Annotated in this window: 59 protein-coding genes (2 of these 59 cut by a window edge); 29 read left to right on the forward strand and 30 right to left on the reverse strand. The window is 41.3% G+C overall.

Annotated features, from left to right (window positions below):
- Both G7092_RS08745 and G7092_RS08750 read left to right on the forward strand, forming a co-directional pair.
- A protein-coding gene (locus G7092_RS08745) for a helix-turn-helix domain-containing protein (RefSeq protein ID WP_166088216.1) crosses the window boundary here: on the forward strand, window positions 1-165 show its 3' portion. Its footprint begins 684 nt before the window's first position; only the last 165 of its 849 coding nucleotides appear in the window; its start codon lies off the left edge, out of view; it ends in the stop codon at window positions 163-165.
- A gap of 60 nt (window positions 166-225) precedes the next feature.
- A complete protein-coding gene (locus G7092_RS08750) occupies window positions 226-900 on the forward strand; it encodes an SGNH/GDSL hydrolase family protein (protein ID WP_166088218.1) in 675 nt (224 codons plus the stop codon).
- A gap of 67 nt (window positions 901-967) precedes the next feature.
- Here the strand turns inward: G7092_RS08750 and G7092_RS08755 are convergent, their stop codons facing one another.
- The 5 genes from G7092_RS08755 to G7092_RS08775 all read right to left on the reverse strand — a co-directional run bounded on the left by G7092_RS08755 (window position 968) and on the right by G7092_RS08775 (window position 7,216).
- Window positions 968-1,570 (reverse strand): GIN domain-containing protein, encoded by a 603-nt coding sequence (locus G7092_RS08755; protein ID WP_166088220.1) that lies wholly within the window; start codon window positions 1,568-1,570, stop codon window positions 968-970.
- A gap of 258 nt (window positions 1,571-1,828) precedes the next feature.
- Window positions 1,829-3,724, reverse strand: a complete 1,896-nt coding sequence (locus tag G7092_RS08760; RefSeq protein WP_166088222.1) for a RecQ family ATP-dependent DNA helicase — start codon at window positions 3,722-3,724, stop codon at window positions 1,829-1,831.
- A gap of 223 nt (window positions 3,725-3,947) precedes the next feature.
- A complete protein-coding gene (locus tag G7092_RS08765) occupies window positions 3,948-5,234 on the reverse strand; it encodes a citrate synthase (RefSeq protein WP_166088225.1) in 1,287 nt (428 codons plus the stop codon).
- 193 nt (window positions 5,235-5,427) lie between these two features.
- The gene (locus G7092_RS08770) at window positions 5,428-5,961 is read right to left on the reverse strand and encodes a DUF3347 domain-containing protein (protein WP_166088227.1); all 534 of its coding nucleotides are present in this window, start codon (window positions 5,959-5,961) and stop codon (window positions 5,428-5,430) included.
- 7 nt (window positions 5,962-5,968) lie between these two features.
- Window positions 5,969-7,216 carry an ABC transporter permease gene (locus G7092_RS08775; protein ID WP_166088229.1) on the reverse strand — a complete coding sequence of 416 codons (1,248 nt, stop codon included), beginning with the start codon at window positions 7,214-7,216 and terminating at the stop codon, window positions 5,969-5,971.
- 248 nt (window positions 7,217-7,464) lie between these two features.
- On the opposite strand from G7092_RS08775, the gene queA reads away from it, so the two are divergent.
- Both queA and G7092_RS08785 read left to right on the forward strand, forming a co-directional pair.
- On the forward strand, window positions 7,465-8,514 hold the full coding sequence (gene queA / locus G7092_RS08780; RefSeq protein ID WP_166088231.1) for a tRNA preQ1(34) S-adenosylmethionine ribosyltransferase-isomerase QueA: 1,050 nt from the start codon (window positions 7,465-7,467) through the stop codon (window positions 8,512-8,514).
- Between the two features lie 80 nt (window positions 8,515-8,594).
- Window positions 8,595-9,323, forward strand: a complete 729-nt coding sequence (locus tag G7092_RS08785; RefSeq protein WP_166088233.1) for a 2-C-methyl-D-erythritol 4-phosphate cytidylyltransferase — start codon at window positions 8,595-8,597, stop codon at window positions 9,321-9,323.
- A 40-nt stretch (window positions 9,324-9,363) separates the two neighbouring features.
- Here the strand turns inward: G7092_RS08785 and G7092_RS08790 are convergent, their stop codons facing one another.
- From G7092_RS08790 to G7092_RS08800, 3 genes are all read right to left on the reverse strand, one after another.
- On the reverse strand, window positions 9,364-9,510 hold the full coding sequence (locus tag G7092_RS08790) for a lmo0937 family membrane protein (RefSeq protein ID WP_143013900.1): 147 nt from the start codon (window positions 9,508-9,510) through the stop codon (window positions 9,364-9,366).
- A gap of 104 nt (window positions 9,511-9,614) precedes the next feature.
- Window positions 9,615-9,836, reverse strand: coding sequence for a DUF2795 domain-containing protein (locus tag G7092_RS08795; protein WP_002996718.1), 222 nt, complete (start codon window positions 9,834-9,836; stop codon window positions 9,615-9,617).
- A 92-nt stretch (window positions 9,837-9,928) separates the two neighbouring features.
- Complete coding sequence (locus tag G7092_RS08800; RefSeq protein WP_166088235.1) at window positions 9,929-10,477, reverse strand: cob(I)yrinic acid a,c-diamide adenosyltransferase; 549 nt, start codon at window positions 10,475-10,477, stop codon at window positions 9,929-9,931.
- A gap of 241 nt (window positions 10,478-10,718) precedes the next feature.
- Here G7092_RS08800 and G7092_RS08805 point away from each other — a divergent pair, with 241 nt between their 5' ends.
- Complete coding sequence (locus tag G7092_RS08805) at window positions 10,719-11,726, forward strand: chitinase (protein ID WP_166088237.1); 1,008 nt, start codon at window positions 10,719-10,721, stop codon at window positions 11,724-11,726.
- A gap of 24 nt (window positions 11,727-11,750) precedes the next feature.
- On the opposite strand, the gene G7092_RS08810 is transcribed toward G7092_RS08805, so the two are convergent.
- Complete coding sequence (locus tag G7092_RS08810; RefSeq protein WP_166088240.1) at window positions 11,751-12,953, reverse strand: sensor histidine kinase; 1,203 nt, start codon at window positions 12,951-12,953, stop codon at window positions 11,751-11,753.
- 156 nt (window positions 12,954-13,109) lie between these two features.
- On the opposite strand from G7092_RS08810, the gene G7092_RS08815 reads away from it, so the two are divergent.
- Window positions 13,110-14,159, forward strand: a complete 1,050-nt coding sequence (locus G7092_RS08815) for a cyanophycinase (RefSeq protein WP_166088242.1) — start codon at window positions 13,110-13,112, stop codon at window positions 14,157-14,159.
- A 279-nt stretch (window positions 14,160-14,438) separates the two neighbouring features.
- Here the strand turns inward: G7092_RS08815 and G7092_RS08820 are convergent, their stop codons facing one another.
- The 5 genes from G7092_RS08820 to G7092_RS08840 form a co-directional block, all read right to left on the reverse strand.
- Window positions 14,439-16,085, reverse strand: a complete 1,647-nt coding sequence (locus tag G7092_RS08820) for a serine hydrolase domain-containing protein (RefSeq protein ID WP_166088244.1) — start codon at window positions 16,083-16,085, stop codon at window positions 14,439-14,441.
- Window positions 16,086-16,140: 55 nt separating this feature from the next.
- Window positions 16,141-16,881, reverse strand: a complete 741-nt coding sequence (locus G7092_RS08825; protein ID WP_166088247.1) for an ABC transporter ATP-binding protein — start codon at window positions 16,879-16,881, stop codon at window positions 16,141-16,143.
- 125 nt (window positions 16,882-17,006) lie between these two features.
- A complete protein-coding gene (gatC, locus tag G7092_RS08830) occupies window positions 17,007-17,297 on the reverse strand; it encodes an Asp-tRNA(Asn)/Glu-tRNA(Gln) amidotransferase subunit GatC (protein WP_166088249.1) in 291 nt (96 codons plus the stop codon).
- Window positions 17,294-18,025 (reverse strand): lysophospholipid acyltransferase family protein, encoded by a 732-nt coding sequence (locus G7092_RS08835; RefSeq protein ID WP_166088251.1) that lies wholly within the window; start codon window positions 18,023-18,025, stop codon window positions 17,294-17,296. The genes gatC and G7092_RS08835 overlap by 4 nt, the downstream gene beginning before the upstream one ends.
- A gap of 38 nt (window positions 18,026-18,063) precedes the next feature.
- On the reverse strand, window positions 18,064-18,813 hold the full coding sequence (locus G7092_RS08840) for a lysophospholipid acyltransferase family protein (protein WP_166088253.1): 750 nt from the start codon (window positions 18,811-18,813) through the stop codon (window positions 18,064-18,066).
- A 39-nt stretch (window positions 18,814-18,852) separates the two neighbouring features.
- Here G7092_RS08840 and trpS point away from each other — a divergent pair, with 39 nt between their 5' ends.
- The 5 genes from trpS to G7092_RS08865 all read left to right on the forward strand — a co-directional run bounded on the left by trpS (window position 18,853) and on the right by G7092_RS08865 (window position 22,811).
- Window positions 18,853-19,848 (forward strand): tryptophan--tRNA ligase, encoded by a 996-nt coding sequence (gene trpS / locus G7092_RS08845; RefSeq protein WP_166088255.1) that lies wholly within the window; start codon window positions 18,853-18,855, stop codon window positions 19,846-19,848.
- Window positions 19,849-19,984: 136 nt separating this feature from the next.
- Complete coding sequence (locus G7092_RS08850) at window positions 19,985-20,599, forward strand: deoxynucleoside kinase (RefSeq protein ID WP_076374290.1); 615 nt, start codon at window positions 19,985-19,987, stop codon at window positions 20,597-20,599.
- 47 nt (window positions 20,600-20,646) lie between these two features.
- Window positions 20,647-21,291, forward strand: a complete 645-nt coding sequence (locus tag G7092_RS08855; RefSeq protein WP_166088258.1) for a hypothetical protein — start codon at window positions 20,647-20,649, stop codon at window positions 21,289-21,291.
- Window positions 21,288-22,016, forward strand: a complete 729-nt coding sequence (gene kdsB, locus G7092_RS08860; RefSeq protein ID WP_166088260.1) for a 3-deoxy-manno-octulosonate cytidylyltransferase — start codon at window positions 21,288-21,290, stop codon at window positions 22,014-22,016. The genes G7092_RS08855 and kdsB overlap by 4 nt, the downstream gene beginning before the upstream one ends.
- Window positions 22,017-22,232: 216 nt before the next feature.
- Window positions 22,233-22,811, forward strand: a complete 579-nt coding sequence (locus G7092_RS08865; RefSeq protein ID WP_166088262.1) for a hypothetical protein — start codon at window positions 22,233-22,235, stop codon at window positions 22,809-22,811.
- A gap of 51 nt (window positions 22,812-22,862) precedes the next feature.
- Here G7092_RS08865 and G7092_RS08870 read toward each other — a convergent pair whose 3' ends face one another.
- Entirely contained in the window at window positions 22,863-24,362 is a 1,500-nt protein-coding gene (locus G7092_RS08870; protein WP_166088264.1) for a TlpA family protein disulfide reductase, read from the reverse strand.
- Between the two features lie 227 nt (window positions 24,363-24,589).
- Window positions 24,590-27,625: a glycosyltransferase family 117 protein gene (locus G7092_RS08875; RefSeq protein ID WP_202985241.1), complete on the reverse strand. Its 3,036-nt coding sequence runs from the start codon at window positions 27,623-27,625 to the stop codon at window positions 24,590-24,592.
- Between the two features lie 631 nt (window positions 27,626-28,256).
- Between G7092_RS08875 and pyrG the strand changes: the two genes are divergently transcribed.
- The 4 genes from pyrG to G7092_RS08895 all read left to right on the forward strand — a co-directional run bounded on the left by pyrG (window position 28,257) and on the right by G7092_RS08895 (window position 33,996).
- On the forward strand, window positions 28,257-29,867 hold the full coding sequence (pyrG, locus tag G7092_RS08880; protein ID WP_166088266.1) for a CTP synthase: 1,611 nt from the start codon (window positions 28,257-28,259) through the stop codon (window positions 29,865-29,867).
- A gap of 29 nt (window positions 29,868-29,896) precedes the next feature.
- Complete coding sequence (locus tag G7092_RS08885) at window positions 29,897-30,391, forward strand: SRPBCC family protein (RefSeq protein WP_166088269.1); 495 nt, start codon at window positions 29,897-29,899, stop codon at window positions 30,389-30,391.
- 30 nt (window positions 30,392-30,421) lie between these two features.
- Window positions 30,422-32,248 (forward strand): membrane protein insertase YidC, encoded by a 1,827-nt coding sequence (gene yidC / locus G7092_RS08890; RefSeq protein WP_166088271.1) that lies wholly within the window; start codon window positions 30,422-30,424, stop codon window positions 32,246-32,248.
- Window positions 32,249-32,631: 383 nt separating this feature from the next.
- Window positions 32,632-33,996 (forward strand): exonuclease domain-containing protein, encoded by a 1,365-nt coding sequence (locus tag G7092_RS08895; RefSeq protein ID WP_166088273.1) that lies wholly within the window; start codon window positions 32,632-32,634, stop codon window positions 33,994-33,996.
- Between the two features lie 59 nt (window positions 33,997-34,055).
- On the opposite strand, the gene mutS is transcribed toward G7092_RS08895, so the two are convergent.
- A complete protein-coding gene (gene mutS, locus G7092_RS08900; RefSeq protein ID WP_166088275.1) occupies window positions 34,056-36,665 on the reverse strand; it encodes a DNA mismatch repair protein MutS in 2,610 nt (869 codons plus the stop codon).
- 175 nt (window positions 36,666-36,840) lie between these two features.
- Entirely contained in the window at window positions 36,841-37,329 is a 489-nt protein-coding gene (locus G7092_RS08905) for a hypothetical protein (RefSeq protein WP_166088277.1), read from the reverse strand.
- Window positions 37,330-37,572: 243 nt separating this feature from the next.
- Here G7092_RS08905 and G7092_RS08910 point away from each other — a divergent pair, with 243 nt between their 5' ends.
- The 5 genes from G7092_RS08910 to G7092_RS08930 all read left to right on the forward strand — a co-directional run bounded on the left by G7092_RS08910 (window position 37,573) and on the right by G7092_RS08930 (window position 40,914).
- Window positions 37,573-38,091 (forward strand): hypothetical protein, encoded by a 519-nt coding sequence (locus G7092_RS08910; protein WP_166088279.1) that lies wholly within the window; start codon window positions 37,573-37,575, stop codon window positions 38,089-38,091.
- 408 nt (window positions 38,092-38,499) lie between these two features.
- Window positions 38,500-38,904, forward strand: coding sequence for a ribosomal maturation YjgA family protein (locus G7092_RS08915; RefSeq protein ID WP_166088281.1), 405 nt, complete (start codon window positions 38,500-38,502; stop codon window positions 38,902-38,904).
- Between the two features lie 3 nt (window positions 38,905-38,907).
- Window positions 38,908-39,678, forward strand: coding sequence for an oxygenase MpaB family protein (locus G7092_RS08920; protein WP_166088283.1), 771 nt, complete (start codon window positions 38,908-38,910; stop codon window positions 39,676-39,678).
- A 5-nt stretch (window positions 39,679-39,683) separates the two neighbouring features.
- On the forward strand, window positions 39,684-40,478 hold the full coding sequence (locus G7092_RS08925; protein ID WP_166088285.1) for a DUF817 domain-containing protein: 795 nt from the start codon (window positions 39,684-39,686) through the stop codon (window positions 40,476-40,478).
- 187 nt (window positions 40,479-40,665) lie between these two features.
- On the forward strand, window positions 40,666-40,914 hold the full coding sequence (locus G7092_RS08930; protein ID WP_166088287.1) for a hypothetical protein: 249 nt from the start codon (window positions 40,666-40,668) through the stop codon (window positions 40,912-40,914).
- Here G7092_RS08930 and G7092_RS08935 read toward each other — a convergent pair.
- The 3 genes from G7092_RS08935 to G7092_RS08945 all read right to left on the reverse strand — a co-directional run bounded on the left by G7092_RS08935 (window position 40,911) and on the right by G7092_RS08945 (window position 44,381).
- Window positions 40,911-42,713, reverse strand: coding sequence for an alpha-L-fucosidase (locus tag G7092_RS08935; RefSeq protein ID WP_166088290.1), 1,803 nt, complete (start codon window positions 42,711-42,713; stop codon window positions 40,911-40,913). The genes G7092_RS08930 and G7092_RS08935 overlap by 4 nt on opposite strands.
- A 172-nt stretch (window positions 42,714-42,885) precedes the next feature.
- A complete protein-coding gene (locus G7092_RS08940) occupies window positions 42,886-43,374 on the reverse strand; it encodes a hypothetical protein (protein WP_166088292.1) in 489 nt (162 codons plus the stop codon).
- A gap of 71 nt (window positions 43,375-43,445) precedes the next feature.
- Window positions 43,446-44,381, reverse strand: a complete 936-nt coding sequence (locus G7092_RS08945; protein ID WP_166088294.1) for a cation diffusion facilitator family transporter — start codon at window positions 44,379-44,381, stop codon at window positions 43,446-43,448.
- A gap of 200 nt (window positions 44,382-44,581) precedes the next feature.
- On the opposite strand from G7092_RS08945, the gene G7092_RS30520 reads away from it, so the two are divergent.
- Window positions 44,582-44,953 carry a hypothetical protein gene (locus tag G7092_RS30520; protein WP_202985242.1) on the forward strand — a complete coding sequence of 124 codons (372 nt, stop codon included), beginning with the start codon at window positions 44,582-44,584 and terminating at the stop codon, window positions 44,951-44,953.
- Between the two features lie 140 nt (window positions 44,954-45,093).
- On the opposite strand, the gene G7092_RS08955 is transcribed toward G7092_RS30520, so the two are convergent.
- On the reverse strand, window positions 45,094-45,651 hold the full coding sequence (locus G7092_RS08955; RefSeq protein ID WP_166088296.1) for a hypothetical protein: 558 nt from the start codon (window positions 45,649-45,651) through the stop codon (window positions 45,094-45,096).
- 166 nt (window positions 45,652-45,817) lie between these two features.
- On the opposite strand from G7092_RS08955, the gene ppnP reads away from it, so the two are divergent.
- Window positions 45,818-46,099, forward strand: coding sequence for a pyrimidine/purine nucleoside phosphorylase (gene ppnP, locus G7092_RS08960; protein ID WP_166088298.1), 282 nt, complete (start codon window positions 45,818-45,820; stop codon window positions 46,097-46,099).
- Between the two features lie 149 nt (window positions 46,100-46,248).
- A complete protein-coding gene (locus G7092_RS08965) occupies window positions 46,249-46,578 on the forward strand; it encodes a YbjQ family protein (protein ID WP_166088300.1) in 330 nt (109 codons plus the stop codon).
- Window positions 46,579-46,716: 138 nt separating this feature from the next.
- Here G7092_RS08965 and G7092_RS08970 read toward each other — a convergent pair whose 3' ends face one another.
- The 3 genes from G7092_RS08970 to G7092_RS08980 form a co-directional block, all read right to left on the reverse strand.
- Window positions 46,717-46,914 carry a hypothetical protein gene (locus G7092_RS08970; protein ID WP_166088302.1) on the reverse strand — a complete coding sequence of 66 codons (198 nt, stop codon included), beginning with the start codon at window positions 46,912-46,914 and terminating at the stop codon, window positions 46,717-46,719.
- A 30-nt stretch (window positions 46,915-46,944) separates the two neighbouring features.
- On the reverse strand, window positions 46,945-47,439 hold the full coding sequence (locus G7092_RS08975) for a hypothetical protein (protein ID WP_166088304.1): 495 nt from the start codon (window positions 47,437-47,439) through the stop codon (window positions 46,945-46,947).
- A 234-nt stretch (window positions 47,440-47,673) separates the two neighbouring features.
- Window positions 47,674-47,862: a hypothetical protein gene (locus G7092_RS08980; protein WP_166088306.1), complete on the reverse strand. Its 189-nt coding sequence runs from the start codon at window positions 47,860-47,862 to the stop codon at window positions 47,674-47,676.
- A 361-nt stretch (window positions 47,863-48,223) separates the two neighbouring features.
- Between G7092_RS08980 and G7092_RS08985 the strand changes: the two genes are divergently transcribed.
- The 5 genes from G7092_RS08985 (at window position 48,224) to G7092_RS09005 (ending at window position 51,931) form a co-directional block, all read left to right on the forward strand.
- On the forward strand, window positions 48,224-49,153 hold the full coding sequence (locus tag G7092_RS08985) for a hydroxypyruvate isomerase family protein (protein ID WP_166088308.1): 930 nt from the start codon (window positions 48,224-48,226) through the stop codon (window positions 49,151-49,153).
- A gap of 19 nt (window positions 49,154-49,172) precedes the next feature.
- Window positions 49,173-50,369: a M28 family metallopeptidase gene (locus G7092_RS08990; RefSeq protein ID WP_166088312.1), complete on the forward strand. Its 1,197-nt coding sequence runs from the start codon at window positions 49,173-49,175 to the stop codon at window positions 50,367-50,369.
- Window positions 50,370-50,466: 97 nt separating this feature from the next.
- Window positions 50,467-51,018 (forward strand): GNAT family N-acetyltransferase, encoded by a 552-nt coding sequence (locus G7092_RS08995; RefSeq protein ID WP_166088314.1) that lies wholly within the window; start codon window positions 50,467-50,469, stop codon window positions 51,016-51,018.
- 144 nt (window positions 51,019-51,162) lie between these two features.
- Window positions 51,163-51,378, forward strand: coding sequence for a hypothetical protein (locus G7092_RS09000; protein WP_166088316.1), 216 nt, complete (start codon window positions 51,163-51,165; stop codon window positions 51,376-51,378).
- Between the two features lie 259 nt (window positions 51,379-51,637).
- Entirely contained in the window at window positions 51,638-51,931 is a 294-nt protein-coding gene (locus tag G7092_RS09005; protein ID WP_166088319.1) for a DUF3892 domain-containing protein, read from the forward strand.
- 7 nt (window positions 51,932-51,938) lie between these two features.
- Here G7092_RS09005 and G7092_RS09010 read toward each other — a convergent pair whose 3' ends face one another.
- The 5 genes from G7092_RS09010 to G7092_RS09030 all read right to left on the reverse strand — a co-directional run bounded on the left by G7092_RS09010 (window position 51,939) and on the right by G7092_RS09030 (window position 56,458).
- The gene (locus tag G7092_RS09010; RefSeq protein WP_166088322.1) at window positions 51,939-52,412 is read right to left on the reverse strand and encodes a CYTH domain-containing protein; all 474 of its coding nucleotides are present in this window, start codon (window positions 52,410-52,412) and stop codon (window positions 51,939-51,941) included.
- A gap of 57 nt (window positions 52,413-52,469) precedes the next feature.
- Complete coding sequence (locus G7092_RS09015) at window positions 52,470-53,054, reverse strand: O-methyltransferase (RefSeq protein ID WP_166088324.1); 585 nt, start codon at window positions 53,052-53,054, stop codon at window positions 52,470-52,472.
- Between the two features lie 128 nt (window positions 53,055-53,182).
- On the reverse strand, window positions 53,183-54,430 hold the full coding sequence (locus G7092_RS09020; RefSeq protein WP_166088326.1) for a PA2928 family protein: 1,248 nt from the start codon (window positions 54,428-54,430) through the stop codon (window positions 53,183-53,185).
- A gap of 143 nt (window positions 54,431-54,573) precedes the next feature.
- Window positions 54,574-55,515, reverse strand: a complete 942-nt coding sequence (locus G7092_RS09025) for a nitrilase family protein (protein ID WP_166088329.1) — start codon at window positions 55,513-55,515, stop codon at window positions 54,574-54,576.
- A 79-nt stretch (window positions 55,516-55,594) separates the two neighbouring features.
- Complete coding sequence (locus tag G7092_RS09030; RefSeq protein WP_166088331.1) at window positions 55,595-56,458, reverse strand: AraC family transcriptional regulator; 864 nt, start codon at window positions 56,456-56,458, stop codon at window positions 55,595-55,597.
- Window positions 56,459-56,700: 242 nt separating this feature from the next.
- Between G7092_RS09030 and G7092_RS09035 the strand changes: the two genes are divergently transcribed.
- A protein-coding gene (locus tag G7092_RS09035) for a carboxypeptidase-like regulatory domain-containing protein (protein WP_166088333.1) crosses the window boundary here: on the forward strand, window positions 56,701-57,671 show its start. It continues 1,750 nt past the right edge of the window; 971 of the gene's 2,721 nt are visible here — the first part of the coding sequence; the start codon lies at window positions 56,701-56,703; the stop codon falls past the right edge of the window.

Genomic DNA, 57,671 nt, shown 5'->3' on the forward strand with positions numbered 1-57,671 from the left:
CAATACCGTATCGAACGTGCCAAAAATCTGTTGATGCAGGATAAAAACATCACCGAAACCTGCTATGCAGTTGGATTTGAAAGCTTGAGTTATTTTAATAAACTGTTTAACAAATTAGTTGGTCAAAATCCGTCAGAGTTTAAAAAAAAGTGGGTGGCCGGCTAAAATCAGTATTGAAGATCTCCAAACAAAGAATTTATATATTTAGCATCATATTACAACACTATGAAAATAAACCTATTAATCATTGCACTCATTTTTCTTTCATCGGCAGCATCAGCGCAAACCCAACTGGTTAAAAACCTACAGGCCGGCAAACCACAGGTCCTGGTTGTTTATGGTACTAGCTTAACCGCGGGCGCTGGCGGGCATGCCTGGGTAGATGCCGTCGCTGCTGATCTGAATGAAAAGTACCACAATAATTTAACCGTGTATAATGCGGCTAAAAGTGCGATGTGGTCAACCTGGGGCGTACAGCATTTGGAAGATAGCGTGATCAGCAAAAAGCCCGATGCCGTTTTAATTGAGTTTAGTATGAATGATGCTTTCCTCAACTATAAAACTAGCAGGGAACTTGCTACACTAAATCTGAACTATATGATCGACCGTATTAAACTGTATAATCCGGATTGTGAAATCATTCTGCAAACCATGGATATAGCACTCGACAAACATGCAGCCGACCGCCCCGAGCTGAACAGCTATTACGATCTATACAGGCAGATAGCTAAAAAACGAAAATTGTTATTGATTGATCATTATCCGCATTGGAAGACAATACTGGATAAGGGGAAAGAAGAATATTTGACTTATGTACCGGATGGCTTGCATCCCGATCCTGAAGGGGCCGTCAAGATCATAGCGCCTTATGTAGTTGAAAAACTGATGGCAGGAAAATAGCTATAAAAAGACAAAGCCACCCGGCTTCAGGTGGCTTTGTTCGGTTATAAGCCTGGTGTGATGGTGATTATAAACCTGCATACTCATCTGCTTTAATTTTTGCACCATTCAATACTTCGGTGGTGTGTTCGGCTATCAGGTTTGATCCGTTTACGGTTGATCCATAGCTGCGGTTTAATCTATATTCATTAACAGAACCACTCAGGTTAGCGCAGGCTTTATCGTTCATGGTAACACGGGCGCTGTAAGCATCCAATTTTAAAGTGGCGGAAGCGTTATTGTACAGCTTTACATCCAGTTCAATGGCTGATAGGTTACCGAATGAGCTGATATTGGCATTATCATAAGCAGTTATTTCGGATAGCTCTTTGGCTGTAACCCAAACAACTAATTTTTCGGCCTTGTTATATGAGGTGATGCGTAATACACCGTTCTTTGATTGTACCAACGCGTTTTCGGCGTAATATCGGTTGTAAACCTTTACTTCGTCGGCTGTGCCGTTTGAAACATATACCTGAACATTACCATAAACTTCGATCTTGTTAATGCGGGTGATGTCGGTTAAAACGATGGCCTTGTTGTTGTTATTATTAACAGTGGCTTGTGCTTGATTTCCTAATCCAAATACCATAGCTGCTACGGTAAACATGGTGATTGCTAAAGTTTTCATAATTTTAATATTTTGATTGTCAGTTGATTAATATTGTTATTTTAAATACACCAATATGACGATCGCACTAAAAAAACGTTACAGCGATATGGCCTGTAATAGTTGTACGTCGGGATTTTGTCGGTAAGGGCGGGAATGTTGTCGGTGAAATTGGGAAGAAAATATGGGTGCAAAGTGCGGGTACGGGAGTTTAGGTGGAATGATTAGGGCAATAGGCGAATAAACATGGCTCAGACAACACGATCCACGAACCTCTAATCAGGCCAGGTAATACTTCTCGCCGTCTGTTTTTATTTTACCGGCATCCAGCAACAGGCGGATAGTTTCCATCTTTTCCTTTTCGGTGCCTACATTAATGGTATTAACCAGCATACCTATATCAGGGGTAGCTATACCTAAAAACTGTACAATTTCATGGGTAATATTATCAAATATTTCGTCGGCGTTTTTCTGGCGTTTCTCCTCCAGGCAAATGTCGCACACGCCACATTTACGGGCATTAGTTTCATCAAAATAGGCCAGCAGCATTTGACTGCGGCATTTTTTGGCAGTAGCATAGGCAAAAACCGCTTCCATTTTCTGGCGATAGATTTCCTTGCGTTCCTCAATATATTTTTTGTTGATGAAGAGACGATCGGCCTGCTGGCGTGGCTTTAGATAAGTAACCTGCGGCTGATCGGTCTGCTGTAAATAACTGATGAGCCCAAACTCCTGTAGTTGCATCAATCCATCAATCACTTGCTGAACGTTCAGATTAGTACGTCGTGACAGGTCGTATTCTTTCAAGCGCACATAATTTTCAAACGAACCACCGTAGGAACGCAGCAGGGTTTTAATAAATGGATCCCAGCCGGCGTTCTGTATCTGGAAGTTATATAATACCTCATTCACCACCTCAAACCGAAAACGCGATGGCAGAAACACGCTTTCGTTGAACGACAGGTATTCGTCCTTTTCCAGAAATTTGAGTGCGTTGAGCGTTTTAACGGCATCCAATTTAAATCGACTGCAAAAATCGCCCAGATCAAGACCAAAGCTCAAACCCTCACCTGCTCCATAAGCCAGCTGGTAATAATTGGCCAGGCAATGGTACACATGCTTAATTTCCTCTACCGAGGGAAAATTCAACAGGAACATTTTTTCCTGCCTTAGCCTATCGGAATTGGTGTATAGTAAAATAGCGTAAGCTTTTTGTTCGTCACGCCCGGCACGCCCGCCTTCCTGATAATAAGCTTCCAGGCTTTCGGGCATATCTTTATGAATCACAAAGCGCACATCTGGTTTATCAATGCCCATACCAAAAGCATTAGTGGCCACAATAATGCGGGTACGATTATTTTTCCAGCTCTCCTGTTTTTCCGCCCGCTGATCCATAGATAAGCCGGCGTGATAATAATCGGCTTTAATACCACTCTCGTTATAAAATTTGGCAATATCAGCAGCATCCCGGCGGCTACGCACATAAACAATACCGCTGCCTTTTACACCACGGGCAATATCCAGCATCTTTTGCAGCTTGTTTTCGGCATTTTGCACCACATAGCTAATATTACGGCGCTCAAAGCTTTGCTGGTAAACAACCGCGTCTTTAAATAATAATTTCTGCTGGATATCATCCTTCACTTCAGCCGTAGCGGTGGCTGTGAGGGCTAATACAGGAACTGAGGGGTGTAATTCCCGAAGATCGGCAATATGCAGGTATGGTGGCCGGAAATCATAGCCCCACTGCGATATACAATGTGCTTCATCAATGGCTATGAGGTTTACTTTCATATACTTGATCCGCTCGCGCACCAGTTCAGATAGCAAGCGCTCGGGCGACAGGTACAGGAATTTAACCGAACCGTAAATACAGTTATCCAGCGCCAAGTCTATCTCCCGCAAACCCATACCCGATACAATGGCTACGGCATTGATACCTTTGGCTTTCAGGTTTTCTACCTGATCTTTCATGAGGGCTATCAGCGGCGATACTACGATACATACCCCCTCTTTAGCTAACGCGGGTACCTGGAAACAAACGGATTTACCACCACCGGTAGGCAACAGAGCCAGGGTATCACGTCCTAATAAAACAGACTTGATGATCTCCGCCTGCATCGGCCGGAAACTATCGTGGTTCCAGTACTGTTTTAATATTTCCTCTATGGTCATTATTAGTTCATGGTAGATAGTTCATGGATCATAGTTGATGGTACATAGATAACCGTCTGAAAGCAGCCAGAAACAAATTTGCCATCCTCACTTGCAAACTACAAACATATTCATTCAAAGTCAGAGACTTCGAATGACCTTTAATAAAAATAGCGGTGACAAAATCACCGCTATTTTTTTATTTCTGACCATGAACCATCAACTATGATCCATGAACCAAATATTATCTTTTTTTCGCGTCAACATACTCTCTTTCGGTGTCGCCGGTATAGATCTGGCGCGGGCGGCCGATAGGTTCTTTGTTTTCTTTCATTTCTTTCCACTGTGCTATCCATCCCGGTAAACGGCCCAGTGCAAATAGTACGGTGAACATTTCTGTTGGGAAACCTAATGCACGGTAAATAATACCTGAGTAAAAATCAACGTTTGGGTATAATTTACGCTCCACAAAGTATGGATCTTTCAAGGCTACTTCTTCCAATTTTTTAGCTATTTCCAGTACCTCGTCATTGATACCCAGTTTTTCTAATATATCATCACAGGCTTTTTTAATGATCTTGGCGCGTGGGTCGAAATTCTTGTACACACGGTGACCAAATCCCATTAAACGGAACGGATCATTTTTATCTTTTGCTTTTGCTATCCATTTGTCGGTATCGCCACCATCATTCTTGATCTTCTCCAGCATTTCGATAACCGCCTGGTTAGCACCACCATGCAGGGGGCCCCACAGTGCAGATATACCTGCTGAAATTGAGGCGTACAGGTTAGCATCAGACGAACCAACTATACGCACAGTTGATGTTGAGCAGTTTTGCTCATGATCGGCATGCAGGATCAGTAACTTGTTCATTACATCAACCACTACCCTATCTACCTTATAATCTTCTGTACGCTCGGCAAAGGTCATGTACAGGAAGTTGGTTACATAATCAAATTTATTTTGAGGATATACAACCGGGTGACCCAATGATTTTTTGTAGATCCAGGAAACTACCGTGCTCATTTTAGCCAGTAGTTTTATGATTTCCAGGTTAACCTCTTCGGTAGTAAGACCTTGTTTTAATGATTCCGGATTAAACGCAGCCAGCGCACCTATCAGCGATGATAACTGGCCCATTGGATGTGATTTTGACGGAAAACCATCAAAAAACTTCTTCATATCCTCATGAACCAAAGTATGGCGACTTATCTGGTATTGAAAATCGGTAAGCTGTTGCTCAGTTGGTAATTCGCCGTAAATAAGCAAATATGCCACTTCGATGAAACTAGCATTCTCTGCCAACTGCTCGATTGGGTAACCGCGATATTTTAATATGCCTTTTTCACCATCTAAAAAAGTGATGGCACTTTTGGTAGCACCTGTATTTTTATAGCCGATATCCAGCGTTACATAACCGCTCAAGTCCCGGAGTTTTGAAATATCAATAGCTTTTTCACCTTCTGTACCCTCAATCACCGGGAGGTCAAATGTATTATCACCAATTTTTAGTTGTGCTGTATCCGACATAGAAAATAATTGTTGTAACAAATGTAATTAAATCTGTGTATTATAACCCTCCAGATCATTTACTGTTTGTAAATTTTATGTGCAAATCTATTAATTAAACCCAGTTTTGCTAATTACAAAGCATCAATTATTCATTAAAAAAACATTAATTACAAAGCGGGGACAAAATAAATAGACAAAAAAACCGATCGGTTTAATTGATCTGTTCTTTAACCTGTCCACAGGTTTTCATATGCTCGGGGAAGTATGGATTTTCGATGGCTTTGTTTACAGACAGCCAATAGCCGCCCTTGCCACTATCAGCCATAGGGCAAAAGTCAACATATATAGGAATCGATTTGAATTTTGAACCTTTTATCAGGGCGATGACATCTTTACTCAATATCAAAAACGCATCACGCTGCGCCTTGATATCATCGCCTGTGGCTATTTGATGAGCCAGTGTAGCGGTTTCGGTGCAGCCTTTAATGCCAGCCAGCTTATTCTCCAGCATGGCGGCGGTACTTTTAATACCTTTCCTATTCGATTTCAGAAACTGATTTTTAAGGCCGATGTAATTATTAAATACATCAGCGGTGTTCGATGTATCGGCTACTTTAGCTACAATAGTTTTAGCGCTATCTGGTTTGGAAGTTGTTTCCTGTGCTGGTTTGGCAGTTTGATTACATGCGGCTGCGGCTATAACGAAGCCTGCTAATAAAGTACTGTTAAAAACATTGATTTTCATATCGGTATTAATTTGTGCGTATAGCCTCAACAGGGTCAAGCCTTGAAGCTGAATATGCTGGAATAATACCCGAAATTACACCTATTCCTAATGAAAAACCTAAGCCTTTTAAAATATTATTGATATCCAGCACTACCTGTACATCAAACAGAGCTTTGGCCCCAAAGGTCGAAAAATACACCAGTAAAAGCCCTACTAAACCTCCTAATAAGCAAAGTACAATGGATTCGATCAAAAATTGAAGCAGTATGAAGTAGTTTTTAGCACCCAGTGATTTCTGAATACCTATAATATTGGTACGTTCTTTTACCGATACAAACATAATGTTGGCAATGCCAAAACCGCCTACCAGCATCGAGAATAAACCAATAATAAATCCTCCTTTATTAACGATACTGAAAAGATCGTCCAAAGCATTAGTCAACATGGTGGTGCGGTTCAGTGAAAAATTATCTTCTTGTCCTGGCCTCAAACTCATGATCGAGCGCATCAATCCACGTAGTTCACTTTCCACATCATCAACCGGGATACCTTTTTTGCCTCTTACAATAATTTGCGGCTGATATTTTTCGGCTTGTATATCAATCAGATTATGTGCAAAATTAAGCGGTAGCAAAACTTCTTTATCTGTAGATATACCCAGCATGTCTTTCCCTTGTTTAGAGAATACACCTACAACCGTAACATAACGATTCATTACTTTGATTTGCTTACCTACAGCATCACCTGCCGGGAACAGGTTTTCGGCTATATCAAACCCTATATTAACCACAGGCGCACCTGTTTTTGATTCCATTTCGGTAAAGTACCTTCCACTGGCAAAATCAAAATTCCAGGTTTTATCATGGTCTTTCGAGGCAGCATCTATCTGTGCACCTTCAACCGTATTACTCTTATATTTAATAGTACGGTTATCTATAGATATTTCATATGATAATGCTTCGGCGGTTTGGCTCCGGCGCTGTAATTCTTCAAAATTGCGCAATTTAGGTACCGGGCGCTGTAAATATTTCCACCACGGAAAGTCGCTACCACCAACCCAGGGCCATTTTTGGATATAAACACTGTTATTACCCAGCTTGTCGACACTTTTTTGTAGGTTATTGCGCAAAGTATCTACAGCCGAGAAAACCGCGATAATAGTAAATATGCCTATAGTTACCCCTAACAAGGAAAGCATGGTGCGCAATTTATTTTGTCTTAGCGCATCATAAGCGAACAAAAAGCTTTCTCTGAAAAGTTTTAAAAATAGCATACAACTTATTTTGATCTCGATGGTTAATCATTCTACCACACACACTTATAAACTGTGGCGGCAAAATATTTTTATAAAAATATACCGGTATGGAATATTTCGTTTTTTAGACGATATTACAGCTGTTAAGTTACATTCTTTTTATATATAAACTGAATTATAAGTCAACCATGTTGTTCATAAAAAAATCGGTGAGATTAACAAAAAAAATTAATACATTTGCGCCCTGAAAATTCATAAATACAAGCATGAAATTATCTCAATTCAAATTCAATTTACCAGAATCATTAGTAGCACACAATCCATCTGCCACCCGCGACGAAGCCCGTTTAATGGTTTTACACAAAGATTCAGGAAAAATTGAGCATAAAATATTTAAAGATGTACTGGATTATTTTGAAGACCAGGATGTAATGATTCTGAATAACACCAAAGTATTTCCTGCACGTTTGTATGGTAATAAAGAAAAAACAGGTGCTACAATTGAAGTATTTTTATTACGCGAACTCAATAAAGAGCTGCGTTTATGGGATGTATTGGTTGATCCGGCCCGTAAAATACGCGTAGGTAACAAATTATACTTTGGCGATGACGATTTGCTGATTGCCGAAGTTGTAGACAACACCACTTCACGTGGCCGTACCATCCGTTTCTTATTTGACGGTACCGACGAGGAATTCCGCAGAAATGTGGAGATCCTGGGCGAAACACCGCTGCCAAAATATATCAAACGTAAAGCTACCGCTGAAGATAAAGAGCGTTACCAAACCATTTTTGCTAAGCATGAAGGCGCTGTTGCCGCCCCTACTGCCGGTCTGCACTTTAGCCGTGAACTAATGAAACGCCTGGAATTAAAAGGTGTTGATTTTGCCGAGGTTACTTTGCACGTTGGTTTAGGAACTTTCCGCCCGGTTGAGGTGGAAGATCTGACCAAACATAAAATGGATTCTGAACAATTTATCATCGAGCAAAAACAGGCCGATATCGTAAATCGTGGTATTGAGCGTAAAAAACGCATCTGCGCGGTAGGTACTACTTCTATGCGTGCTATTGAATCGGCAGTATCTGCAGGAAAAACGTTGAAAGCCGCTAACGACTGGACAAGCAAATTCATTTTCCCGCCATATGATTTTAGCATCGCCAACAGCATGATCACTAACTTCCACACACCAGAGTCGACCTTGTTAATGATGGTATCGGCATTTGGAGGTTACGAGCATGTGATGAATGCTTATGAAGTTGCTGTTAAAGAAAAATATCGTTTTTACAGCTATGGCGATGCCATGCTGATCATCTAAGTTTAAACTTAAGTAATAAAATTTGAGATATGAGAGTTTTCTTGTATCTCATTTTTTTTGCTTTAGATTTGGAATATTTTATGGACGATCAAAATCTTACACCTCATATTTCACATCTCCTATCGCCAAAGTATTACGCTATAATAGTAGCCGGCGGAACAGGCACCAGAATGCAATCAGCTGTTCCAAAGCAATTTTTGTTGCTTAATGACCTGCCCGTTTTAATGCATACGATACTGGCCTTTACGCAATCAGCTATTAAACCCGATATCATTTTAGTTTTACCGGAAACTTATCATGAGTATTGGAGGGAGCTTTGCCATACCCATCAATTTGATATTCCGCATGCTCTGGTTAATGGCGGCGAAACCCGTTTTCATTCTGTAAAAAACGGACTTGATCAACTATTAGCAGATGATAACACATTGGTAGCCGTTCACGACGCTGTACGCCCGCTTACCAGTACTCTTGTTATCGAAACCTCATACCACTATGCCCGGGAACATGGCAACGCTGTAACAGCCGTTAAAAGCCGTGATTCGGTAAGGCAGCTAATCAATGGCCGGTCAGTAAGTTTATTAAGAGATCAAATCTACCTGATACAAACTCCCCAAACCTTTAAAGCCAATTTATTAAAGAAGGCCTACGAACAACCCTACAATGAACATTTTACCGATGATGCAAGTGTGGTTGAACAAGACGGTGTTGAAATACATCTTACCGAAGGCAATCATCAAAACATTAAAATAACTTTTCCAGAAGACATAGCCATAGCCGAATTGCTTTTAAGCAAAAAACCAATGGCTTAAGCCATTGGTTTTTAATTTTGATTGCATGAGCAGGCGATTGCTATGCCCTGCGGATAATTCCTAAAAGTACAGCGATAATAGCTATAACCAATAAAATGTGGATCAGTCCTGTGGCGTGACCAAAGAAAAACCCAAATATCCATCCTATTACCAGGATAACGGCGATGATATACAATAAACCTCTCATTTTTGATATGTTTTAAGTGATAAATATGAAAGGCTTATTACTAAAATCATTCCAAAAAGTAGTGTTTATAAAAAAAGCCCTCCATAAGAGGGCTTTTCATGTTGCTAATATTCGTCTTCGTTAAAAAAGAAATCGTCTTTTGTTGGGTAATCCGGCCATATCTCCTCGATATTTTCATACGGTTCACCATCGTCTTCCAGCGCCTGCAGGTTTTCAATAACCTCAACAGGAGCTCCTGAACGGATAGCATAATCAATTAATTCATCCTTTGTTGCGGGCCAGGGCGCATCTTCAAGGTGAGATGCCAGTTCAAGTGTCCAATACATGTTTCTCTATTTATATTTATTTTCAGTAAATTAACTTTTTCGCAAAAGTATAATATTTTCAATTGGAAAATCAAGATTTTTTTTCACATTTTTCACATGCGGGGTATCCATTGATTTTCAGGTATTTTAAGCTCATTCGCAATTTTACGTGCTAACGTGAATAAGTAATCACTCAGTCTGTTCAGATAAATGTTCACTTTTTCATCAACCGGACTTTCTTCGGCCAAATGAACGGTTATCCTTTCGGCCCGGCGGCAAATACATCTTGCAATATGGCAAAACGAAATGGTATTATTTCCGCCCGGCAAAATAAAATGACGCAATTCAGGCAATTTCTCGTTCATGGCATCCATTTCCTGTTCCAGCAGCTCCACATCGGTCATATGCAGATCTGGAATTACCATTTTTGATCTTTCCGGATCGGCAGCCAATGAGGAGCCTATAGTAAACAACCTGTCCTGTATCTGCTTCAATATGTCCTTATCGTGGTCAGTAATATCCTGATCACGGATGAGGCCGATATAGGAATTTAATTCATCTACCGTCCCATAACTCTCAATCCTTATATGATGCTTGGCTACCCGGGTTCCTCCTATTAATGATGTAAACCCTTTATCACCCGTTTTAGTATATATCTTCATATTTTATCCGGCAGCATTTATCCTTTAAGTTCAATATACGTGTATATATTTTGTATTGATACCATTGTAGTATAATTTTTGCTAATAAAGTGTAAATTTTTAAATGTTAGGCTTAAACTTGCATAAAATGAGAATCAAGAAGTAAGAGTCAGGAATCAAGACTAAGAAAAAAATAATTTCGTTACTAAATGTGCTCTTGATTCCTGGCTCTTATCTCTTGACTCTTCTTAAAACAAAAATTATGAGATCGATCGCATTATCATCTAAACTCGTTATTATACCTTTCACCGCATTAGTAATATCGGCTTTTAGCTGCGGCAACAGCAATGGCTCCAAAGCTCCGGCTGCAACAGCCACCTCGCAAAAAACGGCATCTATATCAACGCTTATCAGCGAGAAACAATTTAATGAGCTTTTTCCGCAGCGCGATAAATTTTACAGCTATGCCGCTTTTATAAAAGCAGCCGATGAACTTGGTCAAATAAAAATACAAGTTACCCGAAGGGCAACATCTGTTTATCAATATATCCGTACTGATAAAAAAACAGGTAAGGTCAGTACAGTAAGGCAAGACGGTGACTGGAACGAAGACTGGGCCAAAAAGAAACCAGATAGTACCTTTACCGTAGATTATGGGAACTTTTGCGCTCAATTTAGTGCCGAAGCTAATAAAAAAGAGCTGGCAGCCTTTTTTGCGCACATAGCCCATGAAACCCGTCACGGTGTAAATGCCACTTATACCGATGGACTTATGCTGATACATGAAAGCAATACCTCTTTAAGTTATATAGCCGAGAGCGATGAATATCCGCCTGTCGCGGGTAAAAAATATTACGGTCGCGGCCCCATGCAATTAAGCTATAATGGCAATTATGGGCTGGCCTCTACCTGTATATTTGGTGATGCTAAAATTTTACTGAACAACCCTGACCTGGTGGAGAACGATCCAGTAGTAGCTTTTAAGGCGGCTATTTATTTCTGGATGACCCCCGAAACGCATAAACCATCAGCACATGATGTAATGACCGGCAAATGGCAACCTAATGCTGTTGATAAAGCAAAAGGCCGTACACCTGGTTTTGGCATGACCATCAATATTGTGAATGGCGAAGTAGAGTGTAATAAAGGCGAAAACATGTACAGCATGAATGATCGTATTGGCTTTTACCAGTTCTTTTTAAAGAAACTAGGTATAACCGATGCTAACTGTGCCTGCTCATGCGGTAAAATGGAACCTTATAAGTATTAAATTATCAGAGGAGATTTACAACATTCACTTTTTTAACGTAAAGGTGAATGTTGTAAATTTATTAAGTACCGAATTTACTGATATAGTACCCTCCAAAGCTTCTACCAGGTTTTTTACGGTACACAATCCCACGCCTGTCCCATTCCTATCAAAGCGATCCTTATTACCCAATGTGTACATAGATTCAAATATCTTTTCGAAATGTTCCGGGGCTATCCCAATACCATTATCAGTAATACTGAAAATGTAGTAATGATCATTTTCATCATAATCAATTTTAACATTACCTAAGGGCTTATTATTGTACCGGATAGCGTTGTTTAACAGGTTAATGATGATCTGCTCAAAGGCTACCACGGAAGTACGGATCTTAACCGGTATCAAAGGGATACTAATAGTAAAACATGCGGGCGCGTTTATGAGCTTGATCAACCCGTCCAGCAAAGGTAAAATCTCCACTTCTTCCTTATTTTGCGATAGCATTTTATTCGATTTTGAATAAGCAAGCATATTTTCAAGCAGTGCAAGCAGCTTATAGGAAGAGGTGTTTATAATATCCAGGAATTTATTGCCCTTTTCATCAAGCGAATCTTTAAAACGATCTTTCAGTATTTTGCTGGTTAGCAAAATACTGGTAAGCGGGTTACGGATATCGTGAGCAGCCATAACGGCAAACCGTTCCAGGTATTCATTTGATCGCTTCAACTCTAAACTAAGTTCATTTAATTCACGATTCTTTTTACGTAATTCTAATTGCGCTACTACCTGCCCGGCAAGCGCCTTTAAAGTAGCTATCTGATTTGCCGACAGTTCCTTGGGTTTATTATCAATAACACATAAAGTACCCAACGCGTGGCCATCCGGTGTAACCAGGGGTACACCAGTATAAAATATCACTTCCGGTTGGTTTATAACAAGTGGGTTATCGGCAAAGCGTACATCTTGCAGCGCATTATTTACTACCATCACTTTATCGGGCTCTAAAATGGCATGGGCGCAAAAAGCGTAATCTTTGGCGGTTTCGGTTACTTCCAAACCTTTGTGCGATTTAAACCATTGACGTTCACTATCAATAAGGCTAACCAGCGATATAGGCGTTTGGCAAATTTCTGACGCAATGAGGGTTATTTCGTCGAAGCCTTCCTCGGGTAAAGTATCCAGAATATTATAGGTATGTAGCGCGGCAAGGCGTTCGTTCTCGTTCTCAGGGATAGGTGGTTTGATCATTAATTTTAATTAAAACAGAGGGAGAACATGTAATATAGTAAAATGTTTAGCAACAAACATTTTATCACATTATAACCGGTACTTAGACCAAGTACGAGTTATGGCAAATTTTAGTTTTTTAAGTTGAATGAAAACACAATATTTACATTCACAATTATGCGCCATCTCATTATAACCGTTATCTTTTTAGGCTCGCAGTTGGCGGCGTGGGCATTCACTTGTACAGATACCGTTAAAAAAAGTAAACATATCCCCGGTCGACCGGCGTCGATAGGTATTATTGGCGATACGGCCAATGTAACCACCCCGGTTAAAGCCGGCCTGGTGATGATAGGCGGTGGCAGGGATGTTGACGAAGCTTTTAAGTGGATGATTGACCGTAGCGGTGGCGGCGATGTGGTAATCATCCGGGCATCAGGTAAGGATGGTTACAATCCTTATATCTATGGGCTGGGTAAGGTAAATTCGGTAGAAACCCTTAAAATTAACTCCAGGGAGTTGGCAAACAATGATACGGTTGCTTACATTATCCGCAATGCCGAAATGCTTTTTATTGCAGGCGGTAATCAATCCGATTACATGAACTACTGGCGCGGCACCAAAACCATGGATGCCATCAACTATCTGCTTAATATAAAACATGCGCCTGTTGGCGGTACAAGTGCAGGATGTGCCATCATGGGCGGTATTTATTATAGTGGCGAGAATGCCAGCGTTACAGCCGAACAGGCGCTGGCTAATCCTTATAACCCACTGGTAAAATTGTATAATGATGATCTGCTGCACGCACCGTTTTTAAAATCGGTAATTACCGACCAGCATTATATTACCCGAGACAGGCAGGGCCGCCATGTGGCTTTTTTAAGTCGTATTATTAAAGATTGGCAACTGTTTGCCAACGGCATAGCCGCCGATGAACATACCGCGGTTTGTGTTGACGAAAACGGTCGTGCTATAGTAATAGGTACCAGCAAAGCCTACTTTTTAATGACCAACAGCCAAAAACCACCAGAGGTATGCGAACCGGGCAAACCTTTAACCTGGAATAACAACCAACAGGCTATTCATGTTTATGAAGTACAGGGAACCGCAACAGGCAGCGGAGGTTTTGATGTAGCTAGTTTCGATCAAACTAAGGCATCGGGTGGTAAATGGCTCTGGTGGTGGGTAGACGCCGGTAAATTAAAACGGCAGGAAGTAAAGTAATCCCTTTTAGCCCATTCAAGTGTCGATGCTTGAACAGACAGTGTAAAAGTGGGTTTACATGGTTTACACATTTAAGCGTCTGTATTTATGACTACCCGCGGCAATGAACAACTCTAAATGTCATTTCGAACGAACAGCGATGGGCAAAGACGGGCGTGAGAAGAAATCCTTTGCTCAATACAGTCCGTAGTAACATGCCGTATAGGATTTCTCCTCGTACCTCGTTCGAAATGACATACTTTATAGGGACAAATAACTTAGTCTCAATCCAAATCACCCCTACTTCAACACTGCCGGCAAAATATACTGCTGCATCATTTTGTCAACCTGCGGATGTGCGTAGGGTCTGTTATATGCTGTAGCGGTAACAATCACAACCAATGGCGTATTGGTAAAAACAAATATTTTGTTGCCGCCATTACCCGAGCAATAAAAGGTTTCATACGGCTTATTATTCACCGTGTAGGTTTTGTTCCAGAACAAATAACCATAATAGCCCTCGCCTACCACATCTTTTGGCAGGGCTAAATATTGGGTAAATGATTGTTTCACCCAACTTTCAGGGATAATTTGTTTGCCGTTCCAGATCCCATTATTTTTGTATAGTTGACCGAATTTGGCAAAATCCAGCGAACGCATCTGCAAGCCACCGGCAGTACTTGGAACGTGCTGCGGAGAATAGGGCCATTGATATTTTGTTATCCCCAAAGGTTTAAATAGCTTTTCGTCCGTATATTTTTCTAAGCCTCCGGGAACCGATTTATTGATGATATCACCCAAAAGCATGGCTCCGGCCGTAAAATAATTCCACTGTTTACCTGCGGTTTTGGAGCTATCCACACGAAGATCAAGCGTAAATTTTGCCCAGTCGGGCGTTGGGTACATATTTTCTTCGTTCCCTGGCGAATTGCTGTCGTTATCGTCACCGTCAAATATCGAGCTCATGGTAAGCAGGCTTTTCAGGGTAATATCTTCTTTGCGGGGCGAGTAGTTGTTAAACTTTTTAAGATCGTAAAAATTCTTTAACGTCTGGTTTTCGCTTTTAATAAACCCATCATGTATCGCGATCCCCATCATGGCCGAGGCGAAAGTTTTACCCACCGAACGGGGATCATGCAGGGAATCGCGCGAGCTGCCATTAAAATACTCTTCTATCAATAACTTCCCGTTTTTGATCACTATAATGCTGGTAATATCTTTCAGTTTGTTTTGAGCTATCAGGCCATTCAATTCCCTGATCTTATTTTGATCAAAGGGATCACTGGAAACCTGCCAGCCGCTATTGGGTTTTATGGTCTGTATCTGAACAGCTTTCAGATCGGCCGGAGGCACAACAAACTGAAGTTCTCCGCTGGCAATTATCTCACCAACCTTTAAATTGGGGACATTAATATACGGTCGAATTTCTATTTTCAATAAATGCGCACCGGTTGTCAGCGCATCATCACCACCCCTGGCGGTAAAGCGATACCAAAGGCCTCTCCCCCATGAATCTTCGTTACGGTTACTGATCAGGGGAACCCTAATGGTTGTTTTGGTATTTTTTGTAACGGGCAGATTGGCACCTTTATTCAGATTTTCCTGGTATATCTGCTTCCCGTCAACATAAAAGGTAAACTGAAAATTCCCTTTATTTAAATCCTCTACACTTAAAGAAGGGTTAAGCTGATGTTGATAGTTAGTAAGGGAATTGGCAATAAAAAGCCTGATATACAAATTATTTTGAGGTCTGGCTTCAAAGCGGCTCAGCAAATCGGTTTGTTTTAGCCTTTCAAGCGCTATGGTATCGGCCAGAAAGACTACTTTTCCTACGTTCGCCTTATAAACGGGTAGCGTAATAGGTTCAGGAGAAGTAATATTACCGGTTTGTGCAAATGAGCAACTGGTGGTTATTATAGCCAAGATAAAAAGAATATAGCGTTTCATTTTTCACGGATATTATTTCTACCTGATTCCTGCCCCTAAAGGCCCTGTACCCTTTCTATACTTCCTCTACGCGTCTGTTTACCGTTTGGATTTCAGTATTGGCGTAGTCTTTTTCAACCAGGCCATCGCGCATACGTACAATACGGTGGGCGTGCAGTGCAATATCTTCCTCGTGCGTTACCAGTATAATGGTATTGCCTTTGGCGTGGATATCTTCTATCAACCCCATTATCTCAATGGATGTTTTGGTATCGAGGTTACCCGTAGGCTCATCGGCCAGGATAATAGATGGATTATTGATCAGGGCACGCGCTACGGCCACACGCTGGCGCTGACCGCCCGATAATTCGTTAGGCTTATGATCAACACGATTACCTAAACCCACATTTTTAAGCGCATTGGTAGCGCGTTCCATACGGGTTTCTTTGTTAATCCCTGCATAAATTAAGGGCAATGCCACATTATCAAGAGCCGTATTACGAGGCAGTAGGTTAAATGTCTGGAAAACGAAACCGATCTCGGAGTTACGCACTTCGGCCAGTTCATTATCGGTCATGTGGCTCACGTTGATACCATTCAGGATATACTCGCCTTTTGACGGGGTATCCAGGCATCCCAGGATATTCATTAAGGTTGATTTACCCGAACCGGATGGGCCCATTAATGCTACAAACTCACCTTTATTGATATTGAGGGTAACTGATTTAAGCGCGTGGATCACTTCGGAGCCGATCACGTACTTACGCCCGATATCTTTAATGGTTATTAATGGTTTGTCTGTATTCAATGGCTCCATACAATATTTTTGGTTTTGACTAAGATACACTTCTGAATGTTACAATAAGTCAAAATTAAAAAGTCAAAATTCAAAAACGAATAAACAGGTTTTGAATTTTGACTTTTTAATTTTGACTTTGCAATTTATTTCTCGATCACTTTGGCAACCAGGAAGTAGTTCTCATCGTGTTTTGGAGCGTTTTCCAGGGCCTCCTGATGGGTTATTTGTTGTTTTACCACATCATCGCGTAAAACATTGGTGTCAGCAGTCATGTAAACCAGGGGCTCAACACCGGTTGTATCCAGTTCATTCAGTTTTGCCATAAAATCAAGAATCTTACTCATATCCTTAATCATCTCCTGTTTTTCTGTTTCGTTAAGCTCTAAACGGGCCAGGTGGGCAACTTTTTCAACTGTTTCTTTATCAATGGTCATGCCTGTAGCAATTTTTGTTTAATAATAGCGTGAACCTCATCGCGCAGGGCGTCGGCATCATCTAAAGTTAAATGTGCCGTTTCAATGGGTTTATGTACAAATATATCACAAATTCCGGGTCTGCTGCCAAATTCTTTACCGGTATCCCAGAGCACTTTCCAGGTATCCAATGATGTGACAGGGATAATTGGCACCTTCATTTCAATGGCTAGCCTGAAGGGGCCATTCTTAAAAGCGTGTAAGGCAGGCGGGTAATTATCAGGAATAGTACCTTCGGGAAATATCACCACGCTTACCCCGTTCTTCAATTTTTCTGAAGCTTGTTTAAAAGCCCGGAAGGACGACATTTTGCTTTCGCGGTTAACGGTGATATCGATGGTATTAAAAAAGAATTTCAGCACAAAATGGCGTCGAAGCTCCTCTTTACCCATGAAACAATGATTGTTGCGCAAATGCACACTAATAGCCGATACATCCAGATTGGAGGTATGATTGGGACAAATAACATAGGTACGGCTCCAGTCAATAGGTTCTTCAAATGTAGCGCGGTAAAATATACCCGACGACGCTGAGCTTATAAAGGCAATTATCTGCCTGAGCTTATTAATATACCTGAAGAGTTTAGGCCGTTTAGAAAGCAAAAAAAGCACCGGCCAGAAAAGTATAAAAAAGAACCCTACACTGTACTGGTAAAAATAAGTGTGTATCCTTTTTAATGCTAATTTCATGGCGACCAAAATTAGAAAAAATACTTAATCGCCACAGGCTAAACCATCACTAACTGTTGTTGCCCGTTAAGTTTTTGTTTCATCATGTCATAAACCCTGTCGCGTAACATATCGGCATCGTCAACAGTGAGCGTAGTTGTATCAATGGGTTTATGTACATAAAAATCACAAATACCTGGTTTACTGCCATATTGAAGCCCTGTATCCCAAAGCATTTGCCAGGTATTGGGTGAGGTTACCGCGATAATAGGTATTTTCAATTCAATAGCCAGCCTGAAAGGCCCATTTTTAAACTCCTGTAATTGCGGCGGGTAATCGTCGGCTATTTTACCTTCGGGAAAAATAATCATGGTAATACCGTTCTGTAATTTCTCTGCCGCTTTCTTAAACGCCCGGAATGATGACATTTTACTATCCCGGTTTACCGGAATATCAACCGAACGAAAAAACAAGCCGGTTACCAGTCCATCTTCCAGTTCCTGTTTACCCATAAAGCTGCAATTATTATTCACCAACACACACATGGCTGCAATATCCAGATTAGAGGTATGATTGGCACATACAATATAGGTTTTGCTCCAGTCAACAGGCTCTTCAAACTCAAATCGGTAAAAGAAACCAACCGCAGCCGAACTAATTAAGCCCCAGAACCTTCGCAGCCGGTTCATGCTCCTGTAACGCTCCGGTTTTCTGGAACAATAGTAAAAAAACGGCCAGAATATAAAATAAGATAATGCCACGCTGAGCACATACAGGTAGATATGTACTTTTTTCAATATCATTTTCATCACCATCAAAAATAGAAAAATTCCTTACTTTCGCAACCTATGGAAACTGTTGTTAGTGGCATCCGTTCAACCGGAAATCTGCACTTAGGAAATTACTACGGAGCGCTGCAAAATTTTATCAAAATGCAGTCGGAATATAACTGCTTTTTTTTCATCGCCGATCTGCACTCATTAACTACGCACCCTACCCCGGCCGATTTGCATACCAACGTAAAGCAGGTTTTGGTAGAGTACCTGGCTGCGGGCATCGATCCGGATAAAGCAACGATCTACGTACAATCAGACGTGCCCGAGATTGCCGAATTATATTTATACCTCAACATGAACGCCTATCTGGGCGAGCTGGAACGCGCTACCTCTTTCAAAGATAAAGTACGCGCCAACCCCGATAATGTAAACGCAGGTTTGCTTACATACCCGGTATTAATGGCGGCTGATATTATTATTCATAAAGCTACCAAAGTACCTGTTGGTAAAGATCAGGAACAACACCTGGAAATGGCCCGCACTTTTGGCAACCGTTTTAACAGGCTGTATAACCATGATTACTTCCCCGAGCCTTACGCCTTCAGCTATAGCAACAACCTGGTGAAAATCCCGGGCCTCGACGGCAAGGGAAAAATGGGAAAATCAGAAGGTGAGGGCAATGCCATTTTCCTGAGTGATACTCCGGAGGCTATCCGCAAAAAAGTAATGCGTGCAGTGACTGATGGCGGCCCGACCACAGAAAATCAAACCAAACCGCAAGAGATCCAGAATTTGTTTGATCTGATGAAGGTAGTTTCATCGGCAGATACCCTGGCTCATTTTGATAACCTGTACAATACCTGCAGCATCCGTTACGGCGACCTGAAAAAACAACTTGCCGAAGATATGATCATTGCTACAGCCCCTATCCGCGACCGCATTAATGCTATTGCCAACGATGCCGCCTACCTGAGCAAGGTGGCTCAGCACGGTGCCGATAAAGCCCGCGAAAGCGCTTCAAAAACTATACGTGAGGTAAGGGAAATTATAGGTTTCAGGAAATTTTAATAAGTTCATTGTTGATAGTTCATTGTTCATAGTGTATTTTTAGGGACTAGATTTTGGTGAAGAATAAATGTTCAAAGCTATTTTTCTGCAATTACTATGATCTATGAACCATTATCCATGAACTAAAACCCAACGTATGCACATAGCTATTGTAGGAAACATAGGAGCGGGCAAAACTACCCTCACCGAAATGCTGGCCCGGAACTATGGATGGGAACCGCTGTTTGAAGCCGTTGATAACAATCCCTACCTCGAAGATTTTTACAGCGACATGAAACGCTGGAGCTTTAATCTCCAGATTTATTTCCTGAACAGCCGTTACCGCCAGATAGTTGACATACAAAAAAGCGGCCGCAACATTTTGCAGGATAGAACCATTTATGAGGATGCCTATATTTTTGCCGAAAACCTGCATGATATGGGCCTCATGACCAGTCGCGATTACGAAAACTACCAATCCATTTTTGACAATATAACCGAATACATAAAGCCACCCGATCTGCTGGTTTACCTCAAAGCATCGGTACCTACCCTGGTTAGCAATATACAGCGTCGTGGCCGCGAATACGAAATAGGCATCCGTTTGGATTATCTTTCCAAGCTGAATGAAAAGTACGATAAGTGGATAAAAAACTACAAGCTGGGCAAATTACTGATACTGGATAAAGACAATCTTGATTTTGCCAATAACACCGAGGACATGGCCACCATTGTTCAACTGATTGAACGGGAAATTAACGGGCTGTTTTAGGAAGATTGTATCGGTTGTTACAACCAATATTTAAAATCATTATTTTAATGAATAAAAGCCCCATCCTTTTCTTTGTTATAATGTTGACTTTTTGTTCTTGCAAATCGGTGCAAAATGACCCAACAAATGGTTTTAAAAAATTAGACTTAGGACTATTCCAAATCTCCATTCCAGTCAATTGGAATTATGATGATCCAGGAACACAGGGAGATTCTTTTGTAGGTCAGATTACCGGACCTCATTTAACACTGTCTTTTGATTGTAGTGATATGGGATATGCCAATAATTTAATCAAAACCGAGCAAGAATATTTACTTAGCAGAGATTGGTGGGATCATGGCCTTACTTTTCCTTTTTGGGGAACTGAAACTAAGGTTCATCCTCTTAATCAAATGCAAAAAAACAAATACCCTAAGGCTGATTATATTGCTAACCTAACTTATCAAGGCAAAACCATTTATTTTCCAATTACAATCCCCACCTCTATAAAGTCTCAAAATATTCAGTTAGATAGTAACAGTACATATGTTTTTAAAACCATCTGGCCTAAAGTTCCAGGAAAGGGTATGACAGGAATTTATATACACAGTAGAAAATCATCATTCGATTTTCAAATGAATGGAAATAATCTATCATTAACAGATGAGAAATTAGCCCTTCAAGCCTTTAAAACCATTGTAATTAAAAAATGAAAGTATTAGGTATTATCCCGGCCCGTTACGCGTCATCCCGGTTCCCGGGTAAGCCATTGGTTGATATTGGTGGTAAAAGTATGATACAGCGGGTATACGAGCAGGCCAAAAAATGCAGTGGCCTGAGCGAAGTTATTGTAGCAACCGACGATGACCGCATATTTAACCATGTACTGGCTTTTGGTGGCGTTGCCGTAATGACGGCCGATACACACCAAAGCGGCACCGACCGCTGTGCCGAGGTCGCCTTACTGCACCCGGAGTACGATGTGATCATCAACATACAGGGCGATGAACCATTTATCGACCCCGAACAGATCAGCAAACTAGCCGCTTGCTTTACCGATAAGGAAACCCAACTGGCTACCCTCATCAAAAGGATCAAAACCGAAGAAGAACTGTTCAATACCAATTCGCCCAAGGTGGTGGTAAACAAACTATCTGAGGCTGTTTATTTTTCACGCTCGGCCCTGCCGCACATCCGAGGTCAGGAGCCTGAGAACTGGCTGGAATTTTATACTTTCTTTAAGCACATTGGCATATATGGCTACCGTGCCGATATATTGCAACAGATCACCAAACTATCTGTATCGTCCTTAGAAAAAGCCGAAAGCCTGGAGCAGCTGCGCTGGATAGAGAACGGTTACCGCATTAAAGTTGCCGAAACCGAACTGGAAACCTATGCGGTGGATGTACCTGAGGACCTGCTGAAATTGAAGTTTTAATCAATAATAAATTCATTAATATAAATTCCCTCCCGCGGGGAGGGAATCACCCATACTCAGGTTCTTTTTTATTTCTTTTCATTAACTTTCTACTAAAGATCTCTTCTAATCTTCCCTTTATAAAAAAATTAATCATTTGATTAAATTATGGCATTCCTATAACACTATGCGGTTAAACATGTAATAACTTTGCCTTTACATTAACCACACACTGCTATGAGATCGTTATTGAAGAAAGCCGCTACCTGCATCATTGCTGTATTGTTTACTTTAGGAGTAAAAGCGCAGAACCAGGATTATATAATTACAACCAAAGGCGATTCTATACCTTGTACCATCAAAATCCCCTTAATAACCTGCGGCGACGGCAATTATAAAACCAGCGCCAATGGCCCATCCGTAAAGATCAAGCCTGATGAGGTAAAAGAGTATTATATCAGCAAGAAAAACAGCCTGTACCGTTCGGTCATCAAAGAAGGAAAAACCAAACCAGAGTTCCTGTTGGTATTGGAAACCGGGAAAATAAGTTTGTACGAGGAAACTACTGATGTTTATGTGAATAATACCGTAACCAAGGTTACTAAATGGTATGTTACCAAAGGCTCGGATATAGCTCAACCCTTAAAAACTGATGATCTGGTTATGTCCAAATCAAAAAAGCAGCGCAAAGGTGAATTTACAACACTGATCAGTGATAACGATGCCGTATACGCCCAATATACCTCCGAAAACAAATTCAGTTTTAAGCGGATCAGAAACCTGGTTCAGCAGTATAACAATACCACAAACATTTAAAACAAAAAGGGGATTTAAAAATCCCCTTTTTGTTTTGGCACTCATTAGTTGTTACTTTAAAGCCTTATCCAATTCTGTTGTAAGTCGGTCGCCATCTGATGGCCTTGCAGCATTGTTATTCACTATTTTACCATCGGAACCAATGGTTATATAATGAGGGATACCCGTTATATTATACTTTTGACAAACAGGGTTTCGTACCCAGCCTTCGGCAATAAGATTTGTGCCGGTCATTTTTAATGAGGTCAGATTATTTTTCCATGTTTTCTCGTCAGAGTCGACGCAGATATTCAAAAAAACCACATTCTTATCTTTATACTTCGCATGCAGGGGCTCCGTGGTATTTTTTATTTCATATACACAAGGAGCACATCCTACACCCCAAAAATCAATATAAACAACCTTTCCCCGCAAACTTTTCAAGCTTACCGTTTCACCTTTATCATTCTTTAAACTGAAGTCAGGTGCAGGGTTGCCGGGCTTTAACCGCTGTGCAGCCGCATAGAATTGTTTAAGACTATCGGCATATCGCGGTGTTTTAATCTTAGTCATAAAGTCATTATACACATTACTTACATCGTCAAATGGATAAAATCCAAATGCCAGTTTTATCTCTCTGGTTAGAAACCAATCGCGGATCTCGGTTAACCTAAAGTTACCCATGATCAGATAATATTCATACCAGGCAGGATTCAACGACAGTAGTTTTTTATCCCAATCCGATCCTTGAATAGTGGCACCGTTTAGCACCCTACTAAAGCGGACATAATTAAAAATAAATTGCTTGTAAGTATTGCTATTCTTGTACGCGTATTCCGATTCGGTGCGATAAGTACCCGGACCAAATTGCCGATTAAGTTTTTTACCTACGGCGCTTGTATCTTTAATTTCCAGGTCATACCTTGACAATAGCTTATGGTCATTTAGCAGATCAGCATATTTATAATATACATCTGTAATCAGTTTCTGGCTTTCAGCCTGATCAAGGTGTGTAGCCGCTATCATCATCTCCTTGTTATACAAATTATTTATTTTTTCATACTTCACCGAATCAGAAAATTTATCGGCATTCAATGATTTCATCAGGTCCATAAATCTTTCGTGGCAGTAGTTATAAACGGATATCATGGTCTGTAACCTGGCATTGGCGCGTGGTTGTGAAGATGAAACGCGGAAGGTATTTTTAAAATCCTTATTATCCCAGTTTACTAATATAGTATCGTTTTTTTGAGCGCATATCTTAATTGCATCGTCATTAAGATACAGGTATATATCTTCGGTTTCATCGTCAATATTAATGGTTTTGTTAAAATTACCATCCTTATCAACAGGCATGGTTAAGGAGTAGTTGGTCAAATCGCCGGTTACGGCTAACTCCCAATATTTATCGCTAAAGTTTTTAACGTTCCCTTTAATTACTGCGGTGGCTTTAGGTGCCGGGGCAGCAGTTAATGGCTTAAAGATTAAATCCTGATGAACAGATTTCTTTTTTGTTTGTGCACTCAGGCTCACAGTCAAAAATAACAGGGGTATAAATAATAGACTTTTCATCGGGGTGTAAAGATTTAGATTATCGTAAATATAGCACTAAAATAAGTAAGGCCAAGCTTTGAAATCCTGCGGATCAAAAACAAACTCCCGAATACTCCTTGATCAATAGCATATAAATGGAGAACATAAAAAAAGGATGTCATGCTGAGCCCGTCGAAGCATGGTGTGCAGGCCTCTGCGCGCGCCCTTCGACGGAGCTCAGGGTGACACTCTTGTTTACTTGCCGCCTACTGCCTGTTCAGCAAAGCCGCGAACTTATTTCCATAATCATCCAGCTGCGCCTGGTATTGTTGATGCAGGGCTGTTTCCTTGTAATTTTTGGTGGTATCGGCCAGTCCGTTTAATACATATAGCTGAAACTGCACTTCGTTGGGATTCAGCGCTTCGGGTTTATTTTGCAGCAGAGTATAATTATAGGCCAGCTGATCGGTCAGGTAATCATCAATACCTTTTACATAGCGATTGGCCAGTTCCTTATCATTTAGTTTATAAGCCACCTGTGCCAACATGAGTTTACGGTGGGCCGAGTCGATATTCGGGTTGATATCCGGCATCTCCTGATCAAATTTATGCAACACATTTAGCGCCAGGTCATTCCGGCCATCTTTAATCAATCCCTGGGCCAGGTCATGAAAGGTTGTTTCCATAAAAGGATAAAACTCGGTCTTGGCCACCGGATCAATGTACTTGGCATGTTTAAAATTGCCAAATTTAAACCTGGTCATCACATTATTATACCCAACAAGGCTATTCACTTTACTCAATTGATTTTGTTCGGTAGTATCAGCCTTAAATGGTATCAGGTGATACACAAAGCCCTCTTTATACAAATATGGCTGTAAACCGCCCATACTTTCGGGCGAATACCCAATGCTGAAGCAGATAGGTCTTTTCCAGTTATTATGAGCTATAATATCCATCATGGCCAGATTATCTTTAAATATATATTTAGCGGGATACTTCCACTCCATTTCCTTAGTCAGCTTATCTTTTTGCTGCGTAGTGATCACTCCGTTTTTCAGCACTTCATCAGGGTTGATAGTTAGTTTAAAGTTTCTGGTGGGCAAATAATTCATGGTTTCCCCATTCTGATACTGCACCTTGGTTCGGCTATCGTCCGAAGTGATGAAATCAAACACATCCTTTACATCTACCGATCCGGGTATTTTGGCATCGTTATAGGCAATAACATCACGTGTGCCCAGTCTGTATTTTTCAAAGGGCATGGTTAAAGGCAGCGGAGCCGATTGGTTCATAGGTTTATCCATCTGGTGTATATACCAGTCCATTCCCAGTAAACTATTACAAACAATACGCACATCGGGCCTGATGCCTTCCACCTCCTGGTCGTACCAAAGTGAATAAGTGTCATTATCGCCATAGGTAAACAGGATGGCGTTCTTGGGGCACGATATCAGGAAATTATAAGCCATATCATGCGGGATCATCTTGGTCGACCGATCATGCCCGCCCCATTCCTGACGGGCCAGCAATACGGGGGCAACCAACAGACAAGTTGCCACCGATGCCAGCGCTGCACCACGGGCGTTTACCTTGCGGCGCATAAAATCATATATAGCCAACACACCCAATCCTATCCATATGGCAAAAGCATAAAAAGAGCCCACGTAGGAATAGTCGCGCTCGCGGGGTTGCAGGTTAACCTGATTTACATACAGCACAATAGCCAGGCCCGTAAAAAACCAAAGCAGGCCAATTACGGTAGCGTCGCCTCTTCTTTTTTTGAAATGATAAACCATCCCCAATAAACCCACAACCAGGGGCAGCGCATACAACGGGGTATAAGTATTTGAATTGATAATAGATTTAGGCAGATGACGGGCGCCGTCAAACAGGCCCGATGTCCAGTTACCATCGGTTGATGCCGTGCTGGTTTGCCCATCCAGGTCGTTATAGCGGCCCACAAAGTTCCACAAAAAGTAGCGCCAGTACATCTGGTACATCTGCCAGCTCAGCATCCACTTCATATTATCAGCAAAGGTTGGGCTTTGGCCGTCGGCCAGGTTAAGCCATTGCTTGTAAAAATGTACGTTCTGCGCAAAATCCTGATCGCCCTCAGTGCTGTGCATACGGGGCATAATGGTATTATGGTCAAACACATAATTTTGTTTTTTACCATACACCTCGTAGCGGTTGCGACCTTTACGATACATAGCGCTGCCTTCACTTTGATCTATTACTTTGGCGTCGAATTGGGGGCCGTACAACAATGGATTATCACCATATTGTATCCTGTTGAGGTAATTGTTCAGCGTAAAAGCGTTATCCGGATGCGTATTGTTCAGGTTGGTATTGGCGGTAGCGCGGATAGGGATATATATAAATGAGCTGTACCCAAAATAGATAAAGGCCACACATACCAAAGCCAGGTTTAAAGCAGACTTTTTGTGACGGATGCTATACCTGATAGCAACAACCAACGATACAATAATGGTCACAAAAACAAACGCCGCCCCACTGCCAAAACCCAAACCCAGGGTATTTACAAAAAACAGATCGGTATAAGCGGCTATTTTGATAGTATACTCCCGGATGCCGTATTGTACCAGCCCCAGGATCACAATGCTGACCAGAAACACTACAATACTGCTTTTTATAGTAGGATTTTTATACCTGCGGAAATAATAAACCATAGTTATAGCAGGTATAGTAAGCAGATTAAGTAAATGTATGCCGATGGATAAGCCCATGATATAAGCGATCAATACGATCCATTTATCGGCACCTGGCTCATCGGCATGGGCTTCCCATTTCAGTATCGCCCAGAAAACTACTGCGGTACATAATGATGACAGGGCAAAAACAATAGTTTCGACCGCCGAAAACCAGAAAGTATCGGTATAAGCAAAGGCCAACGCCCCTACTAAACCTGCGCCCATTATCGTGATCATTTGAGTAGAGCTGATATCCTGATCTTTAACAATCAATAGCTTTTTAGCCAGAGCGGTTATCGTCCAGAACAGGAACATGATGGTTGCCCCGCTGGCCAGCGCCGAACCCAGGTTGGTAAAATAAGGTACTTTAGTTGTATCACCGAAAGATAATAGCGAAAACAATTTACCCAACATGGCAAACATTGGATAACCCGGCTGGTGCGATACCTGCAGGCGATAGGCACATGATATAAACTCACCGCAATCCCAAAAGCTAACGGAGGGTTCGAGGGTTAAAACATAGGTGGTAAAAGCAATCAGGAGGCAGAGCCAGCCTAACAGGTTATTGATTTTGTGGTAGCGTATCATAAATAAGGTTGTAAAGTTTAGTCATATGTAACTGAACGCCAAGGTCGGGCTAAGCAACTAAAAATCCATGGACATTAACATTCCTTAACATCTTTTAACACATTTTAACACATTGATTTTAAGCGGGTAACATACCATGACAAGTTTGTCATGCTGAGGAACGAAGCATCTATTGACCTACGTGCATTGCGCATTTGCACGATTCAATAATAGATCCTTCGCTCCGCTCTGTATAACGTGTTTATAGAAAAGACTGTCGGTCTGAGCCTGTCGAAGACTCGCGCGCAGAGGCCTGTCCACCATGGTTCGACGGAGCTCACCATGACATCCCTGCTTTTCGTCCCCTCAGGGTCTCCTGAAAGGGACCCTGAGCTTGCTTACAAACTTGCCTAAACCTCAGGGTCCTCTACGAGAGACCCTGAGGGGACATAATCAACAACTATTGCCTGGGTAAAACATTAAGTATAGCATATATAGCTCAGTAAACAGAAAGTGAATCTTGTTAAATCACTAATTCACTAAATCAATAATTCAATAATTATTAAGGCAAAACCCAAAATTTTTCCTACTTTTGTATCCCGTACACAAACAATTGGTGCAGCATAAAAAAGGCACCACTTTACACAAAATCATGACTAAATATATTTTTGTTACGGGCGGCGTTACCTCGTCGTTAGGAAAAGGTATTATCTCAGCCTCTTTAGCCAAACTTCTTCAATCACGCGGTTATCGCGTCACTATCCAAAAATTTGATCCCTATATCAATATCGATCCGGGAACATTAAACCCTTATGAACACGGAGAGTGCTATGTGACCGAAGATGGTGCCGAAACAGATCTTGACCTTGGCCATTATGAGCGTTTTTTAAATACCCCTACTTCGCAAGCCAACAACATCACTACCGGTCGTATATACCAAAATGTAATCAATAAAGAGCGTGAAGGTGCTTTTTTAGGTAAAACTGTGCAAGTTGTACCACACATTACCGATGAGATTAAAAGAAACTTCCGCATACTGGGCGAAAACGGCGAATATGATATTGTGATCACCGAGTTGGGTGGTACTGTGGGCGATATCGAGTCGTTACCCTACATTGAGGCAGTAAGACAGTTTCGCTGGGAAGTTGGTTCGGCCAATTGCCTGGTGATCCATCTAACCCTGATCCCGTTCCTGGCAGCAGCTGGTGAGTTAAAAACCAAACCCACCCAGCACTCCGTAAAAATGTTATTGGAGTACGGTATACAGCCGGATATACTGGTTTGCCGCACCGAGCATCACTTGAACAATGATCTGCGTAAAAAAATAGCTTTGTTCTGTAATGTGAATATCAATGCGGTTATTGAGTCGATAGATGCACCAAGTATCTATGATGTACCTCTGCTGATGCTGAAAGAGCAGTTGGATAAAACGGTACTTACTAAGCTCAAGTTACCACACAAAAATGAACCCGACCTGGAAAACTGGAAAGATTTCCTGGGCCGTTTAAAAAATCCTACAGCCGATGTACGCATTGCCCTGGTAGGTAAATATGTAGAGCTTCCTGATGCTTATAAATCTATCACCGAAGCATTTATACATGCAGGTGCAAAACAAGAGTGCAAAGTACGGGTAGAATATATCCCTTCTGAGCAGCTTACACCTGAAAACGCGATTGAAAAGCTAAAAGGTATGCACGGGGTACTGGTTGCTCCCGGTTTTGGCGAACGTGGTTTTGAAGGCAAAATACAAGCTATACGCCATGTGCGCGAAAACAATATCCCTTTCTTTGGCATATGTTTAGGCATGCAATGCGCTGTTGTTGAGTTTGGCCGCAATGTTTTAGGGTTAGAAAATGCCAACAGCACCGAAATGAATCCGGAAACACCATACCCGGTTATTGGCATGATGGAGGATCAAAAAAACATTACTACCAAAGGTGGCACCATGCGGCTGGGCGCTTACGCCTGCGATATTAAAAAAGGAAGTAAAGCCGCTGCCATATACGGAAAAAATCACATCTCAGAACGTCACAGACACCGCTATGAGTTTAATAACGAGTATCTTAAGCAATATGAAACTGCTGGTCTTATCCCTTCAGGTATTAATCCCGAGAACGACCTGGTAGAGATTGTGGAGTTAAAAAATCACCCATTTTTTGTGGGCGCACAATTTCATCCCGAATTAAAATCAACAGTTGCTAATCCACACCCACTTTTTATTAACTTTGTCGCCGCTTCGCTGGCTTATGCCCGCAAGAAGTAATTAAGGCAGATAAATGATCAGGCAGGGATATGAAGGATTTTGATTGGACCTCTTTTACCAAACGAATTGCGGTTAAAGCAAGTCTGGCAGATATTTATAATGCCTGGACGCGTTCTGCTGAGATTGAAAAATGGTTTTTAGAAAAAGCTGAATTTTACAATACAACTGGTGAGCTTTTGGCTCCTGACCAGGCGGTTAGTAAAGACTGCTCTTATAAGTGGTTCTGGTTCCTTTACCCGGATCCTATGCCTGGATTTATCAGGGAGGCTAACGGAAAAGACTGGATACAGTTTACCTTCGAAGGCGAGTGTGTGGTTGATGTAAGATTAAGCGAAAAAAACGGGTATACTGTAATTGAGCTAACACATCGTAACATACCTACCGATGATAACTCTAAGCAATATATAAGGCTGGGCTGCTCAAACGGCTGGGCATTTTATCTTACTAATTTAAAATCGGTGTACGAAGGTGGCATCGATCTGAGAAATAAGGACGAAAATTTAACAGTGATGATCAATAACTGATAAAAAACTGATCATTCGATACAATAGATAATGGATAAAAATACATTTACAGGATTATTCCTGATCATGGCAATTATTGCTGGCTCAATTTACTTCCTGAAGCCATCTGATGCCGAACTTAAAAAAGAACGTCTGGTACAGCAGCAGGACTCTATAAGAAAGGGTTTAATTAAGGCGCAGACTGCCGCGGCAACAGCAGCTGCCAAAAAAGACACAGGCAAGGCCCACGTAGTTGACTCCGCTTTATTAAAAAGCCCTTTTGGAGCAGCATCTGTAGGTAGCGAAAAAGTAGTGACTTTAGAGAATCAAGACCTATTGGTAAAACTGAGCACTAAAGGTGGTAAAGTTGCATCAGTTGAATTAAAAAACTTTAAAACTTTTGACAAAAAACCGCTTATACTTTTCAGCGGTGATCAAAATCATTTTGGTTTAAATTTTACCGCAGGTAGCACACCTATCAATACCGACAATTATTACTTTACACCAAGCGCGCCCGAACTTAAAGTTGCCGAAAAAGATTCGGCTTCGGTTACCCTGCGTTTAAGCTACAGCCCTACTCAGTATATTGATTATGTGTACAGCTTAAAAGGCACTGGTTACAAACTCGGTTTAACTATTAAACCAACCGGACTTGACGGCATCATCAACAACAGTGGCAACATTAACCTGAACTGGGCAGCCAGCCTGCACAAACAGGAAAAGGATATGAAGCAGGAGCGTCAGTATTCAACCGTTTACTATTTTAATACTGAAGGACAAGTTGATTATCTGAGTGAAACCAAAGATGATCAGAAAGACATCAGCGATAAAAAAATGGCTTGGATTGCCTTTAAACAGCACTTCTTTTCAAATGCATTGCTGGTTAAAAATAACATCAGCCGTTCAAACCTGAGCGTGTCGACTGATGTAGCCGATACTTCCGATGTGAAGCAAATGAAAGCCGACCTGACCATTGCACGTGGTGCCGATGGCAGTGTACCTATGGAATTTTACTTTGGCCCTAACCGTTACTCTACTTTAAAAGCTCAGGGATCTGATCTGCAAAAGCTGGTTAACCTGGGCTGGGGACCGTTAAAATACATTAACCAGTTTGCCGTATTACCGGTATTTAACTTCCTGAATCAGTTTAACTGGAGCTATGGTTTAATCATCCTGGCATTAACCATTTTGCTTAAGCTGGTATTATCACCGCTTACTTACAAATCATACCTATCTATGGCTAAAATGCGCGTGCTGAAGCCGGAGATGGATGAGATCAAAGCCAAGGTTGGTGAAGACAATCCTACCCTTTTACAGCAGGAATATTTAAAGCTGTATAAAAAAGCTGGCGTAAATCCATTGGGTGGTTGTTTACCATTACTCATCCAAATGCCGATAGTGATTGCTTTCTTCCGCTTTTTCCCAAGCTTGTTTGAACTGCGTGGCCAAAGCTTCTTATGGATGCATGACCTTTCGACCTATGATTCGGTGATCACCTTTGCCCCAATAGCTATATTGGGTGGTATCAGCCACATCAGCTTAATGTGTTTGCTGATGACGGTATCTACGCTGATTTATACTTACTTTAATAACCAGATATCAGGTGCTACCGGCCAGATGAAATACATTGGTTACATCACTCCAATCGTATTCCTGGTTACGCTGAACAGCTATCCTGCTGGTTTGAACTATTACTACTTCCTGGCTAACATGCTTACCTTTTTACAGCAATACCTGATCAAATTTATGGTTGATGATAAAAAGATACATGCCCAGATACAGGAAAACAAAAAGAAGCCTGAAGAGAAGAAAAAGAAATCAGGTTTCCAGGCCCGTATGGAAGAAATGATGCGTCAGCAACAACAAGCCAAGAAATAATCTTTTTAGCCTTAGGGACTTAGATCCGAAAGATAAAAGACAATACAAAAGCCCTGAAAGATAAATCTTTCGGGGCTTTTTGTTACGCATCTTTCGCTGTTGTCTGATATTTATAAATTGACGTTAAGCGTGATATTTATGCAAAAAGTGGGTTTACACTTTTTTGCATAAAAAATTTATAATAAATTGATTAACAGATAAATAAGCCAATGTAAACCCTAAATTGTGTAAACCCATGTAAACCCACTTTTTGTTAATTGATTAAAGCCATGGCTATACATCAATTCGTGATTATTTGCCCTATCTCCGATTCTTATCTTCCTATCTTTCATCCAAAACAAAAAAACACTAAAATAATTAGCAAAATGTATTACATTTGAAATATGTATGCAATTGTCGATATTGAAACTACCGGAGGCCATGCCAGCGCTAATGGCATTACCGAAATTGCCATATGCATACATGATGGTAAAAAGGTGGTTAAGCGCTTCCAGTCGCTGGTAAACCCGTTGAGGGAGATCCCGGTTTATATCAGCGCGTTAACCGGAATTACCAATGAAATGGTACAACAAGCCCCTCCATTTGAAGATGTGGCGGCCGATATTTATCACCTAATCCACGGCAAAATATTTGTAGCTCATAACGTAAATTTCGACTATTCATTTGTACGTTACCACTTAGCTGCTGCCGGGTACGATCTGCAATGTAATAAGCTGTGTACTGTGCGCCTTGGCCGCAAAATATTACCAGGGTTACCCTCGTATAGTCTCGGGCGTTTATGTAAACACCTGGGTATCGATAACGAAAGCCGTCACCGTGCAGGCGGCGATGCGGAGGCCACCGCCGAATTGTTTACTCTACTACTCAACAGTGATACTGAGGGGCATATCAAAGGAGCGCTAAAGCAGGGTTCCAAAGAGCAATTACTTCCTCCTAATCTTCCTAAAAAAGACATTGATCAGTTACCTTACATGCCTGGTGTGTATTACTTTCATGATCAAAAGGGTAAAGTGATCTATGTAGGCAAGGCCAAAAGTCTGAAGAAACGGGTAAGCAGTCATTTTACAGGCAATAATCCGGGTTTGCAGCGACAGGAATTTCTACGAAACATACACCAGGTAACTTATCAGGTTTGCGGTACCGAACTGATTGCTTTTGTATTGGAAGCCATCGAGATCAAACGTCTGTGGCCTAAATATAACCGCTCTCTTAAACGATTTGAGAATGCTTACTGTTTATATGCTTTTGAAGATCAGCGCGGTTACCTGCGCCTTGCGGTAGACAAGTACCGTAAATACAGCGATCCGATATATACCTGTAACTCCTTACTTGATGGTTATAATCTACTCAACAAACTGATTGAAAATTTTGAGCTCTGTCCCAAGCTGTGCTTTATCCAAAAGAACCAGGACTTATGTACCAGCGTTGCAGGAAGTTCCTGCGCCTGCGAGGGCGTGGAGAGTGTTGATGACTACAACAACAAAGTAAATACTGCTATTGAACAACTGAAACAAGCCCTGCCTACTTATGCCATTCGTGATGAAGGTCGCACAGGCGATGAGCATAGCTGTATACTGGTTGAAAAGGGACAGTTTTATGGCATGGGTTATATCTCTCATTATTTTGATGCCGATAACATCCAGCAGCTCAAAAACTATCTGACTCCATACCCGGGTAATGACTATATCAAGAATATCGTATCCAATTACGCCTCACGCTATCCGGATAGGATGGTGGTATTTGCATAATCAGGTAAGACTTACGAAGTTTTAGAAACTTCGTAAGTTTGAGCCTCCGCACATCTAAATTAACTCTTGATCACCCGCTGTATCTCGTCCAGCTTCATCAATGCTTCCACCGGGGTAAGGGTATTTACATCCAGGTTATTCAGGGTGTCACGAATTTTCACCAGTACCGGGTCATCGATAGAGAACATCTGCATCTGAACAGCTTGCTTTTGTACCTTACGGATACTCTCCTTAATATGCTCGCCGCCAGTACGCTCGTTTTCCAGTTTCTTTAATATTTCATTGGCGCGGGTCAGCACTTTTGGTGGCATACCGGCTAGTTTGGCCACATGGATACCAAAACTATGCTCGCTGCCGCCTGGAACCAGCTTACGCAGGAAAATGATCTGGTGGCCAACCTCTTTTACCGATACATTAAAATTCTTGATACGGTTAAAGCTGTTACTTAATTCGTTCAGTTCATGGTAGTGAGTAGCAAACAACGTTTTGGCTTTGGCCGATGGGTGATTATGCAGGTATTCGGCAATTGACCAGGCTATGGAGATACCATCATACGTTGAAGTACCCCGACCAATCTCATCCAGCAGGATCAGGCTTCGATCTGACAGGTTATTCAAGATGCTGGCCGTCTCGTTCATCTCCACCATAAAGGTCGATTCACCGGACGAAAGGTTATCCGATGCGCCTACCCTGGTAAATATCTTATCCACCAATCCAATCGAAGCTGATTTGGCGGGTACAAAGCAACCCATCTGAGCCATCAGTACAATTAAGCCGGTTTGTCTTAATAGGGCCGATTTACCCGCCATGTTGGGGCCGGTAATGATAATGATCTGCTGCGACTCCGAATCGAGGTACACGTCATTGGTGATATATGATTCACCTAAGGGCAGGTTCTTCTCTATAACGGGGTGGCGACCACCTTTAATGTCCAGTTGTTTGCTATCGCTTATTTCGGGCTTTACGTAATAGTTTTTGATAGATATGGTTGCAAAGTTAAGCAGCACATCCAAACGGGCTATCAGCTGGGCATTAAGCTGTATGGGCTTAATATATTCGGCCAGGGCATATAGCAGGTCGTTGTATAGACGTGTTTCCAGCGCCAGTATCTTTTCTTCGGCACCTAATATCTGTTCTTCGTATTCTTTTAATTCGGGGGTAATATAACGTTCGGCATTCACCAAAGTCTGCTTGCGGATCCACTCTGATGGCACTTTATCGCGATGGCTGTGTGTAACCTCCAGGTAGTAACCAAAAACATTATTAAATGATACTTTGAGCGATGGGATACCGGTTGCTTCTGCTTCGCGCTTCTGGATCTCCAGCAGGTAGCCTTTTCCGCCAAAAGCGATCTTCCGCAGCCTGTCCAGCTCTTCATTGATCCCCTCATTCATCACCGATCCTTTTACGATCATAACCGGGGGCTCGGGATGCAGCTCTTTTTCTATCTTTTCGCATATCAGCGCGCAGGGATTAAGCTGTTCGCCAATGGCTCTGAGTGGCTGGCTCTCGGATGTTTCGGCTATTTTTTTGATAGAGCCAATAGCCAGCAAGGCTTTTTTAAGCTGGCATACCTCACGCGGATTAGCCTTTTGTAAACCAATTTTAGAAATGAGCCTTTCCAGGTCACCTATCTGGCGGATGTATTGCTGAAACTCTTCACGGAGTTCTTCCTGCGCTATCAGGTATTCTACTACACCTAACCGGTCGTTAATCGGTTTTATTTCTTTTAACGGCATCACTATCCAGCGGCGAAGTAAACGTGCACCCATAGGTGAACTGGTTTGATCAAGTACATCAACCAGCGTTTTGGCGTTCTCATTAGCCGAACCAATCAGTTCCAGATTGCGGATACTGAACCTATCGAGCCATAGATACCTGTCTTCTTCAATCCGTGATATCGAAGATATATGCTGCAGGTTACGGTGTTCGGTTTCATTCAGGTAGTGGATAGCCACACCCGCGGCAATAATACCCAGATTAAGCTTATCTATACCAAAGCCTTTGAGCGATTTTACACCAAAATGCTTTAACAGCGTTTCGTTGGCATAATCACCGCTGTAGGGCCATTCGTCAAGTGCGTAGGTATAAAAGCGATCGCCATAGGTATCTTTGAAATCCTTGGAACGACTTTTTGGGTAGATCACCTCGCTGGGCGCAAAACTTTGCAGCAACTTATCAATATAATCACTGTTGCCCTGCGCAGTCATAAACTCCCCTGTCGAAATATCGATAAGAGCAATACCTATGGTGTTTTTTTCAAAATGAAGCGAAGCCAGGTAGTTATTAGTCTTCTGCTGCAGTATATTATCATTGGTAGCCACGCCAGGAGTAACCAATTCGGTAACCCCACGCTTTACAATGGTTTTAGTGGTCTTCGGATCCTCCAGCTGGTCGCATATCGCCACACGCTGCCCTGCTCTAACCAATTTTGGCAGGTAAGTTTCCAGGGAATGATGCGGAAAACCAGCTAATTCAATATGTGTGGCGGCGCCATTGGCCCTACGGGTAAGTACAATGCCCAGTATGCCCGATGCTTTTACGGCATCTTCGCCAAAGGTTTCATAAAAATCGCCCACACGAAATAGCAGCAGAGCCCCGGGATACTTAGCCTTTATGGCGTTGTATTGCTGCATTAAGGGGGTTTCTTTGGTAGTGTCTTTAGCCAAGCGGTTACTCCTTTTGTTAATCGGGTAAAGTTAATGCATTGGCTGCGTATTTACGGGATTGTGGAAAAGTTACAACGTTGTGGATATTGCGAAAACCAGAACCCTAAGCACAAAACTAATTGGATTCAGTACTCCTGAAAGCAAGTGCAAAAGACCTAAAAATATTTGTTGCCGCTTACTGGCTTAGTTCACCCAGGGTTTCCCGATCAGAAAAAGGTGATGGTTGTTTAATCCTGGCCTTGATGTAGCATTCTATAATATCATTATAAATTTCCTTATCATTACCTTCTATCAAATCGGTTGATACACAGATACAACTGCTTCTGATCCCCTCTCCTTTTATGGTAAAAAAAACAGACAGCCCCTGCCCACGCATTTTGCCGCAACTGATATCTGTAACATTCTCCCAATAAATAACCTTATTTTCAATGTGGTAGATTAATTTTTCATGATCTATTTGCAGTGCGGCTTTATCTTGCAAATCATAAGTAAAACATTGACGGCAGTAATAAATGGCTACAGCACTAAGAACAGCTATTACCGGTAATACCCGTGGCCAGTTATAGTCATTAATATCAGCAACACATATAAATGCTATAGCAAAGGGTATAATGATACCCACTAGCCATAAGGCCTTACTGCATTTATAAGTGATAACGTTCATTTTCAGTTTATAGTAAGCACTAAAATAGAAAAAATAATGAAATTAAAAAACATTAATGTCAATCTTACAGTTTTTATATTTCCATCCTTCTTCGCTGTACCACAAATAGATATACGTTGGTTATTGTGCATTGGTTTGCTGGGATAAAACATCTTTATAAAAAAACAGTAAATATTTTCAGATAGAAATTACACCAATCACAAACAACTTTTTACGCATGCTGTTAAAGCTAAAATTTACGTAATGAGCAACCTAAGATTACTAAGCGATGAGCAAAGCAACCGGATCAAGCTTTTTTATAAAACCGGATTCCCTATCGGTATTATATTTATATTGGCTTTTGGCATCCCTTTAACTATTGTTGTTGCTGCCTTTGCGGGTATTATAGCCTCCATAGCTATGCTCTTTTTGATTGCTCTTGGTATTTATCTTATTGTCAAAAAACGCAGTAGAAAAATAACGCATGCCCTGGAAGTATATCAGCATGGAACTGAAGAAGATATCTATTTCGATTCCATTGCTTTAAACTACAACTACCAGGTAAACGGCCGTCCCCAACAGATCATCAATATACGGCGTGGTAATGAGTTGATACAGGTTAAAACATTCAGCAACAGGGTTTGTGATGCCTTTAGGGTACCCTCTCAAAAAGCTTATTTCTATGATCAGTACCCGGAGATTGTTTTACCCTCTTCTATATTTTACACCAGCATTAACGACAAACAAGATCCTCCTCAAAAAACCAGAAGCGTTAGCATTTAAATATCCCTCTTTATTGCTGTTAAAAACTTTTTAAACCTTAAATTTTAACACTTTTCCGGTCAAAAACAGGGTAAAAAAGCTTGTTTTTTGGTCAATTTAACTAAGTTTTAACGCCATTTTAACACTTTTTAACAAATTTCTGAGGGCTTTTGAAAGCTTTAAAAAGTATTAAACAATTGATTTATAATTAACTACACAAAAAAAGCCATTTTTTTGTGTCTTTTTCCCTTAATGAAAACAGCCCGGTTTTCCTTTTTGATCAGAAAAAAACCGGGCTGCCGTCTTATTCAAATATACAAAAATTAAGGGGTAAATCCAATCTATATTTCCATGAATAACCCCTTACTCCTTTTCATATTTGGAAATACAAATTATTATTAATTACTTTGAATAACAAAGTACTTTTTAATGATAAAATCATATCGATATTTCACCCCTGCTCTCCTACTCTTTTTAACGGAAGCTATCATTGCCTGGTATGTGCATGATAGCATTATCCGCCCATATGGCGGCGATTTTCTGGCCGTATTATTTCTGTATTGCCTTATCAAAAGCTTTTTTTATATACCGCCATTTAAAGCCGCTTTACTGGCATTATTGATAGCATACGCTATAGAGATATCTCAATATTTTCATTTAACTACGCTATTAGGCCTGCAAAACTCAAAAACGATCACCTTACTATTGGGCAGCTCCTTTTCATGGACAGATATGTTGTGTTATACCGGTGCTTTTGTATTGATCATCATCATCGAACAATTCAGATCCCAGCCTACCACAGGTAGACCGAAACTCCGAAAGCCGAAAAAATAAATTATGGAATACTTTGTAGATGAACGCTCTATAGTGCGGGAGATATGGGGCAAAGCCGATACCATCCTATTTATTTTTGCGGGTGCCGCTGCCGAATTTGCTTTGAACAAAGCGGTAGACTGGTTGTATTATACCGGCAAGCTCCCGGCCGATCCGTTGGGCAGGCTATTTTCCACGGTTACTTATTCCCGAAAGATCATTTTTTCGGAGCGGGATGCTGCCTTGCGGGCCATTGATCAAATCACGGCTATTCACCGGGGTGTTGAAACCAACCGGGGGGCGCAAATACCCGATTGGGCTTATCGTGATGTGTTATTCCTCCTCATTGATCTTTCTATCAGTTCGTACGAGCTCCTGGAACAACCGCTTACCTTGTTACAGAAGGCTCAGACTTTTGCTGTATTTAAACGCGTTGGTACCCGTATGCAGCTTAGCGGCCTACCCGCCACCTATTCGGAGTACCTAAACATGCGTCGCGAACATTTGCAACAAAACCTGATTCGCAGCGAATTAACGATTGATCTATATCGTCAATATCGTCGCCATTTGGGTGCAGCACGTTACCAGGTATTAAAACAGGCCCAATTACTGGTGGTACAACCCGAAGTACGCCGTCACCTCCAGCTAAATAGAGTGCCGTGGTTACGACCTATACTATGGGGATATAAATTTTTGAAATTATTAAAACTACATGCTTTTTTACGCAATGCCTTGCTACCTGCGGCGTACAAAGCGCAGATAAAAGATCTTGATCAGGTATACCTTCAATCTTAAAAACGGTGAGAACGGCGCACTTTTTTATATTCGTTAAGCAGCAGGCTTTATCATGCCTGTTCCCGGTATTAGTTTTTTTAATGCTTGCGGCTTCGCACTTATTTAAGCTGGTTATCCCTCGGTATGATTTTATGCTGATAGCCTGCGTATCGATCCAAATCATAATGTACTGCACCAGGATCGAAACCAAAGACGAAGTGCTGGTAATCTGTGTGTTTCACCTGTTGGGCCTGGTCATGGAGTTGTTTAAAGTACATTATGGCTCCTGGACTTACCCAGAGTTTGCCTACACCAAGCTTTTCGGCGTACCTTTATACAGCGGCTTTATGTATGCCAGCGTGGCCAGCTATATGTGCCAGGCATGGCGGCGGCTTAAACTGAACATTACCAACTGGCCGCATCACCATATAGCACGCATCATCGGCGCCCTCATATACCTCAATTTTTTCACTAACAAATTTATCTATGATGTACGTTATCTCATTGGGTTACTGATCCTGTACTTTTTCTGGCGATCAGCAGTGATATTTGATCTGAAAGGCAAGTTGTACCGTATACCTACCATACTTTCATTCCTCCTTATAGGTTTTTTTATCTGGCTGGCCGAAAACGTGGCCACCCTGCTCGGCGCTTGGAAATATGCCTATCAGCACAACGGCTGGACTGTGGTAAACTATCAAAAAATAAGCTCCTGGGGCTTTCTCGTGATCGTAAGCTTTATTATAGTGGCCGAGTTGAAGATGCTGAAAAGCGGTGTTAAAAAGTCTGTCGCGCCTATTACAGACGCGGTGCATTATTAATATTAATTATGCAGAGGGAGATATCCTATTTTTTCGAATCCAATCAGGACCTACGAAGTTTTAAAAACTTAGTAGGTCTTTGAATATCGACTATAAACCTATATGTAACATTTTTGATGTTTGATTAACAGCAATAATAAGCTCCATACCCTACCGTTCCTGTTGTAAACCCCTTTCGCTATACGACATGAATAAACAATTCAGCCAGGTTAAAATACGGTATAATACCGATAGCAATGGTCAGGATCAATGCTGGCGCCTGATCCTCGACGGTGATGAAATATTGGTTGAATCGGTACAGATTAACGCGCCGGTTTTTACCTCCCGTGATTGGATCGAAGCTGTTGGCAAATTTAAACACCACATCTCCGTAAGCGATTGCCTCGTGCAAATCGACGAAGAAGGCGCTGCTCTGATATCGGCTAAAACCGCTTAAGGCTTTTTACTTAACCAAATCCTGTTAAACAATAATTTTTCGCTTTCTTTTGGGTTAACTGTTAGCTTGATGTTATAAAAGCCCTCTTTGGGAAAATTAAACACACCGATTGAGTTATTTACAAATTCATCGGTATAACTATCGTGCGGCTCCACAACCACTTTTCCGGTTGGTTTTAATGATGCCGACAAATTTTGATCACCTGCGCTAATGTTTACGGGCATGCCGCTTTTTGAATCATTATGGTAGGATAAATCTGCCTGATAAGTTCCGGGAGCCGGTATATATACCTGCCAGCTAAGCGTTCCACTTTTATCAATAACCAAGTGAGTAGGACGTACGCCATCAAAGGCTACCTTTTTATACGTTTGTGTTTTTTCAGAAACGTTATCGCCTTTCAAGGCTAATCCTCCAAAAGTTGATTCAGCTACTGCTTTTTCATCCAATTTTACCGGCTGGGCATATTGTAAAGCAATTACCGATACAAAATGATCCCCGGCAACCTCGGGCAATTGGATATGCGTATACGGGCCGGTTTGTGTAAAGTTTAAGGCAACTCTACCAGCATCCGTTATCAGCTCGGCTTTTTCGGGTTTTGACAAAATACCGGTTAAGCGTAATATTTTATCCAATGGCCAGTTGTACACCTGCAGATAAACCATCTGTTTGTTATCCAGTTTTTTGGTGGTTATCCTTCCCCAATCATGCTGATCTGGTCGTAATTGCAAACCGGTGCATCCATAAACAGATTCTCCGTTTTTGGATAACCAGGCGCCCATATCATTCAATCGGGTTTGATCTTCGTACGGAACGGCTCCATCTGCCCGGGGGCCGATATTTAAGGTAAATCCTCCGTTGAGGCTAACATTGCCTATCAAAGACTGCAGCAACTGACTGGTAGATTTATACTCATTTTCCAATGCGTTATATCCCCATGAATTGGCAATTGTTCCGGATGTTTCCCAAGGATGATTGGTATAAGCTGCGCCCAACTGATTATCGCCCATCGTTTCGAAATCAATACCAGGAGTATTTGCCGGTAAGCCCAGTCTGGAATTGATGAGGCAATTTGGCTGTAATTCATGTATCAGTTTGATCACCTGATCCAACTGCTCTTTTTTCACAATGGTTGTTTTATAATCAACCCACATATCAAACCAGATCATGGCAATGTCGCCATAATTGGTTAGCAGTTCGCGCAGCTGTGGTAAAACCTTTCCCTGCCAGTATTTATTGTATTGCTCGTCCGTAATACGGCCGGTTATTTCCTGGTTATGATCCCAGCCGTCCGGATGCTCCCAATCTAACCAATGCGAATAGTAAAAACCCAGCTTCATGCCATGTTTTTTGCAGGCAGCAGCCAATTCCTTCAGTACATCCCTGTTGGTACCGCTGAGTTTACTTAAATTATGATCACTTACTTTGGAGTCCCAAATGGCTATCCCATCATGATGTTTGGCGGTAATGAGGATATATTTCATTCCGGCCTTTTTAGCCAGGATTACCCATTGTTCTGGGTCTATTTTATTCCAGTCAAACCGTTTAGCTAGTTTCACATATTCATCTTCGGATATGCGGTTGCGGTAGCGGATCCATTCCGCATAATTATTGCCATTTCTCAGGCGTTCGCCCTCCCATATCCCTTCGGCCGCGCTATACAATCCCCAGTGAATAAACATACCGAAACGGGCATCGGTAAACCATTTAACTTTTTCGCTATTAGTTGGTACAGACTGAGCACTAACAGCACCTATAAAAGAAAAAAATAACAACAAGGCCAATAATGTACGTTTCAGCATTTTCCTGATGAGTATGTATTTAACAATTAAAACCGTTTATAATGTTTATAAAAGTAATGATCGTTTACAGTTCAAAATTTCAGGCATTTATCATTTGATTGAGCGAAATTGGCACAAAAGACGGATCCGTACAGATAGATGGAAAACGTATCGACCTGATAGCGGCTAAGATTTAAGCCGCCCCAATCTCTGCTTTATCATCGTAACCCAGTTGCAGGTCATCTGCTATCCGGTTGGCCGTGGGTCTGCTCCGGAGAAGAATAAGCATCAGCACAACCGATATGAACAAGTAAAATAAATTAGCACTTAACATAAAAACTACGATACTAAAAAGTGATGACCCATTCAGCAAAGCTGCTTTGGTGATAAAAGCAGTTTGGTAACCAGTCACTTTACTTTGCAGATCAGTTTTTTGTGATAAGCGTTCGATTTGTTTTTTAAATAAAAAGAAGCCCGCGACAATACAACCGAAAGCCAAGGCAGGGACAACAAAGAAAAAAACATCTTTGGTATCCCTGGCATTAAAATATAGAGCTCGTGTGCCTGTGGCAACTACAACGCCTGCAAATAACACTTGCCCGGCAAGTAAGGCGCCGTGTATAATTTTCGCGGTTTTAACAACAGCAACGGGACTTTGCTGTACAGGTGTGTAGTTGTTCATTTTTGCGACTGATTTAGTACTGCATTATACAAAATTCCGTCTCATTATTATCGTTATTTTCAGGAATTAATTTAAATATACGTTTGCACATCAGGACTTATTTTATCCAGGTAAATATCTGGCTGGATGATCACAAAATGGATCAAGCCATACTCATCCTTTACCCGGTTACGGATTCGCGAGATAGCTTCATTAAGCTGCCCGGTATCCAGGTTAGGTTTAAATGCGATGATGAGCATGAGTAATATTTCGCTTGGCGATTGATAGGTTGACAGGATGTGCATCAGCTTCAACACATCGGCATCATGCTCCACAATTTCGGTAATCCTGGTTTTGGTTTGCTGGCTTATCCCCTCGCCCATTAATAAACTGCGGCTCTCACGTGCCAGTATAACAGATACCCCAACAAGCAACAAGCCTACCAGTAAGGAGGCCACACCATCCAGATAATCGAGGTGATAGTGGTGCCCGATGAACAGGCAGGTCATCACGATAAACAAGCCGATAACGGCCGCGCCATCTTCAAAGAGTACCAGGAAAGTGGATGGATCTTTACTATTGGTGATGGCCTGCCACCAGGTTTGATTGCCCCGTAATTTATTAAACTCCTTTGCCGATATCATGAACGAAGTTCCTTCGAACAAGATAGAAGAACAAAGCACCACATAACTCCAGGTTGGGTTACCCGGCACATCGGGTTTGATGATATGGTTAATACCCTGATAAATAGAAACACCGCCTCCCAAACCAAAAATAAGTATAGATACGATGAACGAATAAAAATATAATTCTTTGCCATAGCCAAAGGGGTGCCTGGCATCGGGCTTCTTTTTACTTTGGTGCAAACCCAACAAAAGCAGCAATTGATTAGCTGTATCAACAACCGAATGCACACCTTCGGCAATCATGGCGGCGCTGTTACTCACCACACCTGCCACAAATTTGGTTACAGCTATCAGCAAATTAGCCGCAAGCGCACTATAAATAGATTTTTTTGACGACGCCATACCCTATCCCTAATGCTTATAGCTGCTATTTGTTTCAATTAAAAGAAATCCACTGTTTTGAGAAGCTAAACGACTCAGCACATGACAATAACAAACTCATTATCAATAAAATGAATTACTGTTTTCGAATTCATTGAAACCATATTGGATTAGCAATGTTATCATATTAGTTAATTTATAAAACATTAAAGAAATTAATTATGAAAAATTCAAGAATAACAGCAGCGGCCATTGCATTCACATTTGCGGCTTCTGTGGTGTTTGCCGGTAATCACAAGGCTGATAATCTGCAAAAAACTAATGGATTGAATATAAAGACAGCCTCTGTGGTTACAGATACCATTCCGGATAAGAAGAAGAAAAAAGCACCAAAAGCGCCAACCCCGGCACCAAATCCTACACCAAGCCCTACGGATCCAACTAATCCAAGCCCTACACCTATGCCAACTCCAAGTCCAAATCCTAGTCCTAACCCAACACCTACACCAATGCCAAGTCCAACGCCTTCGCCTTCTCCAAATCCGTCACCAAGTCCAAGCCCTACACCAACACCAACACGCCCGGTTCAATAGTTTAATAAAGATTACTATAGAGCAAAAAGGCCCACTGTGTTTCCACAACGGGCCTTTTAAATATGGTGGAATGCAATCAATTGTGGATGATGCAGGACTATGTATTTCTGATTAACTTAAATATGAGATGAAAACCCGTCTTAATTGCTTACAAACGTATAAGGCAAATTGGTGAATGTGCCCGATAATATTTGTTGTACGTTAATGGATATAATATTACCGTTCTGGTCTTTATTAACTTGCTTGGAGGTAAATGAATAAGTACCGGTGATTACTTTTTTAACAGAATCGATAGCGGTTGTAGTAACTGAGCCTGATCCTGGGTCTACAGTGCCTATCTGGGTAAAATTACCATTAATTAATGCCTGGGTATAATAAGCCAGTTGAACGTTGTTAGTAGCGTCAACTTTATAAGTTGCAAACGGGAAACCAGCGGTATTTATGCTATTTGGCACAGCTACGCTGATGGTTACTTTTTGCTGTAAAGCTATGCCGCTAACAGAAAAAGTCTTGGTTTTGGTGGCAGAATTATAGGTGATAGCAGCGCTTACCGTATCCGGATTCCACGCAGTACCGTTAATATTAGCAGACAGTATTTTATCGGAAATAGTAGAAGCAGAAGTAGTTACGTCCTTTTTACAGCTTTGGATACATATAGCTGATAAAAGTAACAGCATCAATAGTTGAGTTTTCTTCATATATAAATTTTATGCAAATAACGCTTTTTACGAAGTAATAATTACAACCGAAGTTGCTTTTTTCACATATTTTAACATTCTGCAGGGGTACAGTATGTAATTGAAGTTCGCAAATTATAAAACAATTGATTTTAATTAAGCATATTAGGCCTTAAAAATTTTAAACATGATTAACGTAAACGAATATTTTGAAGGCGCAGTTAAGTCGCTGGCTTACACAACCGGGCAGGGCCGCAGTACTGTTGGTGTTATTGAAAAAGGCGAATATGAATTTGGTACATCGAGCCATGAAACCATGACCGTTATTGAAGGCCGACTGGATGCTTTATTACCTGGTGAAACTAACTGGCAATCATTTACCGCCGGGCAAAAGTTTGAGGTAGATGCCAACACCGTATTTAAAGTTAAAACAGAAGTACAAAGCTCATACCTGTGCACCTACCGGTAAAACCACCTTGTTGATAACCTGCAGAATAACGAGGTAAAAATAAAAAGGACATTATTTGTAATTATAGAGCTGATGTTTTATCTAATTACAAAAACATACCAACCATTTAAATGGTTAACCTAAACATCAATACCAATAATTAAAAAACAATGGATACTTCACTTATTACTACCAGTACCTCTTTAGAGGGTTATCGCGTTACCAGGCATTTAGGCGTTGTTAGAGGCATTACCGTACGCAGTCGAAGCGCACTTGGTAATATTGCAGGTGGCTTTCAATCACTTTTTGGCGGCAGGCTTTCTATTTATGTGGAGCTATGTGAAAACGCCCGTGAAGAGGCTTTTCAGCTTTTGGTACAGCATGCACAGGCTTTGGGCGCTAATGGCATTATCAATATGCGTTATGATGCCAACGAAGTGATGCAGGGCATTACCGAAGTGCTGGCCTACGGCACTGCCGTAGTAGTTGAAAAAGTGTAAAACCGATATATGTTTTGTTCAAGAAAGGAGCGACGATCAATTGTCGCTCTTTTTTTCGCCCATAATAATGCCGGGGAGAAACAAAAAAACCGGCCATAGGCCGGTTTATATAAAACAAGATCAAAAATATCTGTTCATTTAATTAAAATACGATAGCGGGATAGTCTTCCACATACCGTTAGCCAGATGACCAATCAATAATTCGTAAACCAGGTAAACCGGCCAAAACAAATAGTGTATCAACAGCAATATCAACGAGTGGTTATAATACCAGCTGATCATCAGCGTGTACAAGCCTAATACAAGGTATAATATACTGGTTTCTCTTTTCTTCATTATTATTTTAAGCTAATGTAATAATTCGGCTTAATTAGTACAATTTTTCATGTTGTAAATTACACTATAATCGGCATTTGTATTGGTTTGCTCTCTGCCGGTTTTGGCATCATAGCTATAGGGCTTTTGAGCAAGGGCATTTCCCCTTAACTGAAATTCCACATTCATACTATCCTTTGAACCTTCCTGTGTAAAGATCCACACAGCTTTGATGGCGTTACCGGATAGCTTCCCGGTGATAGTTCCCTTACGGGCGTCTTTTTCTTTCGGAAGCCAGCTCATTTTTCCCGTTACCGCATCGCCATTGATAAGCATATTGACCATGGTGGTATCCTGAGCCTGTTTGCCATCGGTATGGTAAAAGCAATATTGCATGTTTACCATAGGTGCATCGGCCTCATTGGCCAGCATTGTATCTTTTTTACCGCCTGTATCCAGTTTATCAGTGGTATTGCTATGGTTGCCTGAGCATGAGGCAGCCATCATCCCTGCTACCAGCAGGCATAGGTTTATTTTTATGGCCATTTATAAATATCGATATATCATATGACAAATTAAACAGCAAAAGGTTCAATACCGCTTTGTGATATTTACAAACTGATTTACAAATAGTTACAACAAAAATCTACAACATACCAGCGCATAAGCCCACTATGGTGTGCAGAAATGGCATAAATTGGAAAAACTAATGGAGATGAATTACAATGGTTATGCAGTGTAAACAATACCTGTTACACTACATAAATTGTAAATTGGAGTTTATACTTTCTTTTCGGGCGGAGTTGATACAATCTCGCCAAATTCATTAACATAAGCCAGCATGCTTTCGAGGTCGCCGCCACTGCTGTTTTGCTGACGCTCCTGTTTACGCAGTTCTTTTTCTTCTTTCTTTTTTTGCCTGTTTTTTTCGAGCTGTTTTTTCATGAAGGTTGCTTGCGATTTAGCCATATTGATTAAAAATTTAGTTAAACAATGTGCTATTCCCGGTTAAAACCTGTAAAACCCTATCAACTGAACAAAAAGTTCTACACAAAACATGCATGAAGAGGAGGATCATCAATTTAATTTCCGGGCAGCAACGGTATCAGCGGGGATAAAAATGAACCCTGGTCAACAAGGATTGATTAGCGGTGGCTATATGGGAAATAGCAGTAAATTTTCCGTTTGTGATACAAATATACGATTTTTTAGCAAAATCCACGCATGTACCCTCCCGATAGTTTGAGACCTCTGGCCCCGGCTACAGCACTTCCAAATCCAAACTCACAACTTTTTTTTATATTGCTGCCTCAAACCCCAATTACCTATTATGAAACGCAGAAACTTTGTACAAAACTCTGTATTGGCAGGCGCATCATTACTCACCACCGGACTTTTAAAAACTGATCCCGCAGCAGCAGCCGAGATCACTTCCCCTGATACCGGTAAACCTTTTCATTTAAATTACGGCATTCATGACGGCATGTTTAAAAATCATGCCGGCGACGATTTTATTGATCAGATCAAGTTTGCTTATGATCAGGGCTTTCGTAGCATAGAAGATAATGGGATGGCCCACCGACCGGCTGATCAGCAGAAAAAAATTGGTGATACACTGGCCAAATTAGGAATGGCTATGGGCGTGTTTGTACAGCCGGGGCTAGGTAATGATTCCAACCTGTTAGCATCGGGCAAAGCCGATTATCTCGATAAATTCATAGCCAGTTGTAAAGAGGCTGTTGAAGTAGCCAAACGCATCAACGGAAAACTGGTTACCGTAGTTCCCGGTGATTTTGTGCGCAACCTGCCTATCGGCGTACAAACGGGTAATGTAATTGAAGCCATCAAAAAAGGCACCGCCATTATTGAGCCTCATGGCCTGGTAATGGTACTGGAGCCTTTAAGCGATAACCCCGACCTGTTTTTACGCACACCAGACCAGGCTTATGCCATTTGTAAGGCAGTTGGTAGTCCTTCGTGTAAAATTTTATATGACATGTACCATGTGCAGCGCAACCAGGGCAATATCATCCCTACGCTTGATTGGGTTTATGATGAAATTGGCTATTACCAGATTGGCGATAACCCCGGCCGAAAAGAGCCAGGTACAGGCGAAGTCAACTACAAAAACATATTCAAACACATTTATGATAAAGGATACAGGGGTGTATTGGGTATGGAACATGGCACTGCAGGCGCTGGTAAAGAGGGTGAACTGGCCCTGATTAAAGCATACCGTGAAGCTGATAGTTTTATATAGAAAACCGCCATCACAAATAATGAATTTGAAAACGCCTAAGCGCCTAGTCCTGGCTATCATCAGCTTACTGTTTACCGCCCACTTTGTAAAAGCTCAGGATACGCTGTTTGCCCGCAAAATGGTTGATACTTTAACCTCGCCTTACTTTTGGGGACGTGGTTATACCAAAGATGGCGCACATCGTGCAGCCAATTTTTTAGCTGCGCAGTTTAAGGCTTATGGTGTAAAACCCATGGATGGCAAAAATTACATGCAGGAGTTCAGCTACCCGGTAAATACCTTTCCGGGTAAAATGAAGGTAGTAATCAATGGTACAGAACTCAGGCCCGGTATAGATTACATTGTGAGTCCCGACAGTAAGGGCCTAACCGCTACAGGCAAGCTGGATCAAATTGATAGCACACACTTTGTCGATAAGGAAAATCGGGTGGTTTTATCAATTGAAGATAAACTCACCTGGTCTGTAGAAGGTAAAACGCTTGATTATACACTGATACAAATGGATAAAAAGTTGGTAAAACAAAGACCGGCAACTATTCAGATCGATATTGAAAACCAGCTGATCCCTGATTTTAGAACGGCAAACATCTGTGGAATTGTCAAGGGCACTTCTAAGCCCGACTCGGTACTGGTTATCACCGCACATTACGATCATCTGGGCGGCATGGGTAGCAATACCTATTTCCCGGGGGCCAATGACAATGCCAGTGGGGTTACCCAATTATTAAGTCTGGCCAAATACTATGGTGCACATCCGCAACGCTACAGCATGGCCTTTATTTGCTTTTCGGGCGAAGAAGCCGGGCTATTAGGCTCTAAGTATTTCACTGATAACCCGCTGATCCCTTTAAAAGACATCCGCTTTCTGATTAATCTGGATCTTGATGGCACCGGTATTGAAGGCATTACCGTAGTGAACGCAACCATCTACCCCAAAGAATTTGCTGCTTTAAAACAAATAAACAGCCAGGGCAATTACCTGGTGAAAGTAAACCCGCGCGGAAAAGCCGCCAACAGCGATCATTATTATTTTACAGAAAAGGGAGTTCCTGCTTTTTTCATATATACATTGGGTGGTATCAAGGCTTATCACGATGTTTTTGACATCAGCAAAACTTTACCCCTTACGGAATATGCCGATTTATTTAAGCTTATCCTGAAGTTTAACAGCAGCCTGATGACAAAACAAAGGGCAACCATATCATCAGTCAATTAGCAGGTTCGGGGTTCCAGGTGCCTGGTTTCTGATTTACTTCATTATGCAGAACTCCGGCTTTTGTCTTATCTTGAATCCTGATTCTTAATTCTCTATCATGCTTAACCTTAATTTTGACCCGTTTCCTGTGCTCAGTACCGAACGTTTGCTATTACGGAGGTTCACTTTTGCCGATGCTCCCAGGCTTTTTGAGCTGCGAAAAGACCCGGTTATTATGCAATATATATCCCGGCCGCTCGCAAAAACGCTTAATGATGCTATAGATCTGATAAAAGTTATTAACGATTTACTCAAGGGCAATAATGGCATTACCTGGTGCATTACGCTTAAAAACGAACAGGAGTTTATTGGCAGCATAGGGTTTTGGCGTATAGAAAAGGAGAATTACCGGGCCGAGATAGGCTATCTTTTAAACCCGGCCTATCAGGGCATGGGAATTATGCAGGAGGCCATAGAAACCATCATTAATTACGGTTTTGGGCCTATGAACCTCCACACGATACAAGCAAACGTGAGTCCTGATAACCTGGCATCAATAAAATTGCTTCAAAAGAACAACTTTACACAGGAAGCCCATTTTAAGGAAAATTATTTTTTTAACGGCGCATTTGAAGATACCGTTGTTTATACGTTATTAACAAAAACTTAAATGTGTTAACAAAATATTTACCTCAGGTATTTTGAATTAAAAATTTTTAATGCATGTTTACAGCATAAAAACCAATTATAGCTAAGTGCCGAAACAATTCGGCTAAAATGGGGTTAACAATTATTAAAAACAAAAGAACTTATCATGGCAACAGAAAAAGGAAGCGGCATTACCGCGTATTCAGTAAAAACCAAAACTAAAAATGTACCAATGATCGATCCTGTTATCGACGTAAAGTCAGGAAGATACATTGCAACAGGTAAAGATAGCGCAGGTAATAAAATGGCCGCTATCATGGGAAAAGCAACTGCCGAAGAGCATATCAAAAACGGTAACGCCAAAAAAGGCACTGGCTGGTAAATAGCACAATAAAAGCCCCGGTATTAATACCGGGGCTTTTATTTTACCCCTCCTACTTATCTCTCCCTCTTCGCTTGGCTTCTACAGGCATTATTGAATAATTTTTGAACTAAAATTTATTTTCAAAATACCAACCAACTACGTGGTTTTTACGCATTTCCGGTACTTTTACGCAAAAAAAATGGGTGAAAACACCTATTTTCCTTCATTCCTATTTGTTTTAATTTTGCTAAACCTGTTAATTAAAACGAACGAGCCGATGTCTGTACGTATTCTTTGTATAAAAACCGATGCTAAACTGCACAAAAATCCTTATGTAGCTATTGATTCATTAGAGTGGGTAAATGAGCGCATTAACGTAAAAGGAGTTACCGAAAGAGCTAAACTTTATGACTGGATAAAGGATGCCGACGGAGAGGCTTATGTTATTGACGAGTATGGCAATAAAACCACGCTGATCCCTGCTCTTTGCCCGGATGGTAATAAATACGTTAAAACCGTATCTGACGAATCAAAACCTGATTATTTATTGGCTTTACCGCAGAGCGCATAATATCTAATTACTCAGGCCACCCTTTAAACGGATTTAAAGATAAAGCCGAGTTGTAATATTTTTTGTCGCCCGTAACCTCTACAGTAATCCAGGGAGGTAACTTAAACTTTTCCGCCTCATCTTCCAGTTCAATTTCTGCTACCAGCAGGCCTTGATTTTCGCCTAAAAAATCGTCTACTTCCCATATTTTACCTTCATAGTTAATACAATAGCGAGTCTTTTCCAGCTCTGATGTTGCAAAATTATTCAATAACTCTACCCCTTCGTTAACCGGGATAATATATTCATATTCCAGGCGACTAATGCCTTTTGTTTTCCCTTTAATAGTTATATAACCATGCTCGTCGGTAACACGCACCCGGATAGTTTTAATATCATCACTTAAAATATACCCCTGACGATAATGTTTACCTGCGGGTTTACTAAGCTGGCGCCATTGTTCGTGATCAACCAGAAACTTGCGTTCAATTTCAATGCCCATAATTTTTTATACCTGGCCGGTAAATATAGGGATGAAAATAATAATTAGGGGATGACATCACACCGCTTTTTTAACCGCTATAGCTATCCCCGTGGCCCAGCATTGTTTGGTGAGCACCAGGTCTGTCCGTTGTTCCAGCACTTCCATCAACCGGATAGCTTTTTCATGATGACCATCGGGCCAATTGGGCTGAGGCAGCATATCATCAATAATATATAAACCACCGGGGTTAAGCATAGCTATAGCTTCATCAAGCAACAGATACTTACCATGCCAGGTATCGGCAAAAATATAATCGAACTTTAACTGCTTGTTTTGTTCAAACCAGTCGGCACCATCCATACAAATCAGTTCCAGCCGTTTATCGTTGCCCAAAAACCGATCGGCAATAGCCAAAAAACGGGCATCATTGTCGATAGAAATAAGGGTAGCCGCAGCCTCCATACCATCCAGTATCCATGAGGTTGACAAACCGGTACCCGTGCCCAGCTCCAGGAATTTACCACCTGGTTTTGCAGCAGCCAGCGTTTTCAACAAGCTACAGGTTAAAGTATCAGAAGCCATGGTAAAACCCGATTCGATGGTAGCCCTGTCTATATCGGCGTAAGCTTGCGGGTAGGGCTGATTTATTTGCTGGTTCATAAAATATTGTTTCAGATAAAGTTTATTTTTGTTGATTCTCTTTACAAGTATATCAACAAAAACTTTATTTTAAAACAATAAATAGATATTTCATACTAAAAACCATTTTAGTATTTAGAATATTAACTTTATTTTATTGGATAAGACTGTAACGTTCCATTAGTCAGGTTAAGACAAAGTAACTGCTGCATAGGATAATTGAATTTACCTGCGGGGATACCCATAAAAAACAGCTTACTCCCATCTGGGTATTTGTAAAGAAAGCCGATATCAGCGTAACCTGTACTGATTTGCCACGCAACTTTACCATCAGGCAAAAGGGCCGTAAGCAATAACGGCGCATTATTTTCTGTAGATGCTTTGTGCATGACTATCAACCCTCCGTTACTTAGGCGAATGGGGGCATGGATATGATTATAATTATTGGCAAACAGCCGATAGGTTTCGCTTGTAGCCAATGAATCAGCGAACTGCAGGGAGCGTTGCTGCGGATCGGTTAAAAAGCCGCCGTATATATATACAGCCTCACTCACTTTTTCCCAATTGCCGCTAAGCTTGTCGGCAGGATGGCTATATAAAAACCGCCTTACCGATTTCTCCGAACTACGGTGCTGTACCGCTTCCCGCATATTGCTTGCCTGTAATAACTGTACTTCCTGATCATCCAGCACGGCCAGGCCTTGTTTACCATCGTCATAAGCCTGTACCATCAACCCATCATATGAGGGTTGGTTCTTGCGTTTAAAATACTTATCAGGATTGTTGAGGTTGATAGTGCCTGTTTTTAAGGTGAGGCCGTTGATACTATAAAAAAGCCCATCGGTACCTTTAAAAAGCACCGCCTGCAGCGAATCATTATAAGCAAATTTAATATCGCTGCTATTGTACGATGTAAAATCCTCTTTGCTCATTTTATCCTTAACGGTTTCAAAATGATCATTTTGGGCAACCACCTCCCCTGTTTGTTTATCGATCACATATAATTCATTCCGCAGAAAAAATAAATATTTGGAAGATTGACCCAGCAATGCCGCAAGGCCAAAATCCTGGTCGCGGTTGTTTTTAGCATCAAGCAGTACCCTCCATAGTCTTTTACCGTTTTCCAGATCAATAGCTTCGGCATACCGCTTGTTATCGGAATAGGTTTCTGTTGTTCCAGATTCATGGGTAACTACGGTGGCCATCACCGCATGTCCGTTCATATGATAAATTAAGGCATCTGCCTGAGCATAGGTGGCTGCACCACTATTGATCATGCTGATTATACCCCAAACAATACCACTAATAATCAATATAGGTAATAAAAAAAGTAAAGAGAAGCGCCAGTAATTACGCTGAGATGGTAGTACGCCAGGAGGCCAGTTATGTTGTTGCATAAGGTAGTTTAATCAAAAACACGGTGGCTTTTGATTTGTTTGGTCTGCTATCTGCACAAATTAAAAATCGCATAACGCCATATGCGTTATGCGGCCAACTATTTATTTTTATTAAATGATTTAATGACAAACCATCATTAATTCTATATCCAAACTACTTTTTGTTCGCTTTGATGGGCTTTCCCAATAATATCTCCATACAGTTCTGGTTTTCTGGCCTTGATGTAGCGATAACCGCCAGCCAGGGTTAGTTTATCGGCATGAATATTGGCAATGGTAATTTCATTATCCAATGATCTGCACTCGGCTATCACATCGCCATAAGGATCAATAACCATCGAACATCCGTTTTTAAGCTGATCATCATCCATACCTATTGGGTTAGAGAAAACTGCATAAACTGCATTATCATAGGCCCGGGCAGGCAACCATTTCATCAGCCAGGCACGACCTTTAAGTCCATCAAATTCTTCCCGTAATTGTTTTGCGCTGCCTATTTTATCCTTCCAAAGTATAGCATCAACAAAACCGGCCCCGGGACGGGTAGATGGCGTACACATAGTTACGTGTGGCATAAAAATAATATCGGCACCCAGCAGCTTGGTAGCCCTTACATTTTCAATAACATTATTATCATAACAGATCAGGATACCGCATTTCCAGCCTAAAATTTCAAAAACAGTATAGCTGGTACCTGGCTGTAAATGAGGATTTATAAACGGATGTAATTTGCGATGCTTAGCCACCAGGCCGTTTTTGTCCACACATACCTGGGCTTTAAACAGGTTATCATTTTCGTCTTTTTCAAACAATCCGGCCAGTATAACAATGTCAAATTCGCGAGCGTAAGCGGTAAGTGTCGAAATGCTTTCTCCTCCTGGAATTACTTCGGCCAGGTCAAGCATCTGTTGTTTATCCAGGTGCCGGGCAAAAGTGTACCCGGTAACGGAGCATTCATGAAAGGCAATCACATCGGCCCCCTGCTGCGCCGCTTTTTGCGATAACTGTTTAATAATTGATAAGTTATAGGCTTTGTCGCCGCTCTTGTTTTCGAACTGGGCTGTAGCTATTTTTAAGTTTTCCATATGCTTGGTATTTAATATACAGCAAAACTATGGCGGCGTTTAAAGACTACCTTGTAAAAAACCGACATTTACAAAGAGACTAAACCTGCATAAAGTTAATAGCCAGCAGGTTATTTATTTTATAGGCTGATGGAGTTATACCAATGTTCTTTTTAAAATAGTTATTGAGGTGTGCCTGATCATAATAACCGCTCTCATAAGCCGCATCGGCAATTTTTGTGTCTTGTGGATGCCTTTGCAAGTTCTTTAAAAAATACTGCAGCTTCACAATGGCGGCGAAGCGTTTCGGCCCTATCCCGATATACTGGTTAAACCGGCGTTCGAGTTGTTTTTCGGTTATAGGTAAAGCATGCAGCAAATGGGCTACAGATATATTTCCCTTGCTGTTATCTATCAGTTTTAAGGCTCCTGTAAGCGCCTTGTCGGGGTACGAGCAACCTGCCAGCTTTTTAAATACAAAGTTTTCGATGTGTTCAATCTTGTTTCGGATACCTGTTTCATTTAAAACCCGGTCTTCCAGCTCCTCTGCATCGCTTTTAAAAAGTTCATTTAGTTTGATCAGGCCGTCGTTTAATTCAACAGAAGCTATTCCGGATAAAGCAAACAGGCCATAAGGTTGGAATACCACTACCAATATGTCTAATTTCCCGGTGGATATCAGATTTTTGTATTGGGTTAACTGCCCGTAAACAAAGCTACTGGGATGGATATATGCCTTGTCTGCAGCTTGTTGTACCAGCGGTGTTTTGAAGTAAAAAACCATCCCCGGGTTACCGTCAGAAAACAAACGGTAATTAATTGGCTCGCTGCAATTGTTTTCCAGTATCAAAAAGTGCTTAATGATATGAGCAAGATGCGGTGATGGAGGTATTTGCATACGTAAACCTGGTAATGAGGTAAAGTTACAAATTTCTGAACAGATACATTCCGGATACAGATTCATGCGCCTTCTTTCAAAAAAAGTAACAATCGTGTTATGATACCCCCAGTGCAACATATTGCTTATAACTTTCCGTTGATACAGAAAAAGCTATAATTTTGTGTGTTGCCTGTGCTCTAAACGGACACTTTACTATCATTTAAATTTATCGTGATTGTAAAAAAATGTTAAATGACAGGTGCGTCCGGCACGCTGCAACCCTAAATGTTTATATTAGCCCCTGTTAGCCGCTTTATATTATATTAATGATATCTAGAAAAATTTTACTCCTAATTTCGCTGTTATTCTCTTTTGGTTTTGCTGCTTCGGCGCAACAGGATAGCATACCCTTAAATACGCTTATTCAAAAAACTGCTAAATTTCAAAGCAGCTATCCTATTGAAAAGGTTTATCTGCATTTAGATAAGCCTTATTATGCCGTGGGCGATACCATTTGGTTTAAAGCTTATGTAACGGTTGAAAAGCACCAGCCATCGGGTTTAAGCGGTGTGGTTTATGTTGATGTGATCAACAGCCAGGACTCTGTTATGGAAAACCTGCGTTTACCTGTAAAAAACGGCTTTGCAAACGGTAACATTACCCTTACCAGCGAAACCTATAAACAAGGCCCCTACCGCATCAGGGCTTATACCAACTGGATGCGCAATTTTGATCCCGACTATTTTTACGACCATACCATTAACGTAGGTAATGCTATTGACAACCAGGTAAATACCTTTATCAGTTATAAAAGTTCGGAAAAAAAGGGCACCGTAAAAGTTGATGCGGATATTCTTTATAAAGACCCAACCAATGCCCCCTATGCCAACAAAAAAGTGAGCTGGCAATTGGTACGTAACGGCGATCCCATAACCAAAGGCAGCGGCCGTACCGACGATAAAGGCCATCTACTCGTGGATATACCCGAAAACGAATCTGCTACCATAACATCCAGTTCATTGGTAACCGCCATTGATATGGGCGAACGTAAATCGGTTACCAATTCATTTTCCTTAAGAGGTGCCGTAACTGCCTATGACGTACAGTTTTTTCCGGAAAGCGGACAGCTCACCAATGGCATACGTTCAAAAATTGCTTTTAAAGCCATCAATTCCAAAGGATTAGGGACTGATGTAAAAGGAACGGTTACTGATGACCAAGGTACAGTTATGGCCTCTTTTACTTCAGCACACCTGGGTATGGGTGTATTTGCTATAACACCCGAAAGTGGAAAAAC

It is taken from the genome of Mucilaginibacter inviolabilis (assembly GCF_011089895.1).
Taxonomy (GTDB): Bacteria; Bacteroidota; Bacteroidia; order Sphingobacteriales; family Sphingobacteriaceae; genus Mucilaginibacter; species Mucilaginibacter inviolabilis.

Excerpts from the sequence above, each read along its gene's own strand:
- G7092_RS08885 (WP_166088269.1), top strand. The coding sequence starts at position 29,897 with ATGAAGGATTTTGATTGGACCTCTTTTACCAAACGAATTGCGGTTAAA.
- queA (WP_166088231.1), top strand. The coding sequence starts at position 7,465 with ATGAAATTATCTCAATTCAAATTCAATTTACCAGAATCATTAGTAGCA.
- G7092_RS08790 (WP_143013900.1), bottom strand. The coding sequence starts at position 9,510 with ATGAGAGGTTTATTGTATATCATCGCCGTTATCCTGGTAATAGGATGG.
- G7092_RS08775 (WP_166088229.1), bottom strand. The coding sequence starts at position 7,216 with ATGCTATTTTTAAAACTTTTCAGAGAAAGCTTTTTGTTCGCTTATGAT.
- G7092_RS08970 (WP_166088302.1), bottom strand. The coding sequence starts at position 46,914 with ATGAAGAAAAGAGAAACCAGTATATTATACCTTGTATTAGGCTTGTAC.
- G7092_RS09015 (WP_166088324.1), bottom strand. The coding sequence starts at position 53,054 with ATGAACCAGCAAATAAATCAGCCCTACCCGCAAGCTTACGCCGATATA.
- G7092_RS09010 (WP_166088322.1), bottom strand. The coding sequence starts at position 52,412 with ATGGGCATTGAAATTGAACGCAAGTTTCTGGTTGATCACGAACAATGG.
- G7092_RS08895 (WP_166088273.1), top strand. The coding sequence starts at position 32,632 with ATGTATGCAATTGTCGATATTGAAACTACCGGAGGCCATGCCAGCGCT.
- G7092_RS30520 (WP_202985242.1), top strand. The coding sequence starts at position 44,582 with ATGAAAAATTCAAGAATAACAGCAGCGGCCATTGCATTCACATTTGCG.
- G7092_RS08955 (WP_166088296.1), bottom strand. The coding sequence starts at position 45,651 with ATGAAGAAAACTCAACTATTGATGCTGTTACTTTTATCAGCTATATGT.
- ppnP (WP_166088298.1), top strand. The coding sequence starts at position 45,818 with ATGATTAACGTAAACGAATATTTTGAAGGCGCAGTTAAGTCGCTGGCT.
- G7092_RS08810 (WP_166088240.1), bottom strand. The coding sequence starts at position 12,953 with ATGATCAAACCACCTATCCCTGAGAACGAGAACGAACGCCTTGCCGCG.
- G7092_RS08785 (WP_166088233.1), top strand. The coding sequence starts at position 8,595 with ATGGACGATCAAAATCTTACACCTCATATTTCACATCTCCTATCGCCA.
- G7092_RS08975 (WP_166088304.1), bottom strand. The coding sequence starts at position 47,439 with ATGGCCATAAAAATAAACCTATGCCTGCTGGTAGCAGGGATGATGGCT.
- G7092_RS08795 (WP_002996718.1), bottom strand. The coding sequence starts at position 9,836 with ATGTATTGGACACTTGAACTGGCATCTCACCTTGAAGATGCGCCCTGG.
- G7092_RS08855 (WP_166088258.1), top strand. The coding sequence starts at position 20,647 with ATGAATAAAAGCCCCATCCTTTTCTTTGTTATAATGTTGACTTTTTGT.
- G7092_RS09020 (WP_166088326.1), bottom strand. The coding sequence starts at position 54,430 with ATGCAACAACATAACTGGCCTCCTGGCGTACTACCATCTCAGCGTAAT.
- G7092_RS08870 (WP_166088264.1), bottom strand. The coding sequence starts at position 24,362 with ATGAAAAGTCTATTATTTATACCCCTGTTATTTTTGACTGTGAGCCTG.
- yidC (WP_166088271.1), top strand. The coding sequence starts at position 30,422 with ATGGATAAAAATACATTTACAGGATTATTCCTGATCATGGCAATTATT.
- G7092_RS08990 (WP_166088312.1), top strand. The coding sequence starts at position 49,173 with ATGAATTTGAAAACGCCTAAGCGCCTAGTCCTGGCTATCATCAGCTTA.
- G7092_RS08850 (WP_076374290.1), top strand. The coding sequence starts at position 19,985 with ATGCACATAGCTATTGTAGGAAACATAGGAGCGGGCAAAACTACCCTC.
- G7092_RS08840 (WP_166088253.1), bottom strand. The coding sequence starts at position 18,813 with ATGAAAATGATATTGAAAAAAGTACATATCTACCTGTATGTGCTCAGC.
- G7092_RS08815 (WP_166088242.1), top strand. The coding sequence starts at position 13,110 with ATGCGCCATCTCATTATAACCGTTATCTTTTTAGGCTCGCAGTTGGCG.
- G7092_RS08915 (WP_166088281.1), top strand. The coding sequence starts at position 38,500 with ATGATAAAATCATATCGATATTTCACCCCTGCTCTCCTACTCTTTTTA.
- gatC (WP_166088249.1), bottom strand. The coding sequence starts at position 17,297 with ATGACCATTGATAAAGAAACAGTTGAAAAAGTTGCCCACCTGGCCCGT.
- trpS (WP_166088255.1), top strand. The coding sequence starts at position 18,853 with ATGGAAACTGTTGTTAGTGGCATCCGTTCAACCGGAAATCTGCACTTA.
- G7092_RS08820 (WP_166088244.1), bottom strand. The coding sequence starts at position 16,085 with ATGAAACGCTATATTCTTTTTATCTTGGCTATAATAACCACCAGTTGC.
- G7092_RS09000 (WP_166088316.1), top strand. The coding sequence starts at position 51,163 with ATGGCAACAGAAAAAGGAAGCGGCATTACCGCGTATTCAGTAAAAACC.
- G7092_RS09030 (WP_166088331.1), bottom strand. The coding sequence starts at position 56,458 with ATGAATCTGTATCCGGAATGTATCTGTTCAGAAATTTGTAACTTTACC.
- G7092_RS08945 (WP_166088294.1), bottom strand. The coding sequence starts at position 44,381 with ATGGCGTCGTCAAAAAAATCTATTTATAGTGCGCTTGCGGCTAATTTG.
- G7092_RS08755 (WP_166088220.1), bottom strand. The coding sequence starts at position 1,570 with ATGAAAACTTTAGCAATCACCATGTTTACCGTAGCAGCTATGGTATTT.
- G7092_RS09025 (WP_166088329.1), bottom strand. The coding sequence starts at position 55,515 with ATGGAAAACTTAAAAATAGCTACAGCCCAGTTCGAAAACAAGAGCGGC.
- G7092_RS08825 (WP_166088247.1), bottom strand. The coding sequence starts at position 16,881 with ATGGAGCCATTGAATACAGACAAACCATTAATAACCATTAAAGATATC.
- G7092_RS08875 (WP_202985241.1), bottom strand. The coding sequence starts at position 27,625 with ATGATACGCTACCACAAAATCAATAACCTGTTAGGCTGGCTCTGCCTC.
- G7092_RS08835 (WP_166088251.1), bottom strand. The coding sequence starts at position 18,025 with ATGAAATTAGCATTAAAAAGGATACACACTTATTTTTACCAGTACAGT.
- G7092_RS08910 (WP_166088279.1), top strand. The coding sequence starts at position 37,573 with ATGAGCAACCTAAGATTACTAAGCGATGAGCAAAGCAACCGGATCAAG.
- pyrG (WP_166088266.1), top strand. The coding sequence starts at position 28,257 with ATGACTAAATATATTTTTGTTACGGGCGGCGTTACCTCGTCGTTAGGA.
- G7092_RS08760 (WP_166088222.1), bottom strand. The coding sequence starts at position 3,724 with ATGACCATAGAGGAAATATTAAAACAGTACTGGAACCACGATAGTTTC.
- G7092_RS08770 (WP_166088227.1), bottom strand. The coding sequence starts at position 5,961 with ATGAAAATCAATGTTTTTAACAGTACTTTATTAGCAGGCTTCGTTATA.
- kdsB (WP_166088260.1), top strand. The coding sequence starts at position 21,288 with ATGAAAGTATTAGGTATTATCCCGGCCCGTTACGCGTCATCCCGGTTC.
- G7092_RS08935 (WP_166088290.1), bottom strand. The coding sequence starts at position 42,713 with ATGCTGAAACGTACATTATTGGCCTTGTTGTTATTTTTTTCTTTTATA.
- G7092_RS08905 (WP_166088277.1), bottom strand. The coding sequence starts at position 37,329 with ATGAACGTTATCACTTATAAATGCAGTAAGGCCTTATGGCTAGTGGGT.
- G7092_RS08865 (WP_166088262.1), top strand. The coding sequence starts at position 22,233 with ATGAGATCGTTATTGAAGAAAGCCGCTACCTGCATCATTGCTGTATTG.
- G7092_RS08750 (WP_166088218.1), top strand. The coding sequence starts at position 226 with ATGAAAATAAACCTATTAATCATTGCACTCATTTTTCTTTCATCGGCA.
- G7092_RS08930 (WP_166088287.1), top strand. The coding sequence starts at position 40,666 with ATGAATAAACAATTCAGCCAGGTTAAAATACGGTATAATACCGATAGC.
- G7092_RS08800 (WP_166088235.1), bottom strand. The coding sequence starts at position 10,477 with ATGAAGATATATACTAAAACGGGTGATAAAGGGTTTACATCATTAATA.
- G7092_RS08995 (WP_166088314.1), top strand. The coding sequence starts at position 50,467 with ATGCTTAACCTTAATTTTGACCCGTTTCCTGTGCTCAGTACCGAACGT.
- G7092_RS08985 (WP_166088308.1), top strand. The coding sequence starts at position 48,224 with ATGAAACGCAGAAACTTTGTACAAAACTCTGTATTGGCAGGCGCATCA.
- G7092_RS08765 (WP_166088225.1), bottom strand. The coding sequence starts at position 5,234 with ATGTCGGATACAGCACAACTAAAAATTGGTGATAATACATTTGACCTC.
- G7092_RS09005 (WP_166088319.1), top strand. The coding sequence starts at position 51,638 with ATGTCTGTACGTATTCTTTGTATAAAAACCGATGCTAAACTGCACAAA.
- G7092_RS08980 (WP_166088306.1), bottom strand. The coding sequence starts at position 47,862 with ATGGCTAAATCGCAAGCAACCTTCATGAAAAAACAGCTCGAAAAAAAC.
- G7092_RS08920 (WP_166088283.1), top strand. The coding sequence starts at position 38,908 with ATGGAATACTTTGTAGATGAACGCTCTATAGTGCGGGAGATATGGGGC.
- G7092_RS08940 (WP_166088292.1), bottom strand. The coding sequence starts at position 43,374 with ATGAACAACTACACACCTGTACAGCAAAGTCCCGTTGCTGTTGTTAAA.
- G7092_RS08965 (WP_166088300.1), top strand. The coding sequence starts at position 46,249 with ATGGATACTTCACTTATTACTACCAGTACCTCTTTAGAGGGTTATCGC.
- G7092_RS08805 (WP_166088237.1), top strand. The coding sequence starts at position 10,719 with ATGAGATCGATCGCATTATCATCTAAACTCGTTATTATACCTTTCACC.